The sequence below is a fragment of the Streptomyces sp. BK340 genome (genome assembly GCF_007827595.1).
Taxonomy (GTDB): Bacteria; Actinomycetota; Actinomycetes; order Streptomycetales; family Streptomycetaceae; genus Streptomyces.
The window spans coordinates 57,672-115,342 of the sequence record NZ_VISR01000015.1 but is presented as its reverse complement, the minus strand read 5'-3'; the positions used below and the strand labels follow the sequence as shown (position 1 = coordinate 115,342).

50 protein-coding genes, 2 pseudogenes and 1 riboswitch (2 of these 53 cut by a window edge) are annotated in these 57,671 nt (G+C 70.4%); of the genes and pseudogenes, 31 read left to right on the top strand and 21 right to left on the bottom strand.

Translation table 11 applies throughout. The features are described from left to right. Nucleotides 1–2,387: the 5' portion of a DNA topoisomerase (ATP-hydrolyzing) subunit A gene (locus FB157_RS25270; RefSeq protein ID WP_145882928.1), read on the bottom strand. The gene continues 73 nt to the left of window position 1, outside the view; only the first 2,387 of its 2,460 coding nucleotides appear in the window; the start codon lies at nt 2,385–2,387; the stop codon falls past the left edge of the window. A 270-nt stretch (nt 2,388–2,657) separates the two neighbouring features. Between FB157_RS25270 and FB157_RS25265 the strand changes: the two genes are divergently transcribed. The 4 genes from FB157_RS25265 to FB157_RS25250 all read left to right on the top strand — a co-directional run bounded on the left by FB157_RS25265 (nt 2,658) and on the right by FB157_RS25250 (nt 7,485). Next, the gene (locus tag FB157_RS25265; RefSeq protein WP_145882927.1) at nt 2,658–4,052 is read left to right on the top strand and encodes a pitrilysin family protein; all 1,395 of its coding nucleotides are present in this window, start codon (nt 2,658–2,660) and stop codon (nt 4,050–4,052) included. Next, nucleotides 4,049–5,437 (top strand): pitrilysin family protein, encoded by a 1,389-nt coding sequence (locus FB157_RS25260; protein WP_145882926.1) that lies wholly within the window; start codon nt 4,049–4,051, stop codon nt 5,435–5,437. The genes FB157_RS25265 and FB157_RS25260 overlap by 4 nt, the downstream gene beginning before the upstream one ends. Before the next feature lie 223 nt (nt 5,438–5,660). Continuing rightward, a riboswitch (cyclic di-AMP (ydaO/yuaA leader) is annotated at nt 5,661–5,823 on the top strand. Nucleotides 5,824–5,835: 12 nt separating this feature from the next. Further along, complete coding sequence (locus FB157_RS25255) at nt 5,836–6,591, top strand: M23 family metallopeptidase (RefSeq protein ID WP_145882925.1); 756 nt, start codon at nt 5,836–5,838, stop codon at nt 6,589–6,591. A 198-nt stretch (nt 6,592–6,789) separates the two neighbouring features. Continuing rightward, the gene (locus FB157_RS25250) at nt 6,790–7,485 is read left to right on the top strand and encodes a GntR family transcriptional regulator (RefSeq protein WP_145882924.1); all 696 of its coding nucleotides are present in this window, start codon (nt 6,790–6,792) and stop codon (nt 7,483–7,485) included. 183 nt (nt 7,486–7,668) lie between these two features. On the opposite strand, the gene FB157_RS25245 is transcribed toward FB157_RS25250, so the two are convergent. Further along, on the bottom strand, nt 7,669–7,950 hold the full coding sequence (locus FB157_RS25245) for an HPr family phosphocarrier protein (protein WP_071381868.1): 282 nt from the start codon (nt 7,948–7,950) through the stop codon (nt 7,669–7,671). Nucleotides 7,951–8,126: 176 nt separating this feature from the next. Between FB157_RS25245 and FB157_RS25235 the strand changes: the two genes are divergently transcribed. The 4 genes from FB157_RS25235 to FB157_RS25220 all read left to right on the top strand — a co-directional run bounded on the left by FB157_RS25235 (nt 8,127) and on the right by FB157_RS25220 (nt 13,759). After that, nucleotides 8,127–10,991 carry a bifunctional GNAT family N-acetyltransferase/acetate--CoA ligase family protein gene (locus FB157_RS25235; RefSeq protein WP_145882923.1) on the top strand — a complete coding sequence of 955 codons (2,865 nt, stop codon included), beginning with the start codon at nt 8,127–8,129 and terminating at the stop codon, nt 10,989–10,991. 231 nt (nt 10,992–11,222) lie between these two features. Beyond that, nucleotides 11,223–11,819: a DUF5998 family protein gene (locus FB157_RS25230; RefSeq protein WP_145882922.1), complete on the top strand. Its 597-nt coding sequence runs from the start codon at nt 11,223–11,225 to the stop codon at nt 11,817–11,819. Continuing rightward, nucleotides 11,819–13,063: an alkaline phosphatase family protein gene (locus FB157_RS25225; protein WP_145882921.1), complete on the top strand. Its 1,245-nt coding sequence runs from the start codon at nt 11,819–11,821 to the stop codon at nt 13,061–13,063. Before FB157_RS25230 ends, FB157_RS25225 begins: the two co-directional genes overlap by 1 nt. A 45-nt stretch (nt 13,064–13,108) precedes the next feature. Next, nucleotides 13,109–13,759 carry a thymidine kinase gene (locus FB157_RS25220; RefSeq protein ID WP_145882920.1) on the top strand — a complete coding sequence of 217 codons (651 nt, stop codon included), beginning with the start codon at nt 13,109–13,111 and terminating at the stop codon, nt 13,757–13,759. A gap of 226 nt (nt 13,760–13,985) precedes the next feature. Here FB157_RS25220 and FB157_RS25215 read toward each other — a convergent pair whose 3' ends face one another. After that, nucleotides 13,986–14,774, bottom strand: a complete 789-nt coding sequence (locus FB157_RS25215) for a VOC family protein (protein ID WP_145882919.1) — start codon at nt 14,772–14,774, stop codon at nt 13,986–13,988. A 317-nt stretch (nt 14,775–15,091) separates the two neighbouring features. Here FB157_RS25215 and FB157_RS25210 point away from each other — a divergent pair, with 317 nt between their 5' ends. Further along, the gene (locus tag FB157_RS25210; RefSeq protein WP_145882918.1) at nt 15,092–15,943 is read left to right on the top strand and encodes a sulfurtransferase; all 852 of its coding nucleotides are present in this window, start codon (nt 15,092–15,094) and stop codon (nt 15,941–15,943) included. A gap of 60 nt (nt 15,944–16,003) precedes the next feature. Here FB157_RS25210 and sepH read toward each other — a convergent pair whose 3' ends face one another. The 3 genes from sepH to FB157_RS25195 all read right to left on the bottom strand — a co-directional run bounded on the left by sepH (nt 16,004) and on the right by FB157_RS25195 (nt 20,151). Beyond that, a complete protein-coding gene (sepH, locus tag FB157_RS25205) occupies nt 16,004–17,044 on the bottom strand; it encodes a septation protein SepH (protein ID WP_145882917.1) in 1,041 nt (346 codons plus the stop codon). 580 nt (nt 17,045–17,624) lie between these two features. After that, nucleotides 17,625–18,953: a D-arabinono-1,4-lactone oxidase gene (locus FB157_RS25200; RefSeq protein ID WP_145882916.1), complete on the bottom strand. Its 1,329-nt coding sequence runs from the start codon at nt 18,951–18,953 to the stop codon at nt 17,625–17,627. Next, nucleotides 18,913–20,151: an MFS transporter gene (locus FB157_RS25195; protein ID WP_145882915.1), complete on the bottom strand. Its 1,239-nt coding sequence runs from the start codon at nt 20,149–20,151 to the stop codon at nt 18,913–18,915. Before FB157_RS25195 ends, FB157_RS25200 begins: the two co-directional genes overlap by 41 nt. A gap of 170 nt (nt 20,152–20,321) precedes the next feature. Between FB157_RS25195 and FB157_RS25190 the strand changes: the two genes are divergently transcribed. Further along, entirely contained in the window at nt 20,322–21,449 is a 1,128-nt protein-coding gene (locus FB157_RS25190; RefSeq protein ID WP_145882914.1) for a ferrochelatase, read from the top strand. An 8-nt stretch (nt 21,450–21,457) separates the two neighbouring features. After that, nucleotides 21,458–22,273 carry an inositol monophosphatase family protein gene (locus FB157_RS25185; RefSeq protein WP_145882913.1) on the top strand — a complete coding sequence of 272 codons (816 nt, stop codon included), beginning with the start codon at nt 21,458–21,460 and terminating at the stop codon, nt 22,271–22,273. Nucleotides 22,274–22,361: 88 nt separating this feature from the next. On the opposite strand, the gene FB157_RS47445 is transcribed toward FB157_RS25185, so the two are convergent. Then, nucleotides 22,362–22,535, bottom strand: coding sequence for a hypothetical protein (locus FB157_RS47445; protein ID WP_186581674.1), 174 nt, complete (start codon nt 22,533–22,535; stop codon nt 22,362–22,364). A gap of 413 nt (nt 22,536–22,948) precedes the next feature. Here FB157_RS47445 and FB157_RS25180 point away from each other — a divergent pair, with 413 nt between their 5' ends. The 4 genes from FB157_RS25180 to FB157_RS25165 all read left to right on the top strand — a co-directional run bounded on the left by FB157_RS25180 (nt 22,949) and on the right by FB157_RS25165 (nt 26,501). Further along, complete coding sequence (locus FB157_RS25180; RefSeq protein WP_145882912.1) at nt 22,949–23,602, top strand: response regulator transcription factor; 654 nt, start codon at nt 22,949–22,951, stop codon at nt 23,600–23,602. A 6-nt stretch (nt 23,603–23,608) separates the two neighbouring features. Continuing rightward, nucleotides 23,609–24,877: a HAMP domain-containing sensor histidine kinase gene (locus FB157_RS25175; protein ID WP_145882911.1), complete on the top strand. Its 1,269-nt coding sequence runs from the start codon at nt 23,609–23,611 to the stop codon at nt 24,875–24,877. Nucleotides 24,878–25,270: 393 nt separating this feature from the next. After that, the gene (locus FB157_RS25170) at nt 25,271–25,567 is read left to right on the top strand and encodes a DUF4193 domain-containing protein (RefSeq protein ID WP_005481602.1); all 297 of its coding nucleotides are present in this window, start codon (nt 25,271–25,273) and stop codon (nt 25,565–25,567) included. A 13-nt stretch (nt 25,568–25,580) separates the two neighbouring features. Beyond that, entirely contained in the window at nt 25,581–26,501 is a 921-nt protein-coding gene (locus FB157_RS25165; RefSeq protein ID WP_186581673.1) for a hypothetical protein, read from the top strand. A 26-nt stretch (nt 26,502–26,527) separates the two neighbouring features. Here the strand turns inward: FB157_RS25165 and FB157_RS25160 are convergent, their stop codons facing one another. Then, entirely contained in the window at nt 26,528–27,016 is a 489-nt protein-coding gene (locus FB157_RS25160; protein ID WP_145882910.1) for a DUF3093 domain-containing protein, read from the bottom strand. A gap of 112 nt (nt 27,017–27,128) precedes the next feature. Here FB157_RS25160 and FB157_RS25155 point away from each other — a divergent pair, with 112 nt between their 5' ends. The 8 genes from FB157_RS25155 to FB157_RS25120 all read left to right on the top strand — a co-directional run bounded on the left by FB157_RS25155 (nt 27,129) and on the right by FB157_RS25120 (nt 34,627). Further along, nucleotides 27,129–27,713 carry a PaaI family thioesterase gene (locus tag FB157_RS25155; RefSeq protein ID WP_145882909.1) on the top strand — a complete coding sequence of 195 codons (585 nt, stop codon included), beginning with the start codon at nt 27,129–27,131 and terminating at the stop codon, nt 27,711–27,713. A gap of 23 nt (nt 27,714–27,736) precedes the next feature. Next, on the top strand, nt 27,737–28,288 hold the full coding sequence (dut, locus tag FB157_RS25150) for a dUTP diphosphatase (protein ID WP_145883026.1): 552 nt from the start codon (nt 27,737–27,739) through the stop codon (nt 28,286–28,288). Nucleotide 28,289: 1 nt separating this feature from the next. Further along, nucleotides 28,290–29,051, top strand: a complete 762-nt coding sequence (locus FB157_RS25145; protein WP_145882908.1) for a DUF3710 domain-containing protein — start codon at nt 28,290–28,292, stop codon at nt 29,049–29,051. Nucleotides 29,052–29,295: 244 nt separating this feature from the next. Then, on the top strand, nt 29,296–29,988 hold the full coding sequence (locus FB157_RS25140; protein WP_145882907.1) for an ABC transporter ATP-binding protein: 693 nt from the start codon (nt 29,296–29,298) through the stop codon (nt 29,986–29,988). 126 nt (nt 29,989–30,114) lie between these two features. Beyond that, nucleotides 30,115–32,673 (top strand): ATP-binding protein, encoded by a 2,559-nt coding sequence (locus FB157_RS25135; protein ID WP_145882906.1) that lies wholly within the window; start codon nt 30,115–30,117, stop codon nt 32,671–32,673. Further along, nucleotides 32,667–33,386, top strand: a complete 720-nt coding sequence (locus tag FB157_RS25130) for a response regulator (protein WP_145882905.1) — start codon at nt 32,667–32,669, stop codon at nt 33,384–33,386. Before FB157_RS25135 ends, FB157_RS25130 begins: the two co-directional genes overlap by 7 nt. Nucleotides 33,387–33,457: 71 nt before the next feature. After that, nucleotides 33,458–33,856, top strand: coding sequence for an OB-fold nucleic acid binding domain-containing protein (locus tag FB157_RS25125; RefSeq protein WP_145882904.1), 399 nt, complete (start codon nt 33,458–33,460; stop codon nt 33,854–33,856). A 3-nt stretch (nt 33,857–33,859) separates the two neighbouring features. Continuing rightward, complete coding sequence (locus FB157_RS25120; RefSeq protein WP_145882903.1) at nt 33,860–34,627, top strand: DUF3159 domain-containing protein; 768 nt, start codon at nt 33,860–33,862, stop codon at nt 34,625–34,627. 70 nt (nt 34,628–34,697) lie between these two features. On the opposite strand, the gene FB157_RS25115 is transcribed toward FB157_RS25120, so the two are convergent. The 3 genes from FB157_RS25115 to FB157_RS47440 form a co-directional block, all read right to left on the bottom strand. Then, the gene (locus FB157_RS25115; protein WP_145882902.1) at nt 34,698–35,366 is read right to left on the bottom strand and encodes a TrkA family potassium uptake protein; all 669 of its coding nucleotides are present in this window, start codon (nt 35,364–35,366) and stop codon (nt 34,698–34,700) included. Continuing rightward, nucleotides 35,366–36,037, bottom strand: a complete 672-nt coding sequence (locus FB157_RS25110; protein WP_145882901.1) for a TrkA family potassium uptake protein — start codon at nt 36,035–36,037, stop codon at nt 35,366–35,368. The genes FB157_RS25115 and FB157_RS25110 overlap by 1 nt, the downstream gene beginning before the upstream one ends. A gap of 127 nt (nt 36,038–36,164) precedes the next feature. Further along, nucleotides 36,165–36,302 carry a hypothetical protein gene (locus tag FB157_RS47440; RefSeq protein ID WP_186581672.1) on the bottom strand — a complete coding sequence of 46 codons (138 nt, stop codon included), beginning with the start codon at nt 36,300–36,302 and terminating at the stop codon, nt 36,165–36,167. Nucleotides 36,303–36,463: 161 nt separating this feature from the next. On the opposite strand from FB157_RS47440, the gene FB157_RS25105 reads away from it, so the two are divergent. Further along, complete coding sequence (locus tag FB157_RS25105; RefSeq protein WP_145882900.1) at nt 36,464–38,512, top strand: APC family permease; 2,049 nt, start codon at nt 36,464–36,466, stop codon at nt 38,510–38,512. A 163-nt stretch (nt 38,513–38,675) separates the two neighbouring features. Next, nucleotides 38,676–40,004 (top strand): class I SAM-dependent RNA methyltransferase, encoded by a 1,329-nt coding sequence (locus tag FB157_RS25100; protein ID WP_145882899.1) that lies wholly within the window; start codon nt 38,676–38,678, stop codon nt 40,002–40,004. A gap of 168 nt (nt 40,005–40,172) precedes the next feature. Here FB157_RS25100 and FB157_RS25095 read toward each other — a convergent pair whose 3' ends face one another. The 8 genes and pseudogenes from FB157_RS25095 to FB157_RS47435 all read right to left on the bottom strand — a co-directional run bounded on the left by FB157_RS25095 (nt 40,173) and on the right by FB157_RS47435 (nt 47,684). Beyond that, complete coding sequence (locus FB157_RS25095; RefSeq protein WP_145882898.1) at nt 40,173–40,916, bottom strand: dienelactone hydrolase family protein; 744 nt, start codon at nt 40,914–40,916, stop codon at nt 40,173–40,175. After that, entirely contained in the window at nt 40,903–41,181 is a 279-nt protein-coding gene (locus FB157_RS25090; RefSeq protein WP_398947253.1) for a hypothetical protein, read from the bottom strand. The genes FB157_RS25095 and FB157_RS25090 overlap by 14 nt, the downstream gene beginning before the upstream one ends. Nucleotides 41,182–41,227: 46 nt before the next feature. Continuing rightward, a pseudogene (locus tag FB157_RS49695) lies at nt 41,228–41,638 on the bottom strand (exo-alpha-sialidase); the annotation flags it as partial. Nucleotides 41,639–41,786: 148 nt separating this feature from the next. Further along, nucleotides 41,787–42,980, bottom strand: coding sequence for a cytochrome P450 (locus tag FB157_RS25085; RefSeq protein ID WP_145883025.1), 1,194 nt, complete (start codon nt 42,978–42,980; stop codon nt 41,787–41,789). A gap of 199 nt (nt 42,981–43,179) precedes the next feature. Beyond that, nucleotides 43,180–43,463 (bottom strand): annotated as a pseudogene (locus FB157_RS25080) (transposase); the annotation flags it as partial. Between the two features lie 186 nt (nt 43,464–43,649). Continuing rightward, on the bottom strand, nt 43,650–45,959 hold the full coding sequence (locus FB157_RS25075) for an Rv1355c family protein (protein WP_145882896.1): 2,310 nt from the start codon (nt 45,957–45,959) through the stop codon (nt 43,650–43,652). Between the two features lie 7 nt (nt 45,960–45,966). Continuing rightward, on the bottom strand, nt 45,967–46,683 hold the full coding sequence (locus tag FB157_RS25070; protein ID WP_145882895.1) for a hypothetical protein: 717 nt from the start codon (nt 46,681–46,683) through the stop codon (nt 45,967–45,969). Between the two features lie 554 nt (nt 46,684–47,237). After that, nucleotides 47,238–47,684, bottom strand: a complete 447-nt coding sequence (locus tag FB157_RS47435) for a transposase (protein WP_186581671.1) — start codon at nt 47,682–47,684, stop codon at nt 47,238–47,240. 122 nt (nt 47,685–47,806) lie between these two features. Here FB157_RS47435 and FB157_RS25060 point away from each other — a divergent pair, with 122 nt between their 5' ends. Together FB157_RS25060 and FB157_RS25055 are read left to right on the top strand one after the other, a co-directional pair. Next, a complete protein-coding gene (locus FB157_RS25060) occupies nt 47,807–48,043 on the top strand; it encodes a hypothetical protein (protein ID WP_145882893.1) in 237 nt (78 codons plus the stop codon). A gap of 177 nt (nt 48,044–48,220) precedes the next feature. Next, complete coding sequence (locus FB157_RS25055; protein WP_145882892.1) at nt 48,221–48,946, top strand: dienelactone hydrolase family protein; 726 nt, start codon at nt 48,221–48,223, stop codon at nt 48,944–48,946. Between the two features lie 39 nt (nt 48,947–48,985). Here the strand turns inward: FB157_RS25055 and FB157_RS25050 are convergent, their stop codons facing one another. After that, nucleotides 48,986–49,597, bottom strand: coding sequence for an ATP-dependent Clp protease proteolytic subunit (locus FB157_RS25050; RefSeq protein WP_145882891.1), 612 nt, complete (start codon nt 49,595–49,597; stop codon nt 48,986–48,988). Nucleotides 49,598–49,683: 86 nt separating this feature from the next. After that, nucleotides 49,684–50,322, bottom strand: coding sequence for an ATP-dependent Clp protease proteolytic subunit (locus FB157_RS25045; protein WP_145882890.1), 639 nt, complete (start codon nt 50,320–50,322; stop codon nt 49,684–49,686). Between the two features lie 1,304 nt (nt 50,323–51,626). Between FB157_RS25045 and FB157_RS25040 the strand changes: the two genes are divergently transcribed. From FB157_RS25040 to FB157_RS25025, 4 genes are all read left to right on the top strand, one after another. Beyond that, the gene (locus tag FB157_RS25040; protein WP_145882889.1) at nt 51,627–52,679 is read left to right on the top strand and encodes a methyltransferase; all 1,053 of its coding nucleotides are present in this window, start codon (nt 51,627–51,629) and stop codon (nt 52,677–52,679) included. Nucleotides 52,680–53,058: 379 nt separating this feature from the next. Then, the gene (locus FB157_RS25035; protein ID WP_315903837.1) at nt 53,059–53,853 is read left to right on the top strand and encodes an SDR family oxidoreductase; all 795 of its coding nucleotides are present in this window, start codon (nt 53,059–53,061) and stop codon (nt 53,851–53,853) included. A gap of 81 nt (nt 53,854–53,934) precedes the next feature. Continuing rightward, nucleotides 53,935–55,035 (top strand): SIS domain-containing protein, encoded by a 1,101-nt coding sequence (locus FB157_RS25030; RefSeq protein ID WP_145882888.1) that lies wholly within the window; start codon nt 53,935–53,937, stop codon nt 55,033–55,035. Between the two features lie 54 nt (nt 55,036–55,089). Then, on the top strand, nt 55,090–57,671 hold the beginning of the coding sequence (locus tag FB157_RS25025) for a non-ribosomal peptide synthetase (protein WP_145882887.1). It continues 4,633 nt past the right edge of the window; the window shows 2,582 of its 7,215 coding nt (coding positions 1–2,582); the start codon lies at nt 55,090–55,092; its stop codon lies off the right edge, out of view.

The window sequence follows — 57,671 nt, the reverse complement described above, 5'->3', positions numbered from 1 at the left end:
GGCTCCGGCAGTTCCGCCGGGGTGCCGTTCTTCTGCGCCGCCCGGGCCGGGACGGGACCCGCCCAGGCCAGCGACAGGCAGTCCTCGCCCTTCAGGAACCGCTGGCAGCGCACGCCGCCGGTGGCCCGGCCCTTGCGCGGGTACTGGTCGAACGGGGTCAGCTTGGCCGTCGTCTGCACGGAGTCGTCCAGCGTGCCGCGCGAGCCCGCCACCGTGAAGACCACCGCGTCGGCGGCCGGGTCGACCGCCGTGAACGAGATGACCTTCGCGCCCTCGGTGAGCTTGATGCCCGCCATACCGCCGGCCGGGCGGCCCTGCGGGCGGACGATGGATGCCTGGAAACGCAGCAGCTGCGCGTCGTCCGTGATGAACACCAGGTCCTCCTCGCCGGTGCGCAGCTCCACCGCGCCGACGATCCGGTCGCCCTCCTTGAGCGTGATGACCTCCAACTCGTCCTTGTTGGACGGGTAGTCGGGCACCACGCGCTTGACTACACCCTGCTCGGTGCCGAGCGCCAGACCCGGGGACGACTCGTCCAGCGTGATCAGGCAGACCACCGTCTCGTCGTCCTCCAGGGAGACGAACTCGGCCAGCGGCGCCCCTCCGGCGAGGTTCGGCGTGGTCGCCGTCGCGGGCAGCTGGGGCAGGTCGACCACGTTGATCCGCAGCAGACGGCCCGCCGAGGTCACCGCGCCGATCTCGCCGCGCGCGGTCGCCGGGACCGCCGAGACGATCACATCGTGCTTGGCGCGCCTGGCGTCGGCGTCCTCCGTGAACGGCTCGTTGTCCGCCGTACGGGCCAGCAGGCCCGTGGAGGACAGCAGCACCCGGCACGGGTCGTCGGCGACCTGGAGCGGGACGGTGGCCACCGGGGTGCCGGCCGACTCCAGCAGGACCGTGCGCCGGTCGGTGCCGAACTGCTTGGCCACGGAGGCCAGTTCGGCCGAGACCAGCTTGCGCAGCTCCGCGTCCGAATCCAGGATCCGGGTCAGCTCCGCGATCTCCGCGGTGAGCTTCTCCTTCTCCGCCTCCAGCTCGATGCGGTCGTACCTGGTGAGCCGGCGCAGCGGCGTGTCGAGGATGTACTGCGTCTGGACCTCGCTCAGCGAGAACCGCTCCATCAGGCGTTCCTTGGCCTGCGCGGAGTTGTCGCTGGACCGGATCAGCCGGATGACCTCGTCGATGTCGACCAGGGCGGTCAGCAGACCCTCGACCAGGTGCAGACGGTCACGGCGCTTGCTGCGGCGGAACTCGCTGCGGCGCCGCACGACGTCGAAGCGGTGGTCGAGGTAGACCTCCAGCAGCTCCTTCAGGCCCAGGGTGAGCGGCTGACCGTCCACCAGGGCCACGTTGTTGATGCCGAAGGACTCCTCCATCGGGGTCAGCTTGTACAGCTGCTCCAGGATCGCCTCCGGCACGAAGCCGTTCTTGATCTCGATGACCAGACGCAGGCCGTGCTCGCGGTCGGTGAGGTCCTTGACGTCGGCGATGCCCTGGACCTTCTTCGAGTTGACCAGGTCCTTGATCTTGGCGATCACCTTCTCCGGACCGACCGTGAAGGGCAGTTCGGTGACGATCAGGCCCTTGCGGCGGGCGGTCACGGTCTCGATCGAGACCGTCGCGCGGATCTTGAAGGTGCCGCGGCCCGTCGCGTACGCGTCCCGGACGCCGTCCAGGCCGACGATCCGGCCGCCGGTGGGCAGGTCGGGGCCCGGGACGTGCCGCATCAGCGCGTCCAGGTCCGCGTTCGGGTGCCTGATCAGGTGGCGGGCGGCCGCGATGACCTCGCGCAGGTTGTGCGGCGGCATGTTCGTCGCCATGCCGACCGCGATGCCCGAGGAGCCGTTGACCAGCAGGTTCGGGAAGGCGGCGGGCAGCGCCACCGGCTCCTGTTCCTGGCCGTCGTAGTTGGGTGTGAAGTCGACCGTGTCCTCGTCGATGGACTCGGTCATCAGGCTCGTCGCCTCGGCCATCCGGCACTCGGTGTACCGCATGGCGGCCGGCGGGTCGTCGTTGCCCAGCGAGCCGAAGTTGCCGTGGCCGTCGACCAGCGGGAGGCGCATCGAGAACGGCTGGGCCATGCGCACCAGGGCGTCGTAGATCGACGCGTCGCCGTGCGGGTGCAGCTTGCCCATGACCTCGCCGACGACCCGGGCGCACTTCACGTAGCCGCGGTCGCGGCGCAGGCCCATCTCGTTCATCTGGTAGACGATCCGGCGGTGCACCGGCTTGAGGCCGTCACGGGCGTCCGGCAGGGCGCGCGAGTAGATGACCGAGTACGCGTACTCAAGGTAGGAGCCACGCATCTCGTCCACGACGTCGATGTCGAGGATCTTCTCCTCGTACGAGTCGTCGGGCGGCGGGGTCTTCGTGCTGCGGCGGGCCATCCTGCCTGGCTCCTTGCTGAAGCGTTTGACGGATCTGACGCGGACCATTGTGGACCGGGGCACCGACAACCCGGGCCACGACCCGGTACCTGCGGTTCTGCCCGGTGCCGGAAAGCCGTCCCACGGCACGCCTGACGCAGGCTACGCGATCCGCTGTGGGCGTACGTCCGGCGGGAACTTCGCCGAGGCCTCGCACGCTTTGCATACAGTGGCAGGACCGGCAGGAAAACAGCGGTTTCGACGACCGCCTCCGCTCGCGAAGGGACGTACATGCCCATGGGTCACACGACCACAGCCGAGGCAGGCTCCGGGGGCCTGACAGCGACCGAGCACCGTCTGGCCAACGGTCTGCGCGTGGTGCTCTCCGAGGACCACCTGACCCCGGTGGCGGCGGTGTGCCTCTGGTACGACGTCGGCTCCCGCCATGAAGTCAAGGGACGCACCGGCCTGGCTCACCTTTTCGAGCACCTGATGTTCCAGGGGTCGGCGCAGGTCAAGGGCAACGGCCACTTCGAGCTGGTGCAGGGCGCCGGCGGCTCCCTTAACGGCACCACCAGCTTCGAGCGCACCAACTACTTCGAGACCATGCCCACCCACCAGCTGGAGCTCGCCCTCTGGCTGGAGGCCGACCGCATGGGCTCCCTGCTCACCGCCCTGGACGACGAGTCCATGGAGAACCAGCGGGACGTCGTCAAGAACGAGCGCCGCCAGCGCTACGACAACGTGCCCTACGGCACCGCGTTCGAGAAGCTGACCGCCCTCGCCTACCCGGAGGGCCACCCCTACCACCACACGCCGATCGGCTCGATGGCGGACCTGGACGCGGCCACCCTGGAGGACGCGCGTCAGTTCTTCCGCACCTACTACGCACCCAACAACGCGGTGCTCTCCGTGGTCGGCGACATCGACCCCGTGCAGACCCTCGCCTGGATCGAGAAGTACTTCGGGTCGATCTCCCCCCACGACGGCAAGCCCGAGCCCCGCGACGGCTCCCTGCCCGAGATCATCGGCGAGCAGCTGCGCGAGGTCGTCGAGGAGGAGGTCCCGGCGCGTGCCCTGATGGCCGCCTACCGGCTCCCGCAGGACGGCACCCGCAAGGCGGACGCGGCCGACCTCGCCCTGACCGTCCTCGGCGGCGGCGAGTCCTCCCGCCTGTACAACCGGCTCGTGCGCCGCGACCGTACGGCCGTCGCGGCCGGCTTCGGCCTGCTGCGCCTGGCCGGCGCGCCCTCGCTCGGCTGGCTGGACGTGAAGACCTCCGGTGACGTCGAGGTGCCGGTGATCGAGTCCGCGATCGACGAGGAGCTGGCCCGGTTCGCCGAGGAGGGCCCCACGGCCGAGGAGATGGAGCGCGCCCAGGCCCAGTTGGAGCGCGAGTGGCTGGACCGGCTCGGCACGGTCGCCGGCCGCGCCGACGAACTGTGCCGGTTCGCCGTCCTGTTCGGCGACCCGCAGCTCGCCCTCACCGCCGTCCAGCGCGTCCTCGAGGTGACCCCCGAGGAGGTCCAGGAGGTCGCCAAGGCCTGCCTGCGCCCCGACAACCGCGCGGTCCTCGTCTACGAGCCGAAGCACCCGGAGACCGTCCAGGACGCCGACGTCCCCGAGGACCCGGAGCAGGAAGCCACCGTAGAGGCCGGCAACGACAACGAGGAGACGGCCAAGTGACCGAGCTCGCCACGATGGACTTCCACCCCCAGCCGCAGCCGGGCGAGGCCAGGCCGTGGGCGTTTCCCGCTCCCGAGCGCGGCACGCTGGACAACGGCCTGACCGTGCTGCGCTGCCACCGCCCCGGCCAGCAGGTCGTCGCCGTCGAGGTGCTGCTGGACGCGCCCCTGGACGCCGAGAAGCCCGGCCTGGAGGGCGTCGCCACGATCATGGCGCGGGCCTTCTCGGAGGGCACCGACAAGCACTCCGCCGAGGAGTTCGCCGCCGAGCTGGAGCGGGCCGGCGCCACGCTGGACGCGCACGCCGACCACCCCGGCGTCCGCCTCAGCCTGGAGGTCCCGGCCTCCCGCCTGGCCAAGGGCCTCGGCCTGCTCGCCGACGCCCTGCGCGCGCCCGCCTTCGACGACAGCGAGGTCGAGCGGCTGGTCCGCAACCGCCTGGACGAGATCCCGCACGAGCTGGCCAACCCGGCCCGCCGCGCCGCCAAGGAACTCTCCAAGGAGCTGTTCCCGGCGACCTCGCGCATGTCGCGGCCGCGCCAGGGCACCGAGGAGACGGTCGAGAAGATCGACGCGGCGGCCGTACGCGCCTTCTACGACCGCCATGTGCGGCCCGCCACGGCCACCGCGGTCGTCGTCGGTGACCTCACCGGAACCGACCTGGACGAGCTGCTCGCCGACACCCTGGGCGCCTGGACCGGCACGCCGGGCACGCCGCGGCCCGTGCCGCCGGTGAGCGCCGACGACACCGGCCGGGTGGTCATCGTCGACCGGCCGGGCGCCGTCCAGACCCAGCTGCTCATCGGCCGGATCGGGGCCGACCGGCACGACCGTGTGTGGCCCGCCCAGGTGCTCGGTACCTACTGCCTCGGCGGCACCCTCACCTCCCGCCTGGACCGCGTCCTGCGCGAGGAGAAGGGCTACACCTACGGCGTGCGCTCCTTCGGACAGGTCCTGCGTTCCGCGCCGGACGGCTCGGGCGCCGCGATGCTCGCCATCAGCGGCTCCGTGGACACCCCGAACACGGGTCCCGCCCTGCAGGACCTGTGGACGGTGCTGCGCACACTCGCGGCGGAGGGCCTGACCGACGCCGAGCGGGACGTCGCCGTGCAGAACCTGGTCGGTGTGGCGCCGCTGAAGTACGAGACCGCGGCGGCCGTCGCGAGCACGCTGGCGGACCAGGTCGAGCAGTACCTGCCCGACGACTTCCAGGCGACCCTGTATCAACAGCTCGCCGGCACCGGCACCGTGGAGGCCACCGCGGCGGTCATCAACGCCTTCCCGGTGGACCGTCTGGTGACCGTCCTCGTGGGTGACGCGGCCGAGATCAAGGCGCCGGTCGAGGCACTCGGCATCGGCGAAGTCACCGTCGTGGCGGCCGAGTAGCGGCATCACGGCACCCCGCGCGCGTGGGGCCCTGACGATCCGACGGTTCGTCAGGGCCCTTTGCCGTGCACAGCCCTTCCTCAGATGTCCGAATTGCGGCAGAGGTTGCCTGTCTGGCCTGTGGGATGCGCTACAAAAGCCCGGATCCGTTTGGGGATCGAAAGTCGGGCCGCATAGCGTCGACCGGGCTGTTCGTCAGGCAGTGCGCCGCGCCCGCGGCACCGGACAGTCATCGCCGAGTCCCCCACGGCGCGAGCCAGGGGAGCCGGGGACCCACCGCAGTCCCTGGGGTGAATCGGACGCCCGCGCTCCGGCGAGGGGGTCCGTAGGAGACCTTCCTGCTCCGAACCCGTCAGCTAACCCGGTAGGCGAGAGGGAAGGAAAGGACCAGCCACTTCATGGCGTTCATGTACGCCACCGGGAAGCACCGCAAGCCCGGCCGGGTCAAGCGCACCACCGTCCAGGCGGCCGGTGTCGCGGCCCTCACCACCACCGGTGTCGTCGGCACCCTGGCGGCCAGCCCGGCGCTCGCCGCGGACAACTCGGTCGAGGACACCGGCCTCACCCCGGTCATCACCGTCAGCGACACGGTCGCCGAGCAGATCGACGCGCAGGCCGAGGCCCAGCTGGTGGCCGCCCGGCAGAAGGCGGCCGAGGAGGCCGCGGCCAAGGTGGCCGCCGAGGAGGCGAAGAAGGAGCGCGAGGCCCAGGCCCGCGCCGCGCGAGAGGCCGAGCGCAAGCGCCTGAACGCGTTCGTCGCCCCGATCGCGCACTCCTACGTCTCCACCGGCTACAAGGCCAGCAGCTCCCTGTGGTCCTCCGGTTCCCACACCGGCATCGACTTCCACGCGGCCAGCGGTACGTCCGTCCACGCGGTCGGCTCCGGCACGGTCGTCTCCACCGGCTGGGGCGGCGCGTACGGCAACCAGATCGTGATCCGGATGGCCGACGGCATGTACACCCAGTACGGCCACCTGTCGTCCATCGGCGTCGTCGTGGGCCAGAAGGTCCTCTCGGGCCAGCAGATCGGTCTGTCCGGGGCGACCGGCAACGTCACCGGACCGCACCTGCACTTCGAGGCCCGTACGACCCCCGAGTACGGCTCGGACGTCGACCCGATCGCCTATCTCCGCCAGCACGGCGTGAACGTCTGACGCTCCGGCACACGACATCCCGAAGCCCCGGCTCGCGAGCCGGGGCTTTCGCCGTTTTTCGCGGTGTCCGCCGCACCCGCTGTCCAAAAAATATCCATGGATTCCGGCCTGCCGTCGGAAATTCCGGCTCATTGCAATAGAGTCACGGAACGGACGTCCATCGTCGGCGTTTCACGGGGATTAAGGCGGAGGTCGGTCATGCGTATTCCGGCGCATTCGGTGTGCACGGCGATCCGGGACGACATCGTCGCGGGTGTCTACGAGCGCGGCGGCCGCCTCACCGAGGAAGTCCTCGCCCGTCGTTACGGCGTCTCGCGCGTCCCCGTCCGTGAGGCCCTGCGCACCCTGGAGGCGGAGGGCTTCGTGGTGACCCGGCGGCACGCGGGCGCGTGTGTGGCCGAGCCGACCGAGCAGGAGGCCGTCGACCTGCTGGAGATGCGCACGCTCCTGGAGCCGCTCGGCGCCTCCCGGGCCGCCCAGCGGCGCACCGAGGCCCATCTGAAGGTGCTGCGGGGCCTGGTCCGGCTGGGCCAGGAGCGGGCCAGGCGGGGCAACAGCGAGGACCTGCGCTCGCTGGGCGCCTGGTTCCACGAGACGCTGGCGCAGGCCTCCGCAAGCCCTTCGCTGACCTCGATGCTGACCCAGCTGCGGCACAAGATCGCCTGGATGTACACGGTGCCGGCGCCGCCGAGCCCGGTGGACTGCTGGGCGGAGCACGGCGCGATCGTGGACGCCGTGGCACGCGGCGACAGCGAGCGCGCGCGGGCGATCACGGCGATGCACACCGAGCGCGCGACGGCTGCGCACCGGCTGCGGTTCGCCTCGGGCGGGGACCGTCCCGAACGTGTGAGGAACTCGCAACATGCCGTAAACATGCCGAGCCTGCGGCATTAACACGGGCGCCGTATACAAAGAGGGATATTCGGTGGGCGGATATTTCCGCTGCCCTTTTCTCCGGCGCGCCGTCAATTCACGGTAGCGCGCCTTCGGTGTGCCTGCGGTGAATTTCCCGGACCGGGCACCAAAAACGCGGAAGCCGCGCCACCCGGAAAGGGTGGCGCGGCTCACCGGCATGCCTCAGACGGTCTCGGGGAGCTCTTCCAGGCCCTCGGAGACCAGCTTGGCCAGACGGTCCAGGGCGATGTCCGCGCCCTCGGCGTCGGAGGCGAGGACGATCTCCTCGCCGCCCTGGGCGCCCAGGCCCAGGACAGCCAGCATGGAGGCCGCGTTGACGGGGTTGCCGTCAGCCTTGGCGATCGTCACCGGGACACCTGCGGCCGTGGCGGCCCGGACGAAGATGGAGGCGGGACGGGCGTGGAGGCCCTCGGCCCAGCCGACGTTGACGCGGCGCTCAGCCATGTGTTGCTGCCCTTCGGTGTTCAGGGTTGTCTAGACCAGTTTCCCATATCGCGAAGCGTGCCCGGCGCGGACCTTCGTTCCGCTCCGGTGTGTCGCCGGACCGCGGCCTCGGTCCGGCTTCCGTCCTCACAGACTGCCTCGCGCCGTTGTCGTACGCGAGCCTTACTCTGGGGCCCATGCAGAGCCCGGCGGACCGGCAGGACCGGCACGAGTACCCCGCCCACTGGGAGGCGGACGTTGTGCTGCGCGACGGGGGTGCCGCGCGCATCCGGCCCATCACCGTTGATGACGCCGACCGCCTCGTCAGCTTCTACGAGCAGGTCTCGGACGAGTCGAAGTACTACCGCTTCTTCGCGCCGTACCCACGGCTCTCCGCCAAGGACGTCCACCGCTTCACGCACCACGACTTCGTGGACAGGGTGGGACTTGCCGCCACGATCGGCGGCGAGTTCATCGCCACCGTACGCTATGACCGCATTGGTCCCGACGGTCGGCCCGCCTCCGCGCCCGCCGACGAGGCCGAGGTCGCCTTCCTGGTGCAGGACGCCCACCAGGGCCGCGGGGTCGCTTCCGCCCTCCTGGAGCACATCGCCGCCGTCGCCCGCGAGCGCGGGATCCGCCGCTTCGCCGCCGAGGTGCTGCCCGCCAACACCAAGATGATCAAGGTGTTCACGGATGCCGGGTACACGCAGAAGCGCAGTTTCGAGGACGGCGTCGTACGCCTGGAGTTCGACCTCGAGCCCACCGACCGCTCGCTCGCGGTGCAGCGCGCGCGGGAGCAGCGCGCCGAGGCCCGCTCGGTACGGCGACTGCTGGCGCCCGGCTCCGTCGCGGTCGTCGGCGTCGGCCGCGCGCCCGGCGGGGTGGGCCGCAGCGTCCTCGGCAACATCCGGGACGCCGGCCACCCCGGCGATCTGTACGCCGTGAACAAGGCCTTCCCCGAGGACCTCAAGGAGGTCGACGGGGTGCGCGCGTACCGCTCGGTGCGGGACATCGACGGCCCGGTGGACCTCGCCGTCGTCGCCGTACCGGCCGAGCACGTGCCCGCGGTCGTCGCCGAGTGCGGCGAGCACGGGGTGCAGGGACTGGTCGTCCTGTCGGCCGGGTACGCCGAGAGCGGGCCCGAGGGGCGCGAGCGGCAGCGGGCCCTGGTCCGGCTCGCGCGCGCGTACGGCATGCGGATCATCGGCCCGAACGCCTTCGGTGTCATCAACACCGCGCCGGACGTCCTGCTGAACGCCTCGCTCGCACCCGAGATGCCCCGCCCGGGCCGCATCGGCCTGTTCACACAGTCGGGGGCCATCGGTATCGCGCTGCTGTCCCGGCTGCACCGGCGCGGGGGAGGCGTCACCGGGGTCACCGGGGTGTCCACCTTCGTGTCCGCCGGGAACCGGGCCGACGTGTCCGGCAACGACGTCCTCCAGTACTGGTACGACGACCCGGAGACCGATGTCGTCCTGATGTACCTGGAGTCCCTCGGCAACCCGCGCAAGTTCACCCGCCTCGCCCGGCGCACGGCGGCGGCGAAGCCGCTCGTCGTCGTGCAGGGCGTGGGATCCGCGCCGCAGGGGCACGCGGTACGGGCCACACGGCTGCCGCACGCGACCGTCTCCGCGCTGCTGCGGCAGGCCGGGGTGATCCGGGTCGACACCATCACCGAACTGGTCGACGCGGGGCTGCTGCTCGCCCGGCAGCCGCTGCCCACGGGGCCGCGCGTGGCGATCGTCGGGAACTCCGAGTCGCTGGGCGTGCTGACGTACGACCGCTGTCTCGCGGAGGGGCTGCGGCCGTCGCCGCCGCTGGACCTGACGACCGGGGCGACGGCGGCGGACTTCCACCGGGCGCTGTCGCGGGCGCTGGCGGACGAGACGTGTGACGCCGTCGTCGTCACGGCGATCCCGGCGATCGGGGAGGGATCACCGGGGGACGCGGAGCTGGCCGAGGCGCTCCGGTCGGCTGCGGCTGCCGTCCCGGGCAAGCCGGTGCTGGTGGTGCACGTGGAGCTCGGGGGGCTTGCGGAGGCGTTGTCGGCCGCGGCCAGTACGGCACCGCAGGCCCTTGCGAAGGCACCCGGCGCCGAGGGCGCCGCCCGCCCGTTCCACCCTGCGGAACGACTGCCCACCGCGGCGACACCCGTACCCGAAAGCCCCGAGAACCCCACCCCTGAAGGCACCGGCTCCCGCCTCATCCCCGCCTACCCCGCCGCCGAGCGCGCCGTCCGGGCCCTTGCCGAAGCCGTGAAGTACGGGCAGTGGCGGCGGGAGGCCGCCGATCCGGGCAAGGTGCCGGAGTACGACGACATCGACGAGAAGGGGGCCGCCGAGCTGATCGGAGCACTGCTGGAGCGTGGGCAGGGGCTCACGACCGGGCAGGCGGAGACCTGCGAGCTGCTCGAGAAGTACGGCGTCCACGTGCGCCGGGCGCTGGCCGCCCCCACCCCGGACGCCGCCGCCGCGGCCGCCCGCACCCTCGGCTACCCCGTGGCCCTCAAGGCCACGGCCCCGCACCTCAGGCACCGGGCCGACCTGGGCGGCGTACGCCTCGATCTGGCGGACGAGGAGCAACTGAGGAGGGCCTACGCCGAGTTGACCGAGCTCTTCGGGCCGTCCGAGGAGCTGCGGCCGGTGGTGCAGGGGATGGCGCCCCGCGGCGTCGACACGGTCGTACGGGCGGTGATCGATCCGGCGGCAGGGGCCGTGCTGTCCTTCGGGCTCGCCGGGGCCGCCTCACAACTGCTCGGGGACATGGCGCACCGGCTGGTCCCGGTCACCGACCGGGAGGCGACCTCACTGGTGCGGTCGATCCGGACGGCGCCGCTGCTGTTCGGCTGGCGCGGCTCCACACCCGTGGACACACCCGCGCTGGAGGAGCTGCTGCTGCGGGTGTCCCGGCTGGTGGACGACCACCCCGAGGTCGTCGCCGTCACCCTGGAGCCGGTCGTCGTCGCCCAGCACGGCGTGAGCGTCCTCGGCGCCACCCTGCGGCTCGCCCCGCCACCAGCCCGCGACGACCTGGGCCCGCGCACACTGCCGGCCTACTGAGGGGGAGGGGGCCCGTGGAGATCGCGAGGCTCGTGCGCGCCCTGGGCGAAGCACCGCCCGTCGTCGTCGCGTTCGAAGCGGATGCCGGCGGGCGCGAACCCGTCTCCCGTCCGATCGCCGCCGAGCGTCCGGACATACTGACGGGACTCGTCCCGCGGCACTCGCGCACGGGTGCGAGGGCCGCCACAGGTACGCGCGACTGGCCCGGACCCCCCTTGCCCACGGATTAAGATGGACGCCATGGCCAAGACCAGTACGACGACCCAGGGGCTGCGCACGGCGATCGAGCGCAGCGGCTACTACCCGGCCCTCGTGTCCGAGGCGGTGGAGGCCGCTGTGGGCGGCGAGCCGATCCGGTCGTACCTGGTCCACCAGGAGACGACGTTCGACCAGAACGAGGTGCGGCGGCATGTGACCGTCCTCGTCCTCACCGGCAACCGGTTCATCGTCAGCCACACCGACGAGCAGGCCGCCGACAGCACCTCCCCGACGCCGTACGCCACGACGTCCACGGAGTCCGTGAAGCTCGGCCGGATCTCGTCGGTCGTCGTCAGCCGCGTCGTCGCGAACCCGGAGCAGTACACGCCGGGCACGCTGCCCCGCGAGGTCGTGCTGACCATCGGCTGGGGCGCGGTCAGCCGCATCGACCTGGAGCCCGCCGCCTGCGGCGACCCCAACTGTGAGGCCGACCACGGCTACACGGGCAACTCCACGGCGGACGACCTCAGCCTGCGCGTCAGCGAGGCCGGGGACGGCCCGGAGACCGTGCGCCAGACGCTCGCCTTCGCGCAGGCCATCTCCGAGGCGACCGCGGACATCACGCGCTGATGTCCCACCCGTCTCCCTCCGCCGCCCATGACCGAGGGCGCACCGTGCCCGCATCTGCCGCCCCTTACTCCTGGGGCCACCCCGAACCGCTCCCCCTGGACACCGCGCCGCTGCCCGAGTACGGCACCGGATCCCTCGCCGACCTCCTCCCGACCCTGGCCGCCGGCCTCGGCGTACCCGGCACGACCGCCGCGATCACTGAGCTGACCCCGGTGGACCGGGCCTGTGTCTTCCTGGTCGACGGGCTCGGCTGGGAGCAGTTGCGGGCGCACCCCGACGAGGCCCCCTTCCTCACCTCGCTGCTCGGCAGCTCGCGCGGCGGCACCGGACGACCGCTCACCGCCGGCTACCCGGCGACCACCGCGACCTCCCTGGCCTCCGTCGGTACCGGTCTGCCCCCGGGCGCCCACGGCCTGCCCGGCTACGCCGTCCGCAACCCGGCCACCGGCGAGCTGATGAACCAGCTCCGCTGGCAGCCGTACACCGACCCGCGCCCCTGGCAGCCTTACCCCACGATCTTCCAGCTGGCCCACGAGGCCGGGGTGCACTCCGCCCAGGTGTCCTCGCCCACCTTCCAGCACACCCCGCTGACCAAGATCGCGCTCAGTGGCGGCACCTTCCACGGACGGCTCACCGGCGAGGACCGCATGGACCTCGCCGCCGAGCAACTGGCCGCCGGTGACCGCTCCCTGGTGTACACGTACTACGCCGAGCTGGACGGCGCCGGACACCGCTACGGCGTCGCCTCGGACACCTGGCGCGGACAGCTCATGTGCGTCGACCGGCTCGCCCAGCGCCTGGCCGAGCAGCTGCCCCCGCGCAGCGCCCTGTACGTCACCGCCGACCACGGCATGGTCGACGTCCCCTTCGACGAGCAGCACCGCATCGACTTCGACGAGGACTGGGAGCTGCGCGCCGGAGTCGCCCTGCTCGGCGGGGAGGGACGGGCGCGGCACGTGTACGCGGTGCCGGGCGCCGAGAACGACGTGCTGACCGTCTGGCGCGAGGTGCTCGGCGAGCAGTTCTGGGTGGCCTCGCGGGACGAGGCGATCGCGGCGGGCTGGTTCGGGCCGCAGGTGGACGACCGGGTGTACGCGCGCATCGGTGACGTGGTCGCGGCCGCGCACGACGACGTCCTGATCATCGCCTCCGAGCAGGAGCCCAAGGAGTCGTCGCTGACCGGCAACCACGGTTCGATGACCCCCGCGGAGCAGCTGGTCCCGCTGCTCGAAGTACGCTCCTGAACCTCCCCGCCCTGTGACCACTCCCCGAAAGGTGCTCAACTTCTCATGCCCGAGCTGGTGTTCTTCTCCGGAACGATGGACTGCGGGAAGTCGACACTGGCTCTCCAAATCGCGCACAACCGTTCGGCTCGCGGTCTGCAGAGCGTGATCTTCACGAGGGACGACCGTGCGGGGGAGGGCAAGCTGTCGTCGCGCCTGGGGCTGGTGACCGAGGCGGTGGAGGCGACGCCCGAACTGGATCTCTACGCGTTTGTGGTGGAGCTCATGTCGCGAGGCGGCAAGGTCGACTACGTCATCGTGGACGAGGCCCAGTTCCTGCTGATGGAGCAGATCGACCAGCTGGCCCGGATCGTGGACGATCTGGGCCTCGACGTGTTCGCGTTCGGCATCACCACGGACTTCCGGACCAAGTTGTTCCCCGGCTCGCAGCGGCTGATCGAGTTGGCGGACCGGGTCGAGACGCTGCAGGTCGAGGCGATGTGCTGGTGCGGGGCACGGGCCACCCACAACGCACGGACGGTGGGTGGCGAGATGGTCGTCGAGGGCGAGCAGGTCGTGGTGGGGGACGTGGGCGTGGCCGCGGAGATCGTCGGGTACGAGGTCCTGTGCCGCCGTCATTACCGCAAGCGGATGACGAGCGCGACGGCGCGAGCGGCGGCACTCTCACCTGACGTGCTGCCGGTGACGTCCGGCTGACCTGTGCCGCCACGGCGAGGCCGGCCGGCAGCACACCATCAGGAGACCGCCGCACCGCTCGGCGCCGTCCTTGACCACGATCAAGTTGGCCTGCACGTAGGGGATGCGGTTCGTGGCGTGCATCCCTCACCGAGGCGATGCGCCGCCCGTCTTCTGCTCGCTCGTGCGGGAGGCGATCACTTCGTAACGGTCGTCGGGCCCCTCCAGGATGCCGGGCGGCGGCCGCTCACCTGCCCTGGACCACCGAGAAGACCGCTCCCTCCGGATCCGCCACCGTGGCGACCCGCCCGTGCTCGCTGTCATGGGCCGGCCTGAGCACCCGGCCGCCCAGTTCGGCGACCTGCCGCAGCGTCGCGTCGGCGTCCGCGACCTCGAAGTACGTCAGCCAGTGCGGCCCCCGGTCCCGGGGCAGACCATGGCCGACGCCGTGGATGCCGGCCACCGGGCGCCCCCCGATGCACAGCGTCAGGTAGTCGAAGCCGGCGGACAGCACCGGCTCCTCCTCGTACCCGAACACCACCTCGTAGAACTTGCTGACGCTCTCCGTCTCGAAGGTGAGCAGCTCGTTCCATGCGGGGGTACCGGGGACGCCGCTGAGCGACGTGCCGAAGTGGGCGCCCGCCTGGCAGATCCCGAACACCGCTCCGGTGGGGTCGGCCGCGATGGCCATCCGCCCGGCCTCGGCCGCGTCGAGCGGTCCGACGGCCACCGTGCCACCGCACAGCCGCACCTGATCGGCCGTCTGGTCCACGTCGTCCGAGGCGAGGTACGGCGTCCAGGCGACCGGCAGCCGGTGGTCCGGCGGCAGCTGGCCGATGCCCGCCACCTCGTGCCCGTCCAGCAGCGCCCGCACATAGGGGCCGAGCTGCTGCGGGCCCGGCCGGAACTCCCAGCCGAACAGCTCCCCGTAGAACTCCTCGGTCGTGGCCAGCCGGTGCACCATCAGGCTCACCCAGCAGGGCGAACCCGGTGTGCACCACGCGTGCGGACCGGCCGACTCCCGTGCCTCGGTCATCGATCACTCTCTCCCCGGCCCCTCGCGGTGGCCGTGTCGCTTCCGCTCCCCGGAAGGGGTGTGCCGCTGGCGCGCGCACGCCCGTGCCGGTACCCGCATCCTCCGGCGTGCCGCACACCGTGCGCCGACGCCCCGGGCGATACCCCTGGGAGGATGTCCGATCTGCCGCCTTTGGATGCTTCCTGACGGTGGCCGACGGGTGGCCGTCAGCTGTACAGCGTGTGCTCGATCCCGTACGCCTCGTGATCGAGCCCGCCCGGCGGAGCAGATTAGCCGGACCTGGACGCCTCGGCCACCCCTGGCGTAAGGATGGACCCATGACAGCCATCATCACCGCAACCGAACTCGCCGCCGACCTGGCCGGGGAGCGTCCGCCCGTCCTGCTGGACGTCCGCTGGCAGCTGACCATGGCCAAGGCCGCGGGCGCCCCCGCCTTCGACGGCCGGGCCGAGTACACGGCCGGGCACCTCCCCGGCGCGGTCTTCGTCGACCTGGACCGGGAGCTGGCCTCGACCCCCGGTGACAGCGGTCGCCATCCGCTGCCCGACCTCGAGGAGTTCGGCGCGGCCATGCGCCGCGCGGGCGTGTCGGCAGGACGTCCGGTCGTCGTCTACGACGGCGGACAGGGCTGGGCGGCGGCGCGCGCGTGGTGGCTGCTGCGCTGGACGGGTCACCCGGACGCGCGGGTGCTCGACGGCGGGTTGCCCGCCTGGCAGGGCACGCTGTCGACGGAGGTGCCCGACCCGGCGGAGGGCGACTTCGAACCGGCGCCCGCCGCGGCCGGGTTGCTCGACGCGGACGGGGCCGCCGCACTGGCCCGCTCGGGCGTGTTGCTCGACGCGCGCGCGGGGGAGCGGTACCGCGGCGAGGTGGAGCCGATCGACCGGGTCGGTGGGCACATCCCGGGCGCGGTGTCCGCGCCGACGAACGAGAACGTGGGCCCGGACGGCCGCTTCCTGCCCGCGGCGGACCTGCGGGACCGCTTCAAGGCCCTGGGCGTGTCCGAGGAGGCGCCGGTGGGCGTCTACTGCGGCTCGGGTGTCTCGGGCGCGCACGAGGTGCTGGCCCTCGCGGTCGCGGACATCGAGGCGGCGCTGTACGTCGGCTCCTGGTCGGAGTGGTCCTCGGACCCGTCCCGTCCGGTCGCGGTGGGGCCGGACCCGCAGTAGGCGACGGAAAGAGTGGGGGCACGCACGCGTGCCCCCACTTCATACGGCCGTACGGCCGGTTTACTCCTGTTTCTTGCGCCGGGTCCCGAACACGATCTCGTCCCAGCTCGGTACCGCGGCGCGGCGGCCGGGGCGGACACCGTCGGCCTCGGCCTGGCGGTCGGTGGCTCCGATGAGCCGGTCGCGGTGGCTGCCCACCGAGCGGGGCATGAGGACGTCCGCGTAGGCGGAGCCGGCCGAGGCCGCGGGCGCCGGGGGCTCCTCCACCGCAGGTTCCTCGACGGGTTCCTCCGGGGACTCCACGGGCCGTTCCGGGACCACCAGGTCGCCCCGGAAACTCGGCACCGCCTCCAACAGGCTGGTGAGCGAGTCGCGTTCGCCCGTGCTCTCCTCGGCGGGCTCGGAGGACTGGGCCGGCAGGCTCGGCCGCTCCCGGTCGCTCCGGTCGAGGGCGCGGTCCATCGAACGCTCGCGCGGCAGCCTGGCGATGCGCGGGACGAACGGGAAACTCGGCTCCGCCACGGCGAGGTCGTCGGACTCGCCGATCAGCGAGCGCGCCTCGTCGTCCACGGCCTGGACGAGCCGCCTGGGCGGGTCGTAGGTCCAGCTCGCCGAGTGCGGTTCGCCCGCGACCCGGTAGACGAGGAGGACCTCCCAGGTGCCGTCGTCACGGCGCCAGGAGTCCCACTGCACGGTGTCCTTCTCGGCACCGCGCAGCAGCAGCCGCTCCTGCACGGCCTCGCCGAGCAGCGGGCCGGAGTTCTCACCGGGGCGGCGGACCGGGGTCTTGCGGGCCCGCTCGGCCATGAAGGCGCGCTCGGCCAGTACCGGACCCTCGAAGCGCCGCACCCGGTCGACGGGGATGCCGGCGAGCTGGGCCACCTCTTCCGCGGTGGCACCGGCACGTATACGGGCCTGGATGTCGCGGGGACGGAGATGGCTCTCGACCTCGATCTCGATCTGACCGAGGCGTGGCCGGTCGCCGCGCACGGCGGCGCGCAGGCGTTCGTCGATCGGAAGCGTGTACTCCGTAGAGTCGGCAGCCTTGAGCACCAGCCGTGTGCCGTCATTCGAGACGGCCACGACACGCAGTTCGGGCATGGGGACCTCCCGGGTGGTGCCTGCCGACGTCACGTGCGTCGCTGCTTCCGCTAGTCGAGTGTGGCCTGCCCGGGTGCAGCCTGCCACAACCTTGCCGAGTTGCCCGGCGTGTCGGGCACGGGCCCTGGGTCGCCGTTATGGCACGGTTACCTATTCGCAACGCTAAGTGACGAACCTCATCACCCTGTGCAACAAGCCCCCTCCCGGCGGTCCTGCAAGGCCGCGGACACCCTGGTGGGAGACCGGACCCAGGGCTCGCAACAGTACTCCATTCGGACCACGTGCGTGGATTGGCGCGCCGCCCAACTTCTCGTAAGGGACGCGACTTGGCCCTGCGCAACCCGTTTTGCCGATCATGAACGTGGCGAACTTCACGCAATCCCCAGAAACGGAACTAATGGTTTCGCCCGACGCGGCCGCCGGTCGGGGGTCCGGCCTCCCCGAATTCCGGTGCGGGCGCGGACCCTTCGGTGTCTTCCGCCCACTCGTCGTATTCGGACGTGCCGTCGACGGGTGCCGTCGACGGCGTCGGCGCGACCGTCGGCGCGACGCCCACGCCCGTCGGGTCCGCGGTGACGCCTTACGCCCCCAGGACCCGCCGCAAGTAGTCGTTCTGGAACAGCCGTTCCGGGTCGAGGCGGTCCCGCAGCGCCGTGAACTCGCCGAAGCGCGGGTAGGCCCCGGCGAAGTACTCCGCGTCCCGCGTGTGCACCTTGCCCCAGTGCGGCCGCCCCTCGTGCGCCGTGAAGATGCGCTCCGCGGCGGTGAAGTAGGCCTGGTACGGCGTGCCCCGGAACATGTGGACGGCGATGTACGCGCTGTCCCGGCCCGAGGCGGTGGACAGGGTGATGTCGTCGGCCGGAGCGGTGCGCACCTCGACCGGGAAGCTGACGCGCAGACCGGAACGGTCGACCATGGCCTTCAGTTCGCGCAGCGTGTCGGCCAGGGCCGCGCGCGGGACGGCGTACTCCATCTCCACGAAGCGCACGCGGCGCGGAGAGGTGAAGACCTTGTACGGGATGTCGGTGTACGTCCGCGCGGACAGCGCCTTGCTGGAGACCTGGGCGATCGCCGGAATGGCCGCGGGGGCGGCGCGGCCGACCCACTGCGCCACCTGGAAGACGCCGTTGGAGAGGAACTCGTCCTCGAACCACCCGGCCAGCTGTCCCACGGGCTGCTCCGGGCCCGCACTGCGGTTGTTCCGCTTGGTGTTGGTGTTGCCGGTGTGCGGGAACCAGTAGAACTCGAAGTGCTCGTTCTCGGCCCACAGCTGGTCGAACTCGGCCAGCACCCGCTCGAAGGGCATCGGCTCCTCGCGCGCGGTGAGCAGGAAGAGCGGCTCCACGGCGAAGGTGATCGCGGTGACGATGCCGAGCGCGCCGAGGCCGATCCGGGCGGCCGCGAAGACCGCGCGTTCTTCTTCGGTCCCCTTCTCGGAGCAACTCAGCACCGAGCCATCGGCGGTGACGAGTTCGAGCGCCTTGATCTGGGCGGCGATGGAGGCCGACTCGCGGCCCGTGCCGTGGGTGCCGGTGCTGGTGGCACCGGAGACGGTCTGCTCCATGATGTCGCCCATGTTGGTGAGCGACAGGCCCTCGCGCGCCAGGACCGCGTTGAGTCTCTTGAGCGGGGTGCCCGCCTCGACCGTCACGGTCATGGCGTCCCGGTCGATGTCGCGAATGCCGGTCAGCAGTTGAGGGCGGATCAGCACACCGTCGGTGGCGGCGATGGACGTGAAGGAGTGCCCGGTGCCGACCGCCTTCACCTTCAGGCCGTCCTCGGCCGCCTTGCGCACGGCCGCGGCCAGTTCCTCCACCGAGGCCGGCTCGACCTGCCGGGCGGGGCGGGCGGCGACATTGCCGCCCCAGTTACGCCAGGTGCCGTTCTTCGCGCTCGCTGTGGTGCTCAACGGTGCCTCCCCGACCCGCGGCCGGCCTGCGGAGCCGGCGGTACCCCAGGAAACCGACCGCGACCGCGACGGCTCCGGACACGACCGGAACCCCGTACCCGGCACGCGCACCGGCTGCGTCGATCACCCAGCCGGCCACGGAGGAGCCGAGCGCGACCCCGACCGCGAGGCCGGTGCTGACCCAGGTCATGCCCTCGGTCAGCTTCGCGCGAGGTACGTGCTCTTCGATGAGGGACATCGTCGTGATCATCGTCGGTGCGATGGACAGCCCCGCAACGAACAGCGCCACGGCCAGAAGCGGCAAGTTTCCGACCAGTAGGAGGGGGATCATACTCACGGCCATCGCCCCCACGCCCAGCAGCCAGCGACGTTCCGGGGCTCCCGAGAAGCGCAGCAGCCCGAACACGGCACCCGCGACACAGGAACCGGCGGCGTACAGCGCCAGCACCACGCTCGCGGCCGCCTTGTGGCCGTGCTCGTCGGCGAAGGCGACGGTGACCACGTCGACCGCCCCGAAGATCGTCCCCGTGGCCGCGAAGGTGGCCACCAGGACCTGGAGCCCGGCCGAGCGCAGCGCGCTGCCGCCGTCGTGCCGCTCGCGCGGGTGCGGCTCCGGCTCGGTGGCGCGCTGGGCGGTCAGCCAGAAGACGCCGACGGCCAGGAAGCAGGCCGCCAGCAGGGGACCCGCCTCCGGGAACCAGGCCGTGGACAGGCCGATGGAGATGATCGGCCCGAAGATGAAGCACACCTCGTCCACCACCGACTCGAACGAGTAGGCGGTGTGCAGCTTCGGCGTGCCCCGGTACAGGGCCGCCCAGCGGGCCCGGATCATCGCGCCCAGGCTCGGCACCGTGCCGATGCCGGCCGCGCAGACGAACAGCATCCAGTCCGGCCACCCGAGATGCGCGGTGAGCAGCAGTCCGGCAGCCGCCAGGAGCGCCGCCAGGGTCGCGGGGCGCAGCACCCGGCGCTGGCCGTGCCGGTCCACCAGCCGGGATATCTGCGGCCCGACCGCGGCGGCGGACAGGGCGATGGTGGCCGACAGCGCGCCCGCGAGGCCGTAGCGCCCGGTGAGCTGGGAGACCATCGTGACCACGCCGATGCCCATCATCGACAGCGGCATCCGGCCGACGAAGCCGGCTGCGGAGAAGCTCTTGGTGCCGGGCTCGGCGAACAGGGCGCGGTAGGGGCTGGGCACGTGGTCTCCGGGACATCGGTAAGGCGCGAATGCGGCTGATACAGCTTACGAGTTAGGTGACCCTAATTGCACCAGGAATCACGGCCGGAAATACCGGACTAAACCGGCTGGAACTCGACTCTTCACTCTGCTGTTGCCCGGCTGTCAGGGCCGGGTGGCAGGATCGACCCATGCCAGACGCGCTCGATGCCACCCCCTACGACTCCCTGCTCCTGCTCTCGTTCGGCGGCCCCGAAGGCCCCGACGACGTGGTCCCGTTCCTGGAGAACGTCACGCGTGGGCGTGGCATCCCCAAGGAACGGCTCAAGGAAGTCGGGCAGCACTACTTCCTGTTCGGCGGGGTCAGCCCGATCAACGACCAGAACCGCGCCCTGCTGGACGCCCTGCACAAGGACTTCGCCGAGCACGGCCTGGACCTGCCGGTCTACTGGGGCAACCGCAACTGGGCGCCCTACCTGACGGACACCCTGCGCGAGCTGGTCGCCGACGGCCGGCGTCGCGTCCTGGTGCTCACCACCAGCGCCTACGCCTCCTACTCGGGCTGCCGCCAGTACCGCGAGAACCTCGCCGACGCGCTGGCCACCCTGCGGGCGGAGGGCCTCGAACTGCCGAAGATCGACAAGCTGCGGCACTACTTCAACCACCCCGGCTTCGTCGAGCCCATGGCCGACGGCGTGCTGCGCTCCCTGGCCGACCTCCCCGAGGACGTCCGCGACGGCGCCCACATCGCCTTCAGCACCCACTCCATCCCGACCGCCGCCGCCGACACCTCCGGCCCGGTCGAGACCCACGGCGAGGGCGGCGCGTACGTCGAGCAGCACCTGGACGTGGCCCAGCTGATCGCCGACGCGGTCCGTGAGCGCACCGGCGTCGACCACCCCTGGCGGCTCGTCTACCAGTCCCGCTCCGGCGCCCCGCACATCCCCTGGCTGGAGCCGGACATCTGCGACCACCTCGAGGAGCGGCACGCCGCCGGCGCCCCGGCCGTCGTCATGGCGCCCATCGGCTTCGTCTCGGACCACATGGAGGTCCTCTACGACCTCGACACCGAGGCCACGGCCAAGGCCGGGGAACTGGGCCTGCCGGTGCGCCGCTCGGCCACCGTGGGTGCCGACCCGCGGTTCGCCGCGGCGATCCGTGAGCTGATCCTGGAGCGGGCCGCCGTGGAGCGCGGGCAGGAGGTCACGCCGTGCGCCCTGGGCGCGCTCGGCGCGAGCCACAACCTCTGCCCGGTGGGCTGCTGCCCGGCCCGTGCCCCCCACCCGGCCGCCGCCGGCGCCGACAGCCCCTACGCGTGAGGAGACCCGTGACCGACGCCCTGCACAGGGAACTGCTCGACCTGGCCCAGGAGGCCGCCCGCCGCGCCGGCGAGCTGCTGCGGGACGGCCGTCCCGCCGATCTGGCGGTGGCCAGGACCAAGTCGAGCCCCATCGACGTCGTCACCGAGATGGACATCGCGGCGGAGAAGCTGATCACCGGCCTGATCTCCGACCGCCGCCCGGCCGACGGCTTCCTGGGCGAGGAGGGCGCCGACGCCGTGGGCACCAGCGGCGTCCGCTGGGTGATCGACCCGCTCGACGGCACCGTCAACTATCTGTACGGGCTGCCGACCTGGGCCGTGTCCATCGCGGCCGAGCTGGACGGCGAGACCGTCGTCGGGGTCGTCGCGGCACCGATGCGCGGCGAGACGTACCACGCGGTACGCGGCGGCGGCGCCTGGGCCACGGGCGCGTGGGAGGGCGAGCGGGCACTGTCCTGCCGCCCCGCGCCCCCGCTGGACCAGGCGCTGGTGTCCACGGGCTTCAACTACGTGGCCGGCGTCCGCGCCCACCAGGCCGGGGTGGCCGGCCGGCTGATCCCGCTGCTGCGGGACATCCGGCGCAGCGGGTCGGCCGCGGTCGACCTGTGCGACGTGGCCTGCGGCCGCCTGGACGGGTACTACGAGCGGGGACTCAACGCCTGGGACTTCGCGGCAGGGGACCTGATCGCGCGGGAGGCGGGCGCGCTGACCGGTGGGCGGCCCGGAGAGCGCCCGTCACGTGATCTGACGGTCGCGGGTACACCGGGCGTCTTCGAGCCCCTTCAGCGCCTGCTGGAGGAATTCGGGGCCTGGCACGACTGACGGGACCGCGCCGGCGCAGGGCGCGAGAACGACGGAACCCCCCGGCGCTGGATTCGCCGGGGGGTTCCGCCGTTGTGCTGCGGGCCGATCAGACGCGTGACGCGCCGACTTCCACACCGTGTTCGGCGGCGAGGCGGCGCAGGTCGTCGAGCTCTGCCTGCTCCACCTCGGCGAGGAAGTCGTCGCCCTCGTCACGAGCCCGCGACAGGTCGGACTCGGTCGCCCTTATGCGCTGCAGAAGTCCTGCGGTGAATGCGTCCATGCTGCGCCCCCTCGTCCTGGGTCGTGGGTCGGTGGCACGGGGGTGTGCCGTTAGGAAGGGGCGATCACGTCCTACGCGGGTGCCCAGCGCCCCCCTGCCGGGCGGCGACGGTGCCGGACACCCACGCCCGCTCTGCGGAAGCGGACTACGACGTACCGCATGGTGTTGCGGCACATGCAGAGCGTGATCGCGGGGTGTAAAGCCGTCCTCCCCTCACGTCCTTCCGTGGAAACCTCAACCGCCAGAGAAAATCCCGCATTCCCGCCCCGGGAGCCGCATCCCTGCGGCCCGGACCCCGCCTTACAGCCGACTTATGACCGAAAAGGGCAGGATGGAGGCCACATCCCACGGACACCCCCGCCCGCGCGCGCTCACTGAGCGCTACGCGGGTGGACACAGGAAGGACAAGCGACGTGCGCGTACTCGTCGTCGAGGACGAGCAGCTGCTCGCCGATGCGGTGGCCACCGGACTGCGCCGGGAGGCCATGGCCGTCGACGTCGTGTACGACGGTGCGGCCGCCCTGGAGCGCATCGGCGTCAACGACTACGACGTGGTCGTCCTCGACCGCGACCTCCCGCTCGTGCACGGCGACGACGTCTGCCGCAAGATCGTGGAGCTGGGCATGTCCACGCGCGTGCTCATGCTCACCGCGTCCGGCGACGTCAGCGACCGCGTCGAGGGCCTGGAGATCGGCGCGGACGACTATCTCCCCAAGCCGTTCGCGTTCAGTGAGCTGATCGCGCGTGTGCGCGCCCTCGGACGCCGTACGAGCGTGCCGCTGCCCCCGGTCCTGGAGCGCGCGGGCATCAAGCTCGACCCCAACCGCCGCGAGGTCTTCCGCGACGGCAGGGAGGTCCAGCTCGCACCCAAGGAGTTCGCGGTCCTCGAGGTGCTGATGCGCAGCGAGGGCGCGGTCGTCTCGGCCGAGCAGCTGCTGGAGAAGGCCTGGGACGAGAACACCGACCCGTTCACCAACGTGGTCCGTGTCACGGTCATGACGCTGCGCCGCAAGCTCGGCGAGCCGCCCGTGATCGTCACCGTGCCCGGCTCCGGCTACCGGATCTGATCCGCCGTGGCCACGACACCCACACCCGCCCAGACGCCCCCGAAGCCCACCTGGGACCCCCGGCGGCCGCAGCCGCCCTTCCCTTGGCTGCGCCCGACGATCCGGATACGGCTGACGCTGCTGTACGGCGGCATGTTCCTGATCGCCGGCATCCTGCTGCTGTCGATCATCTACCTGCTGGCCGCGCAGGCGATCACCACCGGCAACATGCCGCCGTTCCGGATCGTCAGTTTCAGCCAGGGCTCCCAGCTGAAGATCACCAGCGACTACTGCCCCGCGATCAACATGGCCGGGAACACGTCCGGTCTGTCGCTCCAGGACTTCAACGACGCGATCAGCCACTGCGTCGACCTGCGGCGCCAGTCGGCCCTGGACGACCTGCTCAGCCGCTCGCTGCTGGCCCTGCTGGGCCTCGCCGTGATCGCCTTCGCGTTCGGCTACGCGATGGCGGGCCGCGTGCTGTCCCCGCTCGGCCGGATCACCCGCACCGCCCGTCAGGTGGCCGGATCGGATCTGTCCCGCAGGATCGAGCTGGACGGCCCGGACGACGAGCTGAAGGAGCTGGCGGACACCTTCGACGACATGCTGGAGCGACTGGAGCGCGCCTTCACTGCCCAGCAGCGCTTCGTCGGCAACGCCTCCCACGAGCTGCGCACACCGCTCGCGATCAACCGCACGCTCCTGGAAGTGCACCTGTCCGACCCGAACGCCCCCGTGGAGCTGCAGCAGCTCGGCAGGACGCTGCTGGCCACCAACGAGCGCAGCGAGCAGCTGGTGGAGGGCCTGCTGCTGCTCGCCCGCAGCGACAACCAGATCGTCGAGCGCAAACCGGTCGACCTGGCCGAGGTGGCCGGCCAGGCCGTCGACCAGGTGCACGCCGAGGCGGCGGCCAAGGGCGTCAAGATCAGCGGTGAGCGCAAACCCGCCGTGGTGCAGGGCAACGGCGTGCTGCTGGAGCGGATCGCGCTGAACCTCGTACAGAACGCCGTGCGCTACAACATGGCCGAGAATGGATGGGTCGAGGTCACCACGGAGGTGGAGCACGGGCAGGCGGTGCTGACCGTCTCGAACACCGGGCCGGTCGTGCCGGCGTACGAGGTCGACAACCTCTTCGAGCCCTTCAGACGGCTCCGTACGGAGCGCACGGGCAGTGACAAGGGGGTGGGCCTCGGCCTGTCCATCGTCCGGTCCGTGGCCCGCGCGCACGGCGGCCACATCGTGGCGCAGCCCCGCGAGGGCGGCGGCCTGGTGATGCGCGTCACCCTGCCGTTGTGACGCAGATCCGACACACGCGGAGGATGTTCGCTTTGCGCGGAATTTTCTGGGCACCCTTTCAGGTTGACCCTGTGTGATCGATCACATGGGCGGATTTCCAGTCATGTACGTTCCGTGATCATGACAGGAGCCATAAAGCCGGGAAAATCCTGGTTTTCAGGGCTCTTGATCACGGGAAGTACACGGTGAGGCGCCTTTGAGGTGCGGCATTCGAACCGTGTACGGTCCTCACCGCCATCCAAGCCGATCACTCTTGAGGTGTCGGGTTGGGTGTCGATTGAGTAACAGACCTTGATGTGAGGCAAAATCTCCGCCTCAGGTCGGGCACAAGTCCGGCCTCTCACGCGTTACGTGCGCTGGAGACACCGCAGACACCCAGAGGGGGAGAGCGACATGGCAACCGATTACGACACTCCACGCAAGACCGATGACGACGTCGACTCGGACAGTCTCGAAGAACTGAAGGCCCGTCGGAACGACAAGTCCACCTCGGCGGTAGACGTCGACGAGTTCGAGGCCGCCGAGGGCCTCGAGCTGCCGGGCGCCGACCTCTCGAACGAGGAGCTGGCCGTCCGCGTGCTGCCCAAGCAGCAGGACGAGTTCACGTGCATGAGCTGCTTCCTGGTGCACCACCGCAGCCAGCTGGCCCGGGAGAAGAACGGTCAGCCGATCTGCCGCGACTGCGACTGAGGACGGGTCGGCCGTGACTGGCTCGACCCCTCCACGGAAGCGCCGCTTCCCCCTGCCGGGAGCGGACAAGGGGCCGCACGACGGCCCGCACGGCGCGCGTGACGACGAGCGGGGCTCGCCCGGTGTGGGAGCCTCGCTCGAACCGGCGTCGGGCCCAGAAGGCCCGCCGACGCCGGCGCGGCGGCCCGCGCCTGTCGCCAGGCGGCGGGCCGCGGTGATCCGTGACAAGGCGCGGGATCTGGCCCGGGAAGGCGCCCGTATGGGCGGCAGCCGCGCCAGGGCGGGGCTGGCGTACATCACGGACCGGATCATCGAGATCGCCCCGCGTGTCCCCGTACGCGACCTCGCGACGCTGCGCAGGCAGTTCCCGGGCCTCGGGCCCGAGGAGATCGCCGACAAACTCGTGGCGGGCGCGGCCGGCGCGACCTCGACGGTCGGGGCCGGAATCGGTGCTGCGGCGATGCTGCCGGTGCCGCCTGCCATGCCGACCGAACTGGCCGCGGAGATCACCGGGGTCGCGGCGATCGAGCTCAAGCTGATCGCCGAGCTGCACGAGCTGTACGGCGTGCGGCCGCCCGGGAACGTGGTGGCCCGCAGTACCGCGTATCTGTCCTCCTGGTCGGGGGAGCGCGGGATCGACGTGATGAAGCCGTCGACGGTCAACACGGCCCTCGGGGGCCAGATGAAACGCGAGCTGCGTCAGCAGATCATGAAACGCATGGTCCGGGATCTGCCCAACCTCATGCCGTTCATGGTGGGCGCGGCGGTGGGGGCGGTCATGAACCGCCGGGACACCAGAAAGCTCGCCGCGCGGGTCCGGGCCGACCTGCGGAAGATCCAGGTGCCCTGGGAAGCGCTGGCGGAGCTCCCGCCGCTGGAGAAGCCCGCCAAGCCCCTGAAGCTGGACGAGCCTCCCGAGGACTGGGGGGACTGACGTCCCCCGCACGTCCCCGCACGCGGTTACGCCTGCTGGTCCTCGGACCGGCCGCCAGCCCGGTGCTTCGCCGCCTCGATGGCCGCCGCCAGCAGCTCCGGCTCGCGCGTCGACAGGTACAGGTACGGCGTCGGGTCCTGCGGGTCCGTGACCTCCACGCGCAGGGCCCTCGGGATGTAGGCGCGCAGCAGCAGGAACGCGCGGGTGTCGGCCTTGTACGTGCGCCAGGCGCGGGCCTCCTCCGGGTCCAGGATCTCCGCGTCGCCGAGCGCCGACACCGGGATCTTCGCCTCGCCCGCGATCAGCGAATCGCCCACCACACGGATGCGCAGGGAGCCGTAGGCACTGGCCACCACCGCGGCCGCGGCCGTACCGCCGACCAGGCCGCCGAGCAGCGGCAGCGTGCCGAACGGGAGCAGGATCAGGGCGAACGAGACGCCCACGAGGAAGCTGATCAGCCACCACGAGCGGGGGGCGGTGAGGCGTTCTTCGTAGGGAGTGGCGGAGAGCTGCATGGGGCCAAGCTTGGCACGGTATCCGGATATCGCCGGAGTCGGGGCAGCCGGGGCGAAGCGCTCTCGGGTGGGGCGGTGGTGGGTGACGGGCGGGCGGGTAAGGTCTGCGCCTGTGAGTGGTAGTTCCGCAGCTCTTCAGCCCCCCGCCGACGCCGTGCAACCGGTACGGCACCCCGATGCTCCCGCACCCGGCGAGCTTCTCGGTGCCCACTACGAACACTGTTTCGGTTGCGGTCCCGCGCAGTCGCACGGCCTGCACCTGGAGGCACGTGCCGGTGAGGGGGTCTCGCTGACCGCCGAGTTCACCGTCCAGCCCGCCCATCAGGGCGCCCCGGGCCTCGCGCACGGCGGAGTGCTGGCCAGCGCCCTCGACGAGACCCTCGGCTCGCTGAACTGGCTGCTGCGGACCATCGCCGTCACCGGCCGGCTGGAGACCGACTTCGTGCGGCCGGTCCCGGTGGACACCACGCTGTACCTGGAGGCGGAGGTCACCGCCGTGGCCGGGCGGAAGATCTACTCCACCGCCACCGGCCGGATCGGGAGCCCCGACGGGCCCGTCGCCGTACGCGCGGACGCCCTCTTCATCGAGGTGAAGGTCGACCACTTCATCGACCACGGCCGCGAGGAGGAGATCCAGGCCGCCATGAGCGACCCGGACCAGATCCGCCGTGCCCGCGCCTTCGAGGTGAACCCGTGAGCTTCGAGCACCCCCTCGGCCCGCTGCGCCGCGAGCCCCTGAACGTGCAGATCCGCCGCGTCGACCCGGACGTACCGCTTCCCGCGTACGAACACCCCGGGGACGCCGGAGCCGATCTGCGGACCACCGAGGCCTGTGAACTCGGGCCCGGTGAGCGTGCCGTGCTGCCCACGGGAGTGTCGATCGCCCTCCCGGAGGGGTACGCGGCCTTCGTGCACCCACGTTCCGGGCTCGCCGCCCGCTGCGGTGTCGCCCTCGTGAATGCCCCGGGGACGGTTGATGCCGGGTACCGTGGGGAGATCAAGGTGATCGTGGTGAATCTCGACCCGCGCGAGGCAGTGCGGTTCGAGCGCTTCGACCGGATTGCCCAACTGGTCGTCCAGCAGGTCGAGAGGGTCCGCTTCCAGGAGGTGGCGGAACTTCCCGGCTCGGCGCGGGCCGAAGGGGGCTTCGGGTCCACCGGTGGCCATGCCTCGGTGGGCGACGAAAGCGGCACAAGCGGTCCGGCCGCCATGGGCGGCGGGACGGGTGGGAATCGATACGCTTCGGTCGTATCCGACCGGGAAGGACAGTGACGTGTTCGGACGTCGCAAGAAGAAGGGTGCCGCCGAGGACGCGGCCGGCGAGGCCGAGCAGGTCGTCGACAGCGTCGACACCGAGGCGGACGAGGAAGAGGCCGAGCGCGAGCGTGTCCGGCTGGAGCCCGAGCCCCGGCCCGACGGGCCGTGGGACAGCACCGAGGTGAGCGACCCGGGCGAGGGCCGGGTGGACCTCGGCGGCGTTTTCGTGCCGGGCGTCGACGGCATGGAGCTGCGGGTCGAGGTCGCCGGTGACGCGATCGTCGCGGCGACCGTCGTGCTGCGCGACAGCGCCATCCAGCTCCAGGCCTTCGCCGCGCCCAAGCGCGAGGGCATCTGGGGCGAGGTCCGCGAGGAGATCGCGGGCGGCATCACCCAGCAGGGCGGCATCGTCGACGAGGTCGAGGGGCCGCTGGGCTGGGAGCTGCGTGCCCAGGTGCCGGTGCAGCTGCCGGACGGCACGGGCGGCTTCCAGGTCGTGCGGTTCGTCGGTGTGGACGGCCCGCGCTGGTTCCTGCGCGGTGTGATCTCGGGTCAGGCCGCCGTGCAGCCGCAGGTCGCCGGCCTGCTGGAGCAGATCTTCCGGGACACCGTCGTGGTCCGCGGCGAGGGCCCGATGGCGCCCCGCGACCCGATCGTCCTCAAGCTGCCGAACGACGCTCAGATGGTTCCCGAGGGTGTCCAGCAGGAGGAGGGCTCCCGCTTCTCCGGCGGCATGGGCCAGCTGCAGCGCGGACCGGAGATCACCGAGGTCCGCTGACAACGCGACGACGAAGGGCCGTACCTCATGGGGTACGGCCCTTTCGCATGCGTGCGCGCCGGACCCCTTGACGGCGGATGGTCCGTGCCCACCGTCTCGGACCCGGCCGGCAGCAACAACCCCTTCGTCGCCCGGGAGACCCTCACCCACGGCGACAACCCGAACCGAACCGTTGAACGGCCGGGCCCTCCGCGGCGATACTGGCGCCCGGCCCGCGGGACACGGGGGACACGGGGGAGGCGGAATGAGTCAGGTGCTCACCGAGACCATGGTGCGCGTCGAGGACGTCCACAAGTCGTTCGGGCGCGGCGCCGCCGCCGTCCACGCCCTGCGCGGGGTCTCCTTCGAGGTTCCGCGCGGCGAACTCGTCGCCCTCAAGGGGCGTTCCGGCTCCGGCAAGACCACCCTGCTCAACATCGTCGGCGGACTCGACACCCCCGACCGCGGGCGGGCCGAGGTAGACGGGCAGGATCTGGCCGGGCTCGGCGAGAGCGGGCTGCTGGAGCTGCGCCGGGACCGGATCGGGTTCGTCTTCCAGTCCTTCGGGCTCATCCCGATCCTCACCGCCGCCGAGAACGTCGGCGTACCCCTGCGGCTGCGCCGGGCCGACCCGCGCGAGCGCGAGGAGCGCGTCGACCTGCTGCTCTCCCTCGTCGGACTCGCCGACCACGCGGCCCAGCGGCCGGGCGAACTGTCCGGCGGCCAGCAGCAGCGCGTCGCCATCGCCCGCGCCCTCGCGAACCGCCCCGCCCTGATCGTCGCCGACGAGCCCACCGGCCAGCTGGACGCAGAGACCGGCCACGCCGTCATGGAGCTGCTGCGGGCCGTCGTCCGCAGCGAGGGGGCCACCGCGCTGGTCGCCACGCACGACACGACCCTGCTCGACCTGGCCGACCGGGTGCTGGAGCTGCGGGACGGCGAGATCGTCGAGCACTGACGGCCTCGGCCGCCATCAGAGTTGCGTCAAAGACCCCTGTTGACCGGGCCATCGTCCCGTTTGTCCGCATCGTTGGCCGTAAGGTCGACGCTGCGTACGCAGCAGATACCGGAAGACAATGGGGCCATGGCACGCGGCAAGCTTCGGATCTACCTCGGGGCGGCACCGGGCGTGGGCAAGACCTACGCCATGCTGTCCGAGGCGCACCGCCGGGTGGAGCGGGGCACCGACTGTGTGGTCGCGTTCGTCGAGCACTACGGCCGGCCGCGCACCGAGGTGATGCTGCACGGCCTGGAGCAGATACCGCGCAAGGAGCTGGAGTACCGGGGCGCCACCTTCGGTGAGATGGACGTCGACGCGGTGCTGCGCCGCGCCCCCGCCGTCGCCCTCGTGGACGAACTCGCCCACACCAACGTTCCCGGCTCCCGCAACGCCAAGCGCTGGCAGGACGTCGAGGAGCTGCTCGCGGCGGGGATCGACGTGGTCTCGACCGTGAACATCCAGCACCTGGAGTCGCTCGGCGACGTGGTGGAGTCGATCACGGGGGTGCGGCAGCGGGAGACGGTGCCCGACGAGGTCGTACGGCGGGCCGGCCAGATCGAGCTGGTCGACATGTCGCCGGAGGCGCTGCGCCGCCGTATGGCGCACGGGAACATCTACAAGCCGGACAAGGTCGACGCGGCCCTGTCGAACTACTTCCGGCCCGGCAATCTCACCGCCCTGCGTGAGCTGGCGCTGCTGTGGGTCGCCGACCGGGTCGACGAGTACCTGACCGAGTACCGCACCGAGCACCGGGTCTCGGCCATCTGGGGTTCGCGCGAGCGGATCGTGGTCGGCCTCACCGGCGGCCCCGAGGGGCGCACCCTGATCCGGCGCGCGGCCAGGCTGGCGGAGAAGGGCGCAGGCGGCGAGGTGATGGCCGTCTACATAGCCCGCAGCGACGGCCTGACCTCGGCCTCCCCGAAGGAGCTGGCCGTCCAGCGCACCCTGGTGGAGGATCTGGGCGGCACCTTCCACCACGTGGTGGGCGACGACATACCGGCCGCGCTGCTGGACTTCGCGCGCGGTGTCAACGCCACCCAGATCGTGCTCGGCTCCTCGCGCCGCAAGGCCTGGCAGTACGTCTTCGGGCCCGGCGTCGGCGCCACGGTCGCCCGGGAGTCCGGCCCCGATCTCGACGTCCACATCGTCACCCACGAGGAGGTCGCCAAGGGCCGCGGACTGCCCGTCGCCCGGGGTGCGCGGCTGGGCCGGGCCAGGATCATCTCGGGCTGGGTGGTGGGCCTGGCGGGCCCGGCGATCATGGCCGTGCTGCTGAACACCGTCGACCTCGGCCTCGCCAACGACATGCTGCTGTTCCTGGCCCTGACCGTCGCCGCGGCCCTGCTCGGCGGCCTGCTGCCCGCCCTGGCCTCGGCGGCCTTCGGTTCGCTGCTCCTGAACTACTTCTACACCCCGCCCCTGCACCGGCTGACCATCGCCGACCCCAAGAACATCGTCGCCATCGCGATCTTCTTCGGGGTCGCCGTGTCGGTCGCCTCGGTGGTGGACCTCGCCGCCCGGCGCACCCACCAGGCCGCCCGGCTGCGGGCGGAGTCCGAGATCCTCTCCTTCCTCGCCGGCAACGTGCTGCGCGGCGAGACGGGCCTGGAGGAGCTGCTGGAGCGGGTCCGCGAGACCTTCGGCATGGAGTCGGCCGCCCTGCTGGAACGCGAGAGCGACGTCGAGCCGTGGAGCTGCGCGGGCAGCGCCGGATTCGGGCCCGCCCTGGAACGGCCCGAGGACGCCGACGTCGACATGCCGATCGGCGACCACATGGCGCTCGCCCTGACCGGCCGGGTGCTGCCCGCCGAGGACCGCCGGGTGCTCGCCGCGTTCGCCGCGCAGGCCGTCGTGGTGCTGGACCGCCGGCGCCTCCAGGAGGAGGCCGACCAGGCCAGGGCGCTCGCCGAGGGCAACCGCATCCGCACCGCCCTGCTGGCCGCCGTCAGCCACGACCTGCGCACCCCGCTCGCCGCGATCAAGGCCGCCGTCTCCTCGCTGCGCTCCGACGACGTGGCCTGGTCCGAGGAGGACCGGGCGGAGCTGCTGGAAGGCATCGAGGAGGGCGCCGACCGGCTCGACCACCTCGTGGGCAACCTGCTCGACATGTCGCGGCTGCAGACCGGCACCGTCACCCCGCTCATCCGCGAGATCGACGTGGACGAGGTGGTCCCGATGGCGCTGGGCGGCGTACCCGAGGACAGCGTCGAGCTGGACATCCCCGAGACGCTGCCCATGGTCGCCGTCGACCCCGGCCTGCTGGAGCGGTCCGTGGCCAACCTGGTGGAGAACGCCGTCAAGTACAGCCCGCCGGGACAGCGCGTCCTGGTGTCCGCCAGCGCCATAGTCGACCGTGTCGAGGTGCGTGTCGTGGACCGCGGGCCCGGGGTCCCGGACGAGGCGAAGGACCGTATCTTCGAGCCCTTCCAGCGCTACGGCGACGCCCCGCGCGGCGCCGGGGTCGGCCTCGGCCTCGCGGTCGCGCGCGGCTTCGCCGAGGCCATGGGCGGCACCCTGAACGCCGAGGACACGCCGGGCGGCGGGCTCACGATGGTGCTCTGCCTCCGTGCGGCAGGATCGCGTCCCGAGCCCCTCCCCGTCGGGGAGTCCAGCACAGAACCAGAGAGGCAGACCCAATGCTGAGCCCCACTGGGGGGACCCCCCAGACCCCCACGAGGGTGCTCGTGGTCGACGACGAGCCGCAGATCGTGCGTGCGCTCGTGATCAACCTCAAGGCGCGCAAGTACGAGGTCGACGCGGCTCCCGACGGCAGGACCGCCCTCGAACTCGCCGCGTCCCGCCACCCCGACGTGGTCGTTCTCGACCTGGGCCTGCCGGACATGGACGGCGTCGAGGTGATCAAGGGGCTGCGCGGCTGGACCCGTGTCCCGATCCTGGTCCTGTCCGCCCGTCACTCCTCGGACGAGAAGGTCGAGGCGCTGGACGCGGGCGCCGACGACTACGTCACCAAGCCCTTCGGCATGGACGAGCTGCTGGCCCGGCTGCGGGCCGCCGTACGCCGGGCCGAGCCGGTCGGGCCGGGCGAGGACGACCTGACGACCGTGGAGACCGAGGGCTTCACCGTCGACCTGGCCGCGAAGAAGGTCAACCGCGCGGGCAAGGACGTCCGGCTCACCCCGACCGAGTGGCATCTGCTGGAGGTACTGGTCCGCAACAGCGGCCGCCTGGTCAGCCAGAAACAGCTGCTGCAGGAGGTGTGGGGTCCGTCGTACGGGACGGAGACCAACTACCTGCGCGTCTACATGGCCCAGCTGCGCAGGAAGCTGGAGACGGACCCGTCGCACCCGAAGCACTTCATCACGGAGCCGGGGATGGGGTACCGGTTCGAGAAGTGAGGTGCAGGGCGCCCGGTTCGAGAAGTGAGCTGCGCTACGGCGGTGTAGGTGGGCCCCGGTACGCTTCAGATATGACTGCTGTTCCCCGTTCCCAGAAGCCGGCCGGCCGGTTCCGGCGGATGCTCGACCGGCTCTCCACCTCCCAGGAGGACCTGGAGTCCGAGGAGCTGCGGGAAGACGCCGAGACCGCGGGATGCACCCGGATCGGTGACTGCCTGGACCGCCAGATCGTCACCGTAACTGGTACCTTGCGCACGGTCACCCTCCGGCCGCGCGCCGGGGTCCCCGCCCTGGAGGCCGAGCTGTTCGACGGCTCGGCCGCGCTGGACGTGGTGTGGCTCGGCAGGCGCTCCATCGTCGGCATAGAACCGGGGCGCAAGCTGATCGCATCGGGCCGGATCTCCATGAGCCGGGGCCGCCGGGTGCTGTTCAACCCCAAATACGAACTGCGACCCCTCGGACGGGAGTAGCCGGTGACGTCCCTCGACAAGCCGACCGAAGACACCGAACAGACTCGGTCGGACGATGCCCGCGCGGTCACCGAGGCCGCGCTGTTCGAGGCGTTCGGCGGTGTCCGAGGCATGGTCGAGACGGTCGTGCCCGGTCTCCTCTTCGTCGCGATCTTCACGGTCAACAAGGACCTGCACAGCGCGGCGATCGCCGCGCTGGCCGTGTCCCTGGTGCTGGTCGTGGTCCGGCTGGTGCGCAAGGACACCGTCAAGCACGCCTTCAGCGGTGTCTTCGGCGTGGCCTTCGGCGTGCTGTTCGCGATGTTCACGGGCAACGCCAAGGACTTCTACCTCCCCGGCATGCTCTACACGCTGGGCCTGGCGCTGGCCTACATCATCACGACCCTGGCCGGTGTCCCCCTGATCGGTCTCATCCTCGGCCCGGTCTTCAAGGAGAACCTCTCCTGGCGCACCCGCAACCCCGGCCGCAAGAAGGCCTATGCGAAGGCCAGTTGGGCCTGGGGTCTGATCCTGCTCGCCAAGTGCGCGATCCTCTTCCCGCTGTACTGGTGGGCCAACACCGCCCAGCTCGGCTGGGTGCTGGTCGCCCTGAAGATCCCGCCGTTCCTGCTGGCGGTCTGGCTCACCTGGGTCTTCCTCGCGAAGGCGCCCGCGCCGATCGACGTGTTCGCGGAGATGGAGGCGGAGGAGAAGGCCGAGGAGGAGCGCAAGGCCGCGCTCGCCGCCGAGGGCGGCGAGCCCACCGGCGGACGGCACCGCCGGGACGCGTAGCCGCGGCCGACCGGCCTTCGTACGACGAGAGAGGGCGCCCTGGAGACCCAGGGCGCCCTCTCTCGTGGGTTCAGCTCTCGCGCCGCACCGACAGCAGCTCCTCCAGCTGCTCCTCCCGGGCCTGCGCGGCCACGAAGAGGAGTTCGTCGCCCGGCTCCAGGGAGTCCTCCTTGGACGGGGTCAGAACGCGGTTGCCGCGGATGATCGTGACCAGGGAGGTGTCCTGCGGCCACTCCACGTCGCCGACCTGGGTGCCGGCCAGGGCCGACTCCTCCGGCAGGGTCAGCTCGACGAGGTTGGCGTCGCCGTGGCTGAAGCGGAGCAGGCGGACCAGGTCGCCGACGCTCACCGCCTCCTCGACCAGGGCGGACATCAGGCGCGGCGTGGACACGGCCACGTCGACGCCCCAGGCCTCGTTGAACAGCCACTCGTTCTTGGGGTTGTTCACCCGGGCGACGACGCGCGGAACGCCGTACTCCGTCTTCGCGAGCAGCGAGACGACCAGGTTGACCTTGTCGTCGCCGGTCGCGGCGATCACGACGTTGCAGCGCTGCAGCGCCGCCTCGTCCAGCGACGTGATCTCACAGGCGTCGGCCAGCAGCCACTCCGCCTGCGGCACCCGCTCCACCGAGATGGCGGTCGGTGCCTTGTCGATGAGCAGGATCTCGTGGCCGTTCTCCAGCAGCTCGCCCGCGATCGAGCGGCCGACGGCGCCGGCTCCGGCAATGGCGACCCTCATCAGTGACCGCCCTCCTCTTCCGGGCCCGCGGCGAATGCCGCTTCGACCTTGTCGACGTCGTCCGCCCGCATCATCACGTGGACGAGGTCGCCCTCCTGCAGCACCGTCTGCGAGGTGGGCAGGATGGCCTCGCCCAGGCGGGTCAGGAACGCCACGCGGACGCCCGTCTCCTCCTGCAGCTTGCTGATCTTGTGGCCCACCCACTTCGGGGAGGCGTGCACCTCGGCGAGCTGGACGCCGCCGGTGGGGTCGCGCCACAGCGGCTCGGCACCCGAGGGCAGCAGGCGGCGCAGCATCTGGTCGGCCGTCCAGCGGACCGTGGCCACGGTGGGGATGCCCAGGCGCTGGTAGACCTCGGCACGGCGCGGGTCGTAGATACGGGCGGCCACGTTCTCCACACCGAACATCTCGCGGGCCACGCGCGCGGAGATGATGTTGGAGTTGTCGCCGCTGGAGACGGCGGCGAAGGCGCCGGCCTCCTCGATGCCCGCCTCGCGCAGGGTGTCCTGGTCGAACCCGACCCCGGTGACCCGGCGGCCACCGAACCCGGGGCCCAGCCGGCGGAAGGCGGTGGGGTCCTGGTCGATCACGGCGACCGTGTGTCCCTGTTGCTCCAGGGTCTGGGCAAGAGCGGATCCCACTCTTCCGCAGCCCATGATGACGATGTGCACGACCGTCCTTCCGGTGTCCAAAAGTTACTGCTCAGCATCAGGGTCTCAGACCGACGCCCAAAGCTACACACGAGTGGTTCGGGCCGGGCACCCCTGTGCCGGGGTTTCTCGCGATCACCTTCCGTGATCACCCGATGACGTCCCTCGCACGCCGCTCACCTGCGGGTGGCCGGCGACGAGTGATGCTGCGCACGCTGAACAGGGTCAGGATTCCGAGGCCGGCCAGCGCGACCGTGGCCCCGATCAGCTCTGCGGTCGCGGGCATGGGACCTCCGAAGTGCGATGACAGGCGGGGTCTGCCATCTAGACACGGAGGGTGTGCGAACCGCGGAATCCGCAGTTCCGTGCGCCCGTGATTTCACTCATGAGGCAGAACCGGGATGCCGGGTGGGCGGCTGCCTGTTCGAAGGCCTACCATCCTCTGTCGTGTCCAAACTGACCGACGTGCCCAAACGGATCCTGATCGGGCGCGCACTGCGCAGTGACCGGCTGGGCGAAACGCTCCTGCCGAAGCGCATCGCACTCCCCGTCTTCGCCTCCGACCCGCTGTCCTCCGTCGCCTACGCGCCGGGGGAGGTCCTGCTGGTCCTGTCCATCGCGGGCGTGTCGGCCTACCACTTCAGCCCCTGGATCGCGGTCGCGGTCGTCGTGCTGATGTTCACGGTCGTCGCCTCGTACCGGCAGAACGTCCATGCCTACCCGAGCGGCGGTGGTGACTACGAGGTCGCCACCACCAACCTGGGCCCCAGGGCAGGCCTCACCGTCGCGAGCGCGCTCCTCGTCGACTACGTCCTGACCGTCGCCGTCTCGATCGCCTCCGGCATCGAGAACCTCGGCTCGGCGGTCCCCTTCGTGGTGCAGCACAAGGTGCTCTGCGCCGTCGCCGTGATCGTCCTGCTGACGCTGATGAACCTGCGCGGCGTGAAGGAGTCGGGCAAGCTCTTCGCGATCCCGACGTACGTCTTCGTCGGCGGTGTCTTCATCATGATCGCGTGGGGCGCGTTCCGGGGCCTGGTCCTCGGCGACACCATGCGGGCGCCCACCGCCGACTACCACATCAAGGCCGAACACCAGGGCCTTGCGGGCTTCGCCCTCGTCTTCCTGCTGCTGCGCGCCTTCTCCTCCGGCTGTGCCGCGCTCACCGGCGTGGAGGCCATCTCCAACGGCGTCCCGGCCTTCCGCAAGCCCAAGTCGAAGAACGCGGCGACCACGCTGGCGATGATGGGTCTGCTGGCCGTGACCATGTTCTGCGGCATCATCGCCCTCGCCATGGTGACCAAGGTCCGCATGGCCGAGAACCCGGCCACCGACCTGATCCACAACGGCGTCGCGCTCGGCTCGCACTACGTCCAGAACCCGGTGATCTCCCAGGTCGCCGAGGCGGTGTTCGGCAAGGGCAGCTTCCTGTTCATCGTGCTCGCGGCGGCCACCGCCCTGGTCCTGTTCCTGGCGGCCAACACGGCGTACAACGGCTTCCCGCTGCTCGGCTCGATCCTCGCCCAGGACCGCTACCTGCCGCGCCAGCTGCACACCCGCGGCGACCGCCTCGCCTTCTCCAACGGCATCGTGCTGCTCGCCGGTGCGGCGGCCCTGCTCACCGTCATCTACGGCGCCGACTCCACACGCCTGATCCAGCTGTACATCGTCGGTGTGTTCGTGTCCTTCACGCTCAGCCAGACCGGCATGGTCAAGCACTGGAACCGCCACCTGGCGACGGAGCGCGACCAGGCCAAGCGCCGCCACATGGTCCGCTCCCGCGCGATCAACACGTTCGGCGCCTTCTTCACCGGCCTGGTGCTGGTCGTCGTCCTGGTCACGAAGTTCACGCACGGCGCCTGGGTGGCCCTGCTCGGCATGTGCATCTTCTACGCGACGATGACCGCGATCCGGAAGCACTACGACCGCGTCGCCGACGAGATCGCGGCCCCCGAGGGCCCCAGCGACGACAGTGTCCGCCCCTCCCGCGTCCACTCGGTCGTCCTCATCTCCAAGATCCACCGCCCCACCCTGCGCGCCATGGCCTATGCCAAGCTGATGCGCTCGGACACCCTGGAGGCGCTCACCGTCAACGTCGACCCGGCGGAGACCAAGGCGCTGCAGGAGGAGTGGGAGCGGCGGGGCATCGACGTACCGCTGAAGGTCCTCGACTCGCCGTACCGCGAGATCACGCGGCCGATCATCGAGTACGTCAAGGGCCTGCGCAAGGAGTCCCCGCGCGATGCGGTCTCCGTGATCATCCCGGAGTACGTGGTCGGTCACTGGTACGAGCACCTGCTGCACAACCAGAGCGCCCTGCGCCTGAAGGGCCGCCTGCTGTTCACGCCCGGCGTGATGGTGACCTCCGTCCCCTACCAGCTGGCCTCCTCCGAGGCGGCCAAGCTCCGTGCCCGCAAGCGGCAGGAGTGGAACGCGCCGGGTGCCGTGCGGCGTGGTCCGGCGGCGGAGCGGCCGAAGGAGTCCGCGGCCAAGGACTGAGGCATCCAGGTCTCGGGCGTCCAGGTCCGAGGCGTGCGGGGAAGGCCGTAGACTGGTGGGCTGTTGTCCAGGCCCACCGGCTGCGGCCGCTTCCGTTTCCTTCCCGAAGCGCCGTTCCCGACGTCCCTTCCCGGTTTCCCTCCCGATCTGGAGTCACCCCACCATGCAGGCAGAACCGACCAAGTCTCTGGTGGGCGAGGAGTACGAGGTCGAGATCGGCCCCGTCGCCCACGGCGGCCACTGCATCGCCCGTACCGCCGAGGGCCAGGTGCTGTTCGTCCGGCACGCGCTGCCCGGCGAGCGCGTGGTGGCCCGGGTGACCGAGGGCGAGGAGGGTGCACGCTTCCTGCGGGCCGACGCCGTCGAGATCCTGGAGGCCTCCAAGGACCGTGTCGAGGCTCCCTGCCCCTTCGCCGGCCCCGGCCGCTGCGGCGGCTGCGACTGGCAGCACGCCAAGCCGGGCGCCCAGCGCCGACTGAAGGGCGAGGTGATCGCCGAGCAGCTCCAGCGGCTCGCGGGCCTCACGCCCGAGGAAGCGGGCTGGGACGGCACCGTGATGCCGGCCGAGGGCGACAAGCTCCCGGCGGGTCAGGTCCCGCAGTGGCGGACGCGCGTGCAGTACGCGGTCGACGCCGACGGCAACGCCGGACTGCGCCGCCACCGCTCGCACGAGGTCGAACCGATCGATCACTGCATGATCGCCGCGCCCGGTGTCACCGAACTCGGCATCGAGGACCGGGACTGGGCCGGCATGGCGTCCGTCGACGCGATCGCCGCGACGGGTTCCCAGGACCGCATGGTGATCCTGGAGCCCCGCCCCGGCGCCCGGCTGCCGCTCGTCGAGCTCGACCGGCCCGTCTCCGTCATGCGCGTCGACGAGAAGGACGGCGGCATCCACCGGGTCCACGGCCGCGCGTTCGTGCGTGAGCGCGCCGACGACCGCACCTACCGCGTCGGCAGCGGCGGTTTCTGGCAGGTCCACCCGAAGGCCGCCGACACCCTGGTGAAGGCCGTCATGCAGGGCCTGCTGCCGCGCAAGGGCGAGATGGCCCTCGACCTGTACTGCGGCGTCGGCCTCTTCGCCGGTGCCCTCGCCGACCGTCTCGGCGAGAAGGGCGCGGTCCTCGGCATCGAGTCCGGCAAGCGCGCCGTCGAGGACGCCCGCCACAACCTCGCCGACTTCCCCCGCGTCCGCATCGAACAGGGCAAGGTCGAGTCGGTCCTCCCGCGCACCGGCATCACCGAGGTCGATCTCGTCGTCCTCGACCCGCCGCGCGCCGGCGCCGGCCGCAAGACGGTCGAACACCTCTCCTCCCTCGGCGCCCGCCGTATCGCCTACGTCGCCTGCGATCCCGCTGCGCTGGCTCGCGATCTGGCGTACTTCCGGGACGGCGGATACCGGGTGCGGACGCTGCGCGCGTTCGACCTGTTTCCGATGACGCATCACGTGGAGTGCGTGGCGATTCTGGAACCCGCTGCAAAGCGGGTCTGAACTGCAGTTTCTCGGGTTTCTCAGGCGTGGCCGGATACGCTCGACCTGTTTCCCGAAGTGCTGAACCTGCGGTTTCGATTGGACTTGATGATCCGTCAGCTTGTTTTTTGATTTGTGCCGGACCCCAACTCAAACCTTAAAGCCAAGAATGCTCATGACTCGGCTTACTCAGGTGCGGGGAGCGTGAAGGTGGGTGGCAAAGAAGGTCTCGATGCGCTGCCAGGCGTCCGCCGAAGCGTCCGGATCCGGGCCGATGTTCATGACGCGGAACAGGGGGCGCAGTGGCCTGGGGCCGGCCTCGGCGTCGTTGAGAAAGGCGTGGCCTGCTTGCGGGTACTCCTTGACGTCATGCACGACTCCATGGTGTTCGAGGGCCGCGCTCAGCCGGTCGGCCGCCCCCTTCAGGGTGCGGTCCTTCCCGCCGAAGCTGGCGACGACGGGGCAGGCGTCGGAGAGGACGTCCAGGTCCTTGGGAAGCAGTCCGTAGTTGGCGGACGCCGCGTCGTAGGCACTGCGTCCAGCCGTCATCAAAGCGAACGCCCCTCCCATACAGAAGCCGATGATGCCGACCGCGCCGGTGCAGTCACTTTGGGCCAGCAGATAGGAGCGGGCAGCCTCCAGGTCCTGGTAAGCACGCCCGGTCCCGGACATGGCCGCGCGGATCGTAGGGATCAGGCAGCGCCGTGCGCCGCCCTCGGTGAACAGGTCGGGCATCAGCGTGAGGTACCCGGCGCCGGCCAGACGCTCGGCCTGGCGGAGCATGACGTCGTCAACGCCGAGTACCTCGTGTGCAATGACCACGCCCGGCCAGGGTCCTGGGCCATCCGGTCGGGTGAGGTGCCCCTTCAGCCTCTGCGAGCCCCCGGCCGGGCCACTCAGGCTGCTCAGGTCAATGGCTTCAACAGCAGACACGGAGCTTCTCCCGGAGGCTGAGTGCGTTGGGTGCGGTTTCTTCTGAAGGGATGATCAGTTCGATCTCGCGACCTGCCGAGCTCAGTGGCCGTAATGAGGCGTCGGCGTAGGTGAGGCAGGTGTCGCAGACGGTGCAGCGGAACAGCATCGCGGTGGCACCTTCGCCAAGGTGGGTGAGGCACTGCTCGAGTTGGGCGGCGTCGTGCCGGCCGTCGATGCGCAGGTCCTGCCTCAGTTGGTCGAGGGCCTCGGGATGGGCCGCCAGCTCGCTGTAGCCGACCCCGCCGATGAAGGCGGCCGCGTCGTGGCAGCGGGTGGTCCCGCAGGCCGCGTACGAGCTCGAAGGTCTCGCCCCGTCGGCGGAACGGGACAACGCGGCGGGTCCGCCCCCGCATACACCACCTCGGGCCCCTCGGCGGGCGCCGGGATCAGCTGTCACACCCGCTCGAGCGAGACCCCGGTCCCCTCCGGGAAGCGCACGGCGGGCCGTTCGGGCTCCTGCCGGCTGGCGCCGAGGCCGTCGGAGTGGAAGACGCCGGGCCCCAGTGCGCACTGTCCCCGGAGGCGAGCAGCCGGGGCCCGCCCGAGTGCCACGCGTGGATGGCCTCGGCGTACACGGCCTGGCCGGGGAAGTGCGGCTCCTCGAACTCCCCTGCCCCGTCGCGCCGGTGGGCGAGGAAGAGCTCCTTCCTGGTGCTCGCCAGCAGCAGGGGCGCGGTCATGACGATCGCCTCTGTCCTGTCCGGTGTGTGACGCCTCTGTCGCAGCACCGCGGACAGTGTGGACCCGCCACTGACAGTCCCCGCTGACCTGCGCGAACGGCGTGCCGCGACCGCTCACCCGCCCGTCAGCCCGCCCGCGGCGGGCGTATCACCACCGCACCGGCAGGCTCCGCCTCCCCCGGATCAGCATCCCCGGGAGCCACTCTCCCGGCTCCCCGTCCGCCGCCAGATCCGGGCAGCGCTCCAGCAGCGTGCGCAGTGCCACCTCGCCCTCGAGGCGGGCGAGGGGGGCGCCCAGGCAGAAGTGGATCCCGTGTCCGAAGGAGAGATGGCCCCGGGCCTCGCGGCGCCGTACGTCGAAGCGTTCCGGATCGGGGAAGCGCGCCGGGTCGTGGTCCGCGCCGGCCATGGCGATCAGCACGATGGCACCGCGCGGCACCGGTACGCCGCCGACCTCGGTGTCCTCCAGGGCGATGCGCGGCGTGGTGGTCGCCACCGGCCCGTCGTAGCGCAGCGTCTCCTCCACCAGCCCCGCCGCCAGCCCCGCCGGATCGGCCCGTACGGCCGCCAGCTGCTCGGGGTGCGCGAGGAGCGCGCGCACCGCGTTGCCGATCGTGTTGACCGTCGTCTCGTGCCCGGCGACGAGCAGCAGGAAGGCCAACGAGACCAGCTCGTCCTCGGTGAGCCGGTCGCCGCCCTCGTCGACCGTGTGGACGAGGGCGCTGAGCAGGTCCTCCCCGGGGCTCTCGCGCTTGGCGGCGATGAGCCCTGTGAGATACGGCATGATCTGCTCGTACGCCTCCTTCTCCGCCTCGGGGCTGGTGGGCGCGAGGGTCTCGTTGGACCAGGCGTGGAAGGAGGCGCGGTCCAGGCCGGGGACGCCGAGCAGTTCGGAGATGACGATCATGGGGAGCGGGGAGGCGAACGCCTCGATGAGGTCGGCGCGGCGCGCTCCGTCCGCCGTCATGCGGTCCAGCAGCTCGTCCGTGATCTCCTGGATGCGCCCCCGCATCCCCTCGACCCGCCGGGCCGTGAACTCCCCCGCCACCAGCTTCCGCAGCCGGGTGTGGTGGGGCGGGTCGCTCATCAGCATGTTGGAGTTGCCGAGCATGTTCAGGGCGTACGGCGGGCTCCAGCCGGTCTGCCGCCACTCGCGATGCCAGTCCCGGCTGAGCTGCGGGGCGGTGAAGGCCTCGCGCGCGGCCTCGTACCCGACCACGAGCCACACCACGCCCCTGTCGGGCGTCACCACCTGGTGCACCGGACCGCGCTCGCGCAGCCGCGCGTAGGCGGTGTACGGGTCGGCGTCGAAGTCGGGGCTGAGCGAGGCGAGTAACTCGATCCCGCCGGGGCTTTCGGGCCGTTCTGTTATGTCGGGTATCGCGGGATCGGCGACGGCGTTCTCGGTCTTGGTCTCGGTCTCGGTCAAGACGGAATTCCTTTCCCTCAGGCCCGGGTTAACCGGCCCCCGCCGACCACTCCGAGCACGGCCGTTCACTCTAATCCCGCTTTCACACCCGCACAACTGTCCGATCCCCTTGCTACTGACCTTGAATGCGTGATGTCGTCACGGGTGAATCGAGTAGTCTGGTGCCGGTGAGACAGCCGTCGAGGACGTCGTGTCGGTATGGAGTCGGCGGAGGCCGTGCCGGATCGCGGTGATCAGGTCGGCTGGGGTCTTGAAGGCCCGGTTGGCGGTGGTGGTGCGGCGCAGGACGGACCAGATGCCTTCGACCGGGTTGAGGTCGGGTGCGTAGGGCGGCAGCTGGTAGACGGTGAGCCAGTCGTGGTCGGGGATGTAGCGGCGCATGCCCGTAACGGAGTGATGCTTCCAGAAATGCCGGTTGAGGGCTGCGAACCAGCAGGCGCCTTGTCCCGCGGCCGGGTCAACAAGGGCGAACCTCCGCTTGACGCATCCGTTGTTGCGGACGCTCGCTCTCGGCATCATGCGCTGTCGAACATGGCCGCCTGGAGATCACCAACAGCGTTCCGCGGCCGTGCCGGAGACACGTCACGCCCTGCTCCGCGAAGGCGGCCCTCCGAATTGAAGCACCGAGTCGACGGTGCGGCGCAGCGAGCGGGTCGTTGGCGGCGACGCGTAGGAGAGCCGAAAGAGCATGAGTTCGGCCTCGTCCGGCTTGCCGGGGATGATGGCGGTGAACCTGGTGCGCAGAGTGCGCAGAACGCCGGTCTCGGCGGCGTCGAGTCCGGTCTCGCTGCCACCTTCCACGCGGGCGAACAGGTAGAGCAGGGAGGTGTGGGGCTGGAATCCCAAGCCGAGGGAAGTGGCGGTGAGCCAGAGCCGTTGCAGGGCGCGGCCGCCGTTGACGAAGGCGTGAGGGCCCTTGCCCGGGATGGTGAGGCAGCCGACGGCCGACGAGGCGGCAAGGGCCTTTCCGGCACTCTCCTCGAAGGCTTTGCCGCCGCCGATCCGGCGAACGAAGGCTAGACCGGGCCATTGTCGGGCCAGACGGAGGCCCGCGAGGTCGACGTCGTCGAGCCCCAGAGTGGCGACGTCTATGCCGTCCCGCGTGCGCCGCGTCTCCTCGGGGTCCCAGCGCAACTCGTTCATCATGTCCCGATGCAGTTGCGGGGAAAGTATCCGCAGCCGGTCACCCGCCCCCAGGATCCGGCCCATCTCGTCCAACTGATCGCGGTCGGTGACGAGGTGGAGTCGGGCGCCGCTCTCGGTGGCGCAAGCCGTCAGCGCTGCGGCGTGCGACTCGACGAGCGGGCGAACGGGGCCAGGGCTGCGGTTGGTGGTGCGGTGCTCGATCCAGTCGAACAGTGCGGGGCGCGGGACGTCAGCCGCGCTGGAGAAGGTGAGTCGGCAAACCAGTCCGGAGTCGGCCGGAGTGGGGAAGTACTGCACATGGCAGGCCCAGCCCGAGGCTTGGGCCGCGAGGTGAATGTTCTCCACCGCCGCGCCGATGGCCAGATGGGTGGCGCAGCCTTCGAAGTCGAGCAAGGTCTGCGGCTGCGCGGCGTCGATGCGGCAGTCCAACGCCTCGTCATGGGCAATGAACTGCCAGGGCTGGCTGTTGCCGCCGGACGGCGCCTGGATGCCGTGGGCGACCAGGCGGCGAATGCCTTCTTCACCCAGGGTGGCGCCGGCGTTGCTGGGCGGCGGCGGCAGGAGGAGGGGAGGGGAGGCCACCTCCGCAGTGGCCTCGGACGTAGGCTCCGCTGGTGTCAAGGAGGTCTCCGCGCCCTCGCGGATCAGCGTGCCGGGGTCGACGAAGTACCTCCCCGAGGCCGTGAATTGACCGAGGAGGAGGCGGCGAGCGGTATCTGTCACCAGCGCGGCGCCCAGGCTGACTCCCGAGGCCAGCTGTGGCCATGAGGAGATGGTCTTGCCTGTCTCGACGAGGGAGGAGACCAGACGCTCGGAGGGCTCGTCCTGACCGAGGATGCGGAGGAGGTGCGGGAGCTTTTCGCGGGTCGACATCGCCTTGACTTTGGAGGCCCCCACTCCCTGCAGAAGGCCGTGCAGAAGGGGACGCCCAGGTTCGAGGTCGAACCGCTCCACATCCAGCATGCCGCGCTCGTTGGTCTCCATCAGGACGGGGATGCCGAGCGCGCGGGCGCGTTCACGGACGTGGACCTTGAGGAACATGTCGTCGCACTCCTCGACGAGGAGGTCGGTGCGGCCACCGCCCGCGAGGAAGGCGTCGGTGTTCTCCTCGGTCAGTCCCTCCGGCCAGACAGTGATGTCGAGGTAGGGGTCGATCTCGTACATCTGCCGTGCGGCTATGACGACTTTGGGCAGGCCGACATCGGCGACCGAGGCGCGGAGTCGGTTGAGGTTGGAGAGGGAGAGGTGGTCGAAGTCGGCGAGCCGGAAACGGTGGCCCACGCCCTCCTGAGCGAGGGTGACCGCACTTGCGGCGCCCACGGAGAGGCCGACCACGGCCACGGTCTTCCGTGACAGGAGGTTCTGCTCCTCCGCGGTGATCTTGTAGCGGTTGCGGGACTGACGGAGCTCGCGGTGCTCGGCCGGCGGTAGGACGTGGACGAGCTGTCGAGACCAGGCGTACCACGCCCATGTGCCGTACTCCGCCGGGGGCCTACTGCCGAGGTGGTCAGTGACCGCAAAGGCCAACTCGTCGGCGTCCGGACGCCAGTCGGGGCACCGAGCGGAGAGGAGCTCTGCCAGCTGGTCGGCGCACGTGTCGTGGACGGAGTCGACGACACCGCTTTCGAGGAGCTCTGTCAAGGCAGAACGTTGCTCGGGCTCGACCGGTGCGTACAGCCTCGGTCGCCATGGAGCAATGTTGCCGGTGGTCTGGGTGAGGGTGCCGAGATGCGCTTCCAGGTCCATTGATCTCCTAACGTGCGTTGCCTACGGATGCCGGGGAGGTGGAGTGCCCGAGGCCGAGTTTCTCGGCGACGGCGCGGGCCACGTCGGTGGGGATAAGGGGCGCTTCGTCCAGGGCGCGGTCCAGCAGCACCGCCGCATTGGTCAATCGCTCCTCGCGATGGCGGATGGCCGCGGCCCGGTTGATGAAGTAGTACGCCGTGATGCCCGGAAAGGGGCGGTCGTGCAGGGGGCGGTCATGCCGGAAACGGAGACCGCCCCGTTCGTACCCCTTGATTCGTTTAGTGGGGCCGCTGCCACAGATCACGGTTGCCCCCAGTCGCTGAGCCGCCACGACGGAGGCGAAGCACAGCAGGGACGAGAGGTTGCGGCCCCTCCAGTCGTTTTCCGCCCAGGTGCCGCAGATCTCTGCCACCGACTCGCCGGCGGCGACTTCGTCCGCCAAGGCATCGTTGAAATCCTGGCTCGCGAGGTGGATCTCGGACGGCAGCTGGCCCGCTATTTTCCGGTGGATGCGGATACCGCCGACGAGCCGCCCGCCCTCGTCGCCTGCCGTCTCGTCGAAAACAGCAAGGTAACTCACCGGGTCGCGAGTAGTGCGCGGGTCCGTGCTTCCGTACTTCGTCACCGTCTCGTAGCCGGTCGCGGAATAAGCGCGCTGCTGGGCTTCGAGATAGGCGTCGTAGGCGGGATCATTGAACTTTGCGTCGAGCAACCGGAGGTACACCAAGGCTCCTTGTGGGTTGGGTCGGCTCCGGATCATGGATGTGGCTGCGGACGGCATCAAAAAATACAGGACGCCCCATGGTCGGCCGAATACTTTTTGGTCTTCTTCGGCGCTTGCGCGTCTCGCAGACATGTTCCGGAGCGGATCCTCGACTGTAGTCGACGAATGGGACGCCTCAATCCGGCGACCTGTCCATTTTGGAAAGATGATCCAGCTATCTGACGCTCTATCCAATGGGTAATTTTCAGCCCCTTGATGCTCAGTCTGGGGCCAGGATCGGGGCTCCTTCGGTCAAAAAATATAGGCGTGCAGAGGTGGAAGCGATCGATTCACGCCATCAATGAGGGGGTTGGGGCGTGAATGGTCTTGCGCGGTTCTCGGGGTTGGTGTTGTCTCGTGGTGCATCGCGACCTAAACGGATTCGTCATTCGGACAGAACGCGTCAACGGGTAGCCGGTAGACGGTGAGCCAGTCGCGGTCGGTCGGCGATGCAGCGGCGCATCCGGCGGCGAGATGAGTGTTGAGGTTGATGCCCCTATGACCTCGTAACACGATCATGGTCGGGCTTTCTTGAGGCGTCTCCAGCAGATGAGGCCGCAGGCCGGGGAGACGAAGGCGTCGTGCAGGTCGAGGCGTCGTTCCCAGCGGACGGCCAGGCGCTTGAAGTGGTGCAGGAGCGAGAAGGTCCGCTCGACGACATGGCGGAGCTTTCCCAGGCCCTGGATGTCGGGGGCGCCCTTGCGGGAGATCACCGGCAGGATCCGGCGCCTGCGCAGTTCATGGCGGTCGGGGTTGCGGTCGTAGCCCTTGTCGCCGAGCACGGCGTCCGGCCGACGACGCGGGCGGCCGGGCTTACCGGCCACGGGCGGGATGCCGTCGACCAGGGAGAGGGTCTGCGCGACCCTGCTCACCAGTACCGTTCCCGGGCTCAGCAGTACCGTTCCCGGCCGCGCCGCCACCGGGGCGGGCGGGAACGGGACACCGTCGTCCGGCCTCTCCACGGCAGGTCTCCTGACGGCCGCGGTCACCACCATCCCGTTCGACGTCGGCACCACCGGCGGCCGGGGCAAGGTCCGGATCACGCCGGACCCCGGCCGCGTCGGCCGCACCTCGGTGGCAGGCGGTGGTCTACGGGCCCGACGGGGGTCTGTCCACCGTCCCCGAACCGCGCCTCACCCTGACCCTCACCGGCCGGCACGTGGGCCCCCTCGACACCCACGTCACCGACCGTGGCGGCTACCGGTCCGCCGACTCCTTCGCCCTCTCCCACCCCGGAACCTGGACGGTGAGGGCGACGATCCGGGTGTCCGAACTGGACCAGGTCACGGTGTTGTCGGCCCCGGTGCGGGTGACGCGGTAGGCGCGGCCACTGCCCGGAACACCCCTTGCCCGGCCGGGTCGCCTGCCGCGACCGCCGCGCCGCGTACGACACGAGCCGACCCGGACGAGGGCATCGCGAGGACGCTGCGGATGGACGCGGAGTGCGGTCGGCGCGGCAGCACCGTTGAGGTGACCTGGATCACTAAAGTCCCGTCTCATGACGACGGTTACCACGCGCACGGTCGAGTATCCGGCCGACGGCCTGACGATGATCGGGCACCTTGCGCTCCCCGCCGGTGCCGACCGCCGGCCCGCGGTGCTCGTCGGGCCCGAGGGGACCGGGCTGAACGACTTCCAGCGTCGCCGGGCCGACGCCCTGGCCGAGCTCGGATACGTGGCGCTGGCCTTCGACATCAACGGCGGGCGCTGGTTCACCGACCCGGAGGAGATGCTGGCGCACGTGATGCCGCTGCTCGCCGACCCCGACCGGATAAGGGACATCGGCCACGCGGCGCTCAAGGTGCTGCGCGCCGAACCGCGGACCGATCCCGACCGGATCGCTGCCGTGGGCTACGGCACCGGGGGAGCGATCGCGCTGGAACTGGGACGTGACGGCGTCGACCTGCGCGCGATCGGGACGGTCAACGCACTGCTCACGGGGCAGCCGGGCGAGGCGGCGCGCATCCGGTGCCCGGTGTGGGCCGGCGTCGGGTCGCAGGACCCGATCATGCCGCCCGCGCAACGGGATGCGTTCACCGCGGAGATGCAGGCCGCGGGCGTCGACTGGCGGCTCGTGGTGTACGGCGGCGCCTTGCACGCCTTCCACCATCCCCCGGTCGAGCACGCCGTGCGCCCCGGCGTCGGCTACCACCCGCTGCATGCGCAGCGAGCGTGGCGCGACGTCGTCGGCCTGCTCGCCGAGTGCCTGCCCGTGACGGAGTGATCCGGCCGGCGGTCGCACAGGTACCGGACCGCAGGGGCATCAGGACACGCCGACGACCGACCGCGGCGACACCACTTGGTCGATCAGCCCGTACGCCTTCGCCTCCGGCGACGTGAAGAACCTGTCCCTCTCGATGTCGTTGGAGATCCGCTCCAGCGATTGCCCGGTGTGTTCCGCCAGGACCCGCTCCATGAGCAGACGCAGCCGTTCGACCTCCGTGGCCTGGATCTCGAGGTCGGATATCTGCCCCTGACTTCCCTCGTGGGCGGGCTGCTGAATGAGGATCCGGGCGTTCGGCAGCGCCATCCGCTTCCCCGCTGTGCCCGCGGCGAGGATCACCGCGGCGGCGGAGGTCGCCTGACCCAGGCAGACGGTCTGGATGTCCGGCTTGACGAACTGCATGGTGTCGTAGATGGCGGTGAACGCCGTGAAGGAGCCCCCGGGTGAATTGATGTAGAGGGAGATGTCCCGATCCGGGTCCATGGCCTCCAGGCAGAGCAGCTGTGCCATGACGTCGTTGGCCGACGTGTCGTCGACCTGGTGCCCGAGGAAGACCACCCGTTCACTGAAGAGTTTGCCGTAAGGATCCAGTTCCCTGGTTCCCTGCGAGGTGCGTTCCACGAAGTGCGGAACGACGTAACGACCGGTCATGGGCACGCCCCGGTGCTGGGACGTGTGTTCAAAGGGCTTCACTGAGCGCGGTACCTCCGTGCGCAGGGGGGTGTTCCACCGGGCGGTCAACGAGCGGACGCGTGCTGGAAGGCCTTGCCAGGCGCCCCGGAGGCGTGGGTCATGATGTCGTCGATGAGGCCGTACTCCTTGGCCTGGGCGGGCGTGAACCAGTGGTCCCTGTCCGAGTCCTTGGTGATCTGCTCGAAGGTCTGGCCTGAGTGATGGGCGATCAGCTCGGCCATCTCCCGCTTCGTTTCCAGCATCTGCTTGGCGTGGATCTTGATGTCCGTCACGGAACCCGAGAGCCCGGCTGACGGCTGGTGCATGAGGATCCTGGTGTGCGGCAGGGAGAACCGCTTCCCCGGCGTGCCGGCCGTGAGCAGGAACTGGCCCATGGACGCGCAGAACCCCATGGCGACGGTGACGACGTCGTTGTGGATGTACTGCATCGTGTCGTAGATCGCGAGGCCGGCCATCACCGAGCCGCCGGGGGAGTTGATGTACAGGTAGATGTCCTGGTCCGTGTCAGCGGCCAAGGTGAGCATCTGAGCCGTGATCTGGTTCGCGATTTCGTCGTCGACTTCCTTGCCCAGGAAAATGATGCGGTCGCTGAGCAGGCGATTGTAGATCTGGTCACCGAACGCGGCACCGCCGTTGGGGCTGTAGGCAGACGGTGCCGGGTTGTGGAACTTTGCGTCACTCATGAATACCCCTGTCCTTGACCGAGCCCCAGGCGTCCCGGGGGAAACTGCGTCGGGTGCGCGAGGGGTTGAACTCGCCTTCCCCGGACTCATTCGAAGTTAACACGTTCACACGGCACGGATCGCGGCTCCGTCTGTTTTCTGCTCAGAGCAGACGAACGCCTGAACACCCATGTCCGCAGGCCCAGTTGGGGCGACGTCCGAACTGCAGACTCACAGGGTTCAATCTCGGACGTACAGCGATGGATTTCAGTCAGATCCCACAGTGCATTGCTTGGCCTTGGGCCTGCCGGGAAAAGGCGCCGCCGAAATCGGCCTGCTCTTCTTGTTCTCGTGGGTCGGAGGAGGGCGGGAGGCCCGGGTGCGGTCCCGGGACTTCGTGCGGGATCACTCGCAGCCGGGGGCGCCCATGACGAGGTACCGCCGCCGGATCACCCCCTCGGACGCCCCGCGAGGCCGGTCGAGATGCGGTCCCGGCTCCCCGGCCGGCGCGCACGCCGCTCGTTGAACTCTCTTGGCAACCAGGTCAGTTGTTGCGCTGGACGCCCGGACCCAGGCCGCACCGAGACCCGCACCGGGACGGCTGGAAGAATCGGTCGCGGCCGCGCGGGAGACCTCCTGCGCCAGACCGATGCGCGCACCGGGGCTCCGGGGGCGGGCGGACACGGACGCCGAGCCGGCCGATGGCGCCGCGACCAGCCGCCGAAGCCCGCCACAAGCGCGTGCGCCGACCGGTTGATGATTGTTCCGGCCTTCTGCCCGAGCCGGGAACACGGTCCGGCTATCCACCGCTTCCTTCAACGGACAATTTTTGGCCTTGTTGTCGAACGCATCAGAGGCCAGGAGTGAAGGGATACGGCGGAGAACGCCGCACGATTCACGCCATCGAGGAAGTGGTGGCGACTCAAAAGGTCTTGTGTAACCCCCCGAGTGTGATGTTGCCTGTTGCAAAGGGAGGTGCTGACGATGCAGGAGAGGGCGGAGAGGCGACGCCGCTCACCCGATGCCAGCGTCGTCGGGCCATGGCCGTTGCCAGGACGCAGCGGAGCCGGCCCACGCCTCGCCGCACTCGACGAGGTCGCCGCTGCCCCGCGTGCCCGCGAGGACGATCTCCGCCCGCCGACCGCTGCACACGGACGTAGTTCACGTCCGAGGCGGAGCAAGGCGAGACCCGACTGCGGGCGGTGATCCGCTGCCCCTGCGTGTGTCCGCCCGAGCGCCCGTCGATCGCCACAACCCGGACGATGCCTGACTCCACCACGAATCGGCCGAAGGTGCGTACCTGAGGCCAGCCAAGGGGGATCACCATGACCGAACCGTCCGCGGCCGCCATGGACGAGCTGTGGAATCTGGTGTACACCAGCTTCCGGTTCCCGTTCCTGCACGCCGCACTGCGTCTGAAGCTGTTCACCCTGCTCAAGGAGCAGCCGGGCAGCACCCTAGAAGAGATCACCGGCGCGTTAGGTCTGCAAGAACGCGCGGGACATGTGCTGATGCTCGGCTGCTGTGCCTTCGGCCTCGTGCGCAAGGACGGCGACGGGTATCACAACACCGCCGCGACCGATCTCGTGGCGGGCGATCCCGACGAGTTCATGCCCGTCATCATCCGCTACACCCACGAGATGCTGTACCGGCCGATGAGCTGGCTGTACGAATCGCTGGTGGACGACACGAACCTGGGGCTGGACCGCGAGCTGCTCGCCGGATCGTCCGCGACCACACTGTACGAGCTCCTCGCCGAGGACAAGAACCTCGAACAGGTCTTCACCGCCATGATGGACCACCAGAGCCGCTCGGTGGTCGAGGACCTGGTCAACGCCGTGGACTTCTCGTCGTACCACAAGGTGCTGGACGTCGGCGGGGGGACTGGGACCAATGCCATCGGCTTCGCCCAGCGGTGGCCCCACCTCGAGGCGACCATCCTCGAACTCCCGAACGTGGCGCAGATGGCGAACGAGCGGATCGCCGAGTCCGGCCTGTCCGAGCGGGTCCGCGCCGTCGGAACCGACATCTGGCAGGACGAGTTCCCCACGTCCCACGACTGCGTCGTGTACTCACGCTTCCTCGAGATCTGGTCCCCGGAGCAGGTCCGCACCCTCTTTGCGAAGACCTACCGCGCGCTGGAGCCGGGTGGCCACATGGTGATCGTCGCCTGCGCTCAGGACGACGAGGAGACCGGCCCTACCCACGCCGCGTTCATGTCGGCGTACGTCCAGACGATCGCGTCGCCCGAAGGCCGCACGTACACGCCACGCGAATTCGAGCGGTGGTACACCGAAGCGGGCTTCGAGCCGATGGACCGCCAGTATCCCGGGCGGTTCGACGTCATCCTCCGCGCCCGCAAGCCCGTGGCCGGCTGAGTCGCCGCAGGTTCCCTCACCACGGGGCGGCACCGGCATGACCTGAGCCGTGGCCGCCTTCGGGGACAGGACGGCGCGACGCGGGCGATCACCGGCCGCTCTCCCGCCGCCCGGGCATACCGGCCGCCGCGTCTCCCCCTGCCCTCCAGGGGTGAGCAGCGTTTGCACGGAATAAGACGCCCCGCCCACGCTGCACCCCGTCGGCGGTCGGCTCGCCGTGCGGGAATCCGGCACTTCCGTGGCGGCCGGCGATTCGAACACGGTCGGGACGCGGGGCGCGTTCCCGGACTGTGATCACCGGCCCAGGGCCGGAAAACATGCAGGACGCACCACGACGGACGAGGCGTCGGCCGATCCATGAGTCGTGCCCGGCGTCGGCGTGCGGCCATCGGTGCCGCACTGCGCAACCTATGCAACGGGGGTTTGTGTGCAATCACCGGACAAGTTGGCTCTCGTCACCGGCGGAACCAAGGGAATCGGACTCGCATTCAGCCGCAGACTCACCCGGATGGGATTCCGGGTGGTCGCGACGTTCCGCAGTGACGAGGAATCCGCGAACCAAGCACTGCAGGAGATCGACAAGGGTCTGTCGGTGGTCCGGTCGGATGTGTCCGACCCCGAAGACGTGGCACACCTGGCCGAACTCGTGCGCACCGAGCACGGAACCCCGCAGGTGCTGGTCAACAACGCCGGACTGAACATCGACCGGCCGGTACTCGAGATCTCCGACACCGACTGGCGCCGGGTGCTGGACACCAATCTCTCGGGACCCTTCTACATGACCCGGGCCTTCGCTCCGCACATGAGGGAGGCCGGCGGCGGCTCCATCGTCAACATCGGCGCGACCACGGCGATCCGCCCCCGGCTGAACGGCGCCAATTACTGTTCGAGCAAAGCCGGTCTGCTCCACCTGACCAAGTGCCTGGCCATGGAACTGGCGCCGAGCATCCGGGTGAACTGCCTCATCCCCGGGATGATCGACACAGAGGAGATGCGGACCCGCTACCGCGTGGCCGAGCCGGAATACATGAACGCGCTGCTGGACGAGATCCCGCAGCGCAGGATCGGCTCCCCCGACGAGATGGCGGACGCCCTGGAGTTCCTGGTGGGCGAACGCGCCGCCTACATAACCGGCCAGAAGCTGATCGTGGACGGCGGCCAGTTCATGTGGTGAAGGGGTCGGCGAACTCCGGAAGATCGCGAATCGTCAGCACCTTCTGACATCACGAGCTATTCAGGAAAGAGGGAAAAAGTCATGCGGTCACGCCTCGAGCGCTACCAGGAATTCCTGGAGCAGCAGTACCGGTCCGGCTTCAAGAAGTACGACGAGTACGACATATCCGGGATCTCGGACGATCTCGTGAAGCAGATGCGGGACGGCCGGTTCACGCGCATCGTGTTCAGCGGAATGGGCTGCTCCGCCATCGTGTCGGATGTGATCAGGGTCTTCTTCAACTCGATTCGCAGCGACCTCGAAGTACATGTCTTCAACGACTACGACTTCGAGTACCTGATCCCGCGCTCGGTGATCGAGGACGACCGGACGCTCATCATCCTGAGTTCGTACAGCGGCCACTCAAGCGAGCCGATCCGCGCTTTCCACGCCCTCCGCCCGATGCACGACCGGGTGCTGCTGCTCACCTCCGGCGGCCGGCTCGGCGAGCTGGGCGAGGAGAACGGGGTGTCCATCGCGCGCTGGACACTGAGCAAGCCGGACCGCGAGTACCCGCTGTTCCACGTCGGCCAGTACTTCTCGATCCTGGTCGACATGTTCCTGCAGTTCGGACTGCTCGACGCCGACCACGGACCCGAGGTGCGCGCCCTGGCCGACACCCTCGCGACCGACTTCACCCCCGTCCTGCGCGAGTTGGCCGCCGATGCCGCGGCCCGGAGCGAGAACGCCAACATCATCATGCTCGGCTCGCCCAAATGGCACGAGAGCCTGCTCAAGCTCGCCAAGATGCACTTCAACGAGATCGCCATGGTGCCGGCGACGCGGAACTATTTCCACGAGTTCTGCCACAGCGAGGTGGCCACGCTCACCAACCCCGAGCAAAGGCACAGCATTCTCATCTTCTCCGACCCGGAGGAGGACGACTACACCCGGGCGAAGCGCAAGAACCTGGTGTCGTTGCTGACCGCACCGATCCCGCAGAACGCGAACGTCACCGTGACCGAGATCGAGCTCGACCAGCCGACGTTCATGCGCCAGTACTTCACCGCCCTGGAATTCATCCAGTACCTGACCCTCGATCTCGGGAGGGCGCGGGAGGTCACGTCCCGGAATCTCATTTCCGAGGCGGCCGGAAACCCCTGGTACCACGGCAACACGATCGTCGCGGAGAACATGCACTGAGGCAGTCGCGCAGTCCGGACATCGAAGGCAGCAGCCGAGCAAAATGGAGCGATCGTGCATACACGGGGGCGTACCTCTCTCACGGCCTATCAGCAGGACATCTGGGCGGCGAACTCCCTCTTTCCGGATCTCCCGCAGTTCAACTGCTTCATCGCCGACCGGTTCACCGGTGACGTCGACATCGACCTGCTCAAGGAGTGCCTGCGTCGTGCGGCCGACCGCAATGACGCGTTCCAGCTCCGGATCGTCCCGGAGGACGGAACCCCGCGCCAGTGGGCCGAACACGAGACGTTCGACATCCCGACGATCGACCTCTCCGGGGCCGACGAACCACGTGCGGCCTGCGAGACGTGGATCAAGGACGCGTTCGACGTCCCCTTCGAGGCGCAGCGCCGCCGGCTGTTCGAGATCGCGGTCCTCAAGGAGCGCGAGGATGTCGTCCACGCCTACGTCAAGGTGCATCACATCGTCGCCGACGCCTGGGGGCTGAACCTGTTCATGTCCCAGGTCCGCGCCGAGTACGACCAGGTGCGGCGGACCGGGCGGTTCGGCGGCGGGCCCGCACCGTCGTACCTGGACTTCGTCGAGGAGGAGCGCCGCTACCAGGGTTCGGACGACCACGAGCGGGACCGCCGGTTCTTCCAGGAGCAGTTGGCGGGTGTCGCCCCGGCCTTCTTCCGCCGTGCCGCGCCGGCCGGCTCCCGGCGGAGCGCCCGCCACAGCTTCCTGATCGAGCGGGCTGTCATCGAGGGCATCCGGGAACGCGGTCATTCGGTCTTCGCGTTCGTCGCCAGTGCCTTCGCCGTCTACCTCTCCCGGATCCACGGCAGCGACGAGGTCGTCCTGGGCGTACCGCTGCTGAACCGGCCCACGGCCCTGCAGAAGCAGACCGTCGGCCACTTCGCGAACACGCTGCCGCTGCGGGTGGCGGCCGGCGGGGACCGCACGATGAGCACGCTCGTCGCCGAGGTACAGGCCTCGACCCGGGCGCTCAAGCCCCACGAACGCTTCTCCCTGGGCGACCTGCTGCGCTGTGTACCGCTCCAGGAGAGCGGCCCCAAGCGCCTGTTCGACACCACCATCGCCTATCTGCGCTGGCCCAGTCCGCCGGACGTCCAGGGCGTGGCGTACGAGACCGTCGTGCAGGCGCGTGCCCACGACGACGACGTGCTGGCCGTGGTCGTCAACGAACTGGACGACGTTGGCGACGTCCTGGTCGACATGGACTACGCCCTGGACGTGTTCGACGCGGACTTTCCCGTGGAGTCGGTGGCCACCCACATAGAGGCGATCCTCAAGGGCGCGCTCGCGGGGGCGGACCTGCCGCTGTCGCAGATCCCCATGATCGGCGAGGCGGAGCGGGCCGCCCTGCTCGCGACCGGCAGCGGGCCGGTGCATGCCTTCACCGAGGGCGCCACCGTCCACGCGCTCTTCGAGCAGCAGGCGGCACGGACGCCCGACCGGGTGGCCGTCGTCAGCGACGCCCCCGCACAGTCGCTGACCTTCGCTCGCCTCGACGGCTGGGCCAACCACATTGCGCACCAGCTGCGCGAGGACGGCGTGCGGACGGGTGACCGGGTCGCCGTGGTGGCCGAGCGAGGCCCGCACCTCGTCGCAGCGGTCCTGGGCGTCCTCAAGGCAGGCGCCGCCTACGTCCCCGTCGACCCGGGCCACCCCGAGGAGCGGATCCGGTTCGTCCTGACGGACAGCAAGGTGGCAGCTGTGCTGCTGGGCAGCACCGTGCCCACCGCCCTGGTGGGCGACGCCGTGCCCGTACGGCGCCTGGAGGCCGCGGCGTCCACCGCGCCCGCCGCACCCGTCCCGCTGGGCGGACCGCAGGACCTCGCGTACGTGATCTACACCTCCGGGTCCACCGGGCGACCCAAGGGCGTGCAGATCGAGCACCGCTCCGTGGTGAACCGGCTGGAGTGGATGCAACGCCGCTACCCGGTCGGCGAGGAGGACGTCCTGCTGCAGAAGACGCCGGCGACCTTCGACGTGTCGGTGTGGGAGCTGTTCTGGTGGGCGCTCACCGGGGCCGGCCTCGCGCTGTTGCCGCCCCGGGGGGAGCGCGACCCCGAAGCCATCCTGCGCACCGTACGGGCACACCGGGTGAGCGTGGCCCACTTCGTGCCGTCGATGCTCGGTCCCTTCCTCGACCTGGTCGAGGAGGACCCGGCCCGGGTGGCGGACGCGGCATCCCTGCGCCAGGTGTTCTGCAGCGGTGAGGCGCTGACACCCGCTCATGTAAACCGCTTCAACCGGGTGTTCGCGGCCGCCGGTGCCACGGCTCCCCGGCTGGTCAACCTCTACGGTCCCACCGAGGCCACGGTCGACGTCACGTACTACGACTGCCCCGGCGGAACGGACGGGGAGGTGCGCCGGGTGCCGATCGGGCGGCCGATCGACAACATCCGGCTGTACGTGGTCGGGCCGCACGGGGACGTTCAGCCCGCCGGCGTCGCCGGTGAGCTGTGCATCGCGGGCGTGGGCGTGGCGCGCGGCTACCTGGACCGGCCCGAGCTGGACGCCGCGGCGTTCGTGCCGGACCCGTTCGCGCCGGGCGGGCGCATGTACCGGACCGGCGACAGGGCGCGGTGGCTGGCGGACGGCACCCTGGAGTACCTGGGGCGGCT

Coding starts and splice junctions, on each gene's coding strand:
- FB157_RS25265 (WP_145882927.1), top strand. CDS start 2,658: ATGCCCATGGGTCACACGACCACAGCCGAGGCAGGCTCCGGGGGCCTG.
- FB157_RS25255 (WP_145882925.1), top strand. CDS start 5,836: ATGGCGTTCATGTACGCCACCGGGAAGCACCGCAAGCCCGGCCGGGTC.
- FB157_RS25250 (WP_145882924.1), top strand. CDS start 6,790: ATGCGTATTCCGGCGCATTCGGTGTGCACGGCGATCCGGGACGACATC.
- FB157_RS25245 (WP_071381868.1), bottom strand. CDS start 7,950: ATGGCTGAGCGCCGCGTCAACGTCGGCTGGGCCGAGGGCCTCCACGCC.
- FB157_RS25235 (WP_145882923.1), top strand. CDS start 8,127: ATGCAGAGCCCGGCGGACCGGCAGGACCGGCACGAGTACCCCGCCCAC.
- FB157_RS25230 (WP_145882922.1), top strand. CDS start 11,223: ATGGACGCCATGGCCAAGACCAGTACGACGACCCAGGGGCTGCGCACG.
- FB157_RS25225 (WP_145882921.1), top strand. CDS start 11,819: ATGTCCCACCCGTCTCCCTCCGCCGCCCATGACCGAGGGCGCACCGTG.
- FB157_RS25220 (WP_145882920.1), top strand. CDS start 13,109: ATGCCCGAGCTGGTGTTCTTCTCCGGAACGATGGACTGCGGGAAGTCG.
- FB157_RS25215 (WP_145882919.1), bottom strand. CDS start 14,774: ATGACCGAGGCACGGGAGTCGGCCGGTCCGCACGCGTGGTGCACACCG.
- FB157_RS25210 (WP_145882918.1), top strand. CDS start 15,092: ATGACAGCCATCATCACCGCAACCGAACTCGCCGCCGACCTGGCCGGG.
- sepH (WP_145882917.1), bottom strand. CDS start 17,044: ATGCCCGAACTGCGTGTCGTGGCCGTCTCGAATGACGGCACACGGCTG.
- FB157_RS25190 (WP_145882914.1), top strand. CDS start 20,322: ATGCCAGACGCGCTCGATGCCACCCCCTACGACTCCCTGCTCCTGCTC.
- FB157_RS47445 (WP_186581674.1), bottom strand. CDS start 22,535: ATGGACGCATTCACCGCAGGACTTCTGCAGCGCATAAGGGCGACCGAG.
- FB157_RS25170 (WP_005481602.1), top strand. CDS start 25,271: ATGGCAACCGATTACGACACTCCACGCAAGACCGATGACGACGTCGAC.
- FB157_RS25160 (WP_145882910.1), bottom strand. CDS start 27,016: ATGCAGCTCTCCGCCACTCCCTACGAAGAACGCCTCACCGCCCCCCGC.
- FB157_RS25140 (WP_145882907.1), top strand. CDS start 29,296: ATGAGTCAGGTGCTCACCGAGACCATGGTGCGCGTCGAGGACGTCCAC.
- FB157_RS25135 (WP_145882906.1), top strand. CDS start 30,115: ATGGCACGCGGCAAGCTTCGGATCTACCTCGGGGCGGCACCGGGCGTG.
- FB157_RS25130 (WP_145882905.1), top strand. CDS start 32,667: ATGCTGAGCCCCACTGGGGGGACCCCCCAGACCCCCACGAGGGTGCTC.
- FB157_RS25125 (WP_145882904.1), top strand. CDS start 33,458: ATGACTGCTGTTCCCCGTTCCCAGAAGCCGGCCGGCCGGTTCCGGCGG.
- FB157_RS25115 (WP_145882902.1), bottom strand. CDS start 35,366: ATGAGGGTCGCCATTGCCGGAGCCGGCGCCGTCGGCCGCTCGATCGCG.
- FB157_RS47440 (WP_186581672.1), bottom strand. CDS start 36,302: ATGCCCGCGACCGCAGAGCTGATCGGGGCCACGGTCGCGCTGGCCGGC.
- FB157_RS25100 (WP_145882899.1), top strand. CDS start 38,676: ATGCAGGCAGAACCGACCAAGTCTCTGGTGGGCGAGGAGTACGAGGTC.
- FB157_RS25075 (WP_145882896.1), bottom strand. CDS start 45,959: ATGGACCTGGAAGCGCATCTCGGCACCCTCACCCAGACCACCGGCAAC.
- FB157_RS25055 (WP_145882892.1), top strand. CDS start 48,221: ATGACGACGGTTACCACGCGCACGGTCGAGTATCCGGCCGACGGCCTG.
- FB157_RS25050 (WP_145882891.1), bottom strand. CDS start 49,597: ATGACCGGTCGTTACGTCGTTCCGCACTTCGTGGAACGCACCTCGCAG.
- FB157_RS25045 (WP_145882890.1), bottom strand. CDS start 50,322: ATGAGTGACGCAAAGTTCCACAACCCGGCACCGTCTGCCTACAGCCCC.
- FB157_RS25040 (WP_145882889.1), top strand. CDS start 51,627: ATGACCGAACCGTCCGCGGCCGCCATGGACGAGCTGTGGAATCTGGTG.
- FB157_RS25030 (WP_145882888.1), top strand. CDS start 53,935: ATGCGGTCACGCCTCGAGCGCTACCAGGAATTCCTGGAGCAGCAGTAC.